Annotated in this window: 51 protein-coding genes and 2 pseudogenes (2 of these 53 cut by a window edge); 37 read left to right on the top strand and 16 right to left on the bottom strand. The window is 68.3% G+C overall.

All coding sequences use genetic code 11. The features are described from left to right. Nucleotides 1–2013, bottom strand: partial view of a cell wall-binding repeat-containing protein gene (locus ACLQ21_RS12395; protein WP_425664098.1) — the 5' portion only. The gene continues 423 nt to the left of window position 1, outside the view; the window shows 2013 of its 2436 coding nt (coding positions 1–2013); its start codon is at nucleotides 2011–2013; the stop codon falls past the left edge of the window. Between the two features lie 399 nt (nucleotides 2014–2412). Here ACLQ21_RS12395 and ACLQ21_RS12390 point away from each other — a divergent pair, with 399 nt between their 5' ends. Both ACLQ21_RS12390 and ACLQ21_RS12385 read left to right on the top strand, forming a co-directional pair. Beyond that, entirely contained in the window at nucleotides 2413–2712 is a 300-nt protein-coding gene (locus tag ACLQ21_RS12390) for a hypothetical protein (RefSeq protein ID WP_425664096.1), read from the top strand. 70 nt (nucleotides 2713–2782) lie between these two features. Beyond that, on the top strand, nucleotides 2783–3502 hold the full coding sequence (locus tag ACLQ21_RS12385; RefSeq protein ID WP_425664094.1) for a hypothetical protein: 720 nt from the start codon (nucleotides 2783–2785) through the stop codon (nucleotides 3500–3502). Nucleotides 3503–3531: 29 nt separating this feature from the next. Here the strand turns inward: ACLQ21_RS12385 and ACLQ21_RS12380 are convergent, their stop codons facing one another. Beyond that, complete coding sequence (locus tag ACLQ21_RS12380) at nucleotides 3532–4254, bottom strand: DUF4386 domain-containing protein (RefSeq protein WP_425664093.1); 723 nt, start codon at nucleotides 4252–4254, stop codon at nucleotides 3532–3534. Between the two features lie 134 nt (nucleotides 4255–4388). On the opposite strand from ACLQ21_RS12380, the gene ACLQ21_RS12375 reads away from it, so the two are divergent. The 16 genes and pseudogenes from ACLQ21_RS12375 to ACLQ21_RS12300 form a co-directional block, all read left to right on the top strand. Further along, complete coding sequence (locus tag ACLQ21_RS12375; RefSeq protein ID WP_425664091.1) at nucleotides 4389–5015, top strand: TetR/AcrR family transcriptional regulator; 627 nt, start codon at nucleotides 4389–4391, stop codon at nucleotides 5013–5015. A gap of 303 nt (nucleotides 5016–5318) precedes the next feature. After that, entirely contained in the window at nucleotides 5319–6593 is a 1275-nt protein-coding gene (locus tag ACLQ21_RS12370) for a glycosyltransferase (RefSeq protein WP_425664089.1), read from the top strand. A 14-nt stretch (nucleotides 6594–6607) separates the two neighbouring features. Beyond that, nucleotides 6608–6754 carry an LPXTG cell wall anchor domain-containing protein gene (locus tag ACLQ21_RS12365; protein WP_425664087.1) on the top strand — a complete coding sequence of 49 codons (147 nt, stop codon included), beginning with the start codon at nucleotides 6608–6610 and terminating at the stop codon, nucleotides 6752–6754. Nucleotides 6755–6820: 66 nt separating this feature from the next. Beyond that, nucleotides 6821–7813 carry a UDP-glucuronic acid decarboxylase family protein gene (locus ACLQ21_RS12360; protein ID WP_425664085.1) on the top strand — a complete coding sequence of 331 codons (993 nt, stop codon included), beginning with the start codon at nucleotides 6821–6823 and terminating at the stop codon, nucleotides 7811–7813. Between the two features lie 29 nt (nucleotides 7814–7842). Further along, on the top strand, nucleotides 7843–9045 hold the full coding sequence (locus ACLQ21_RS12355; protein WP_425664083.1) for an MFS transporter: 1203 nt from the start codon (nucleotides 7843–7845) through the stop codon (nucleotides 9043–9045). Between the two features lie 223 nt (nucleotides 9046–9268). Continuing rightward, on the top strand, nucleotides 9269–10096 hold the full coding sequence (locus ACLQ21_RS12350) for an aldo/keto reductase (protein ID WP_425664081.1): 828 nt from the start codon (nucleotides 9269–9271) through the stop codon (nucleotides 10094–10096). A 14-nt stretch (nucleotides 10097–10110) separates the two neighbouring features. Continuing rightward, complete coding sequence (locus ACLQ21_RS12345; protein WP_425664079.1) at nucleotides 10111–11085, top strand: TetR/AcrR family transcriptional regulator; 975 nt, start codon at nucleotides 10111–10113, stop codon at nucleotides 11083–11085. A 443-nt stretch (nucleotides 11086–11528) separates the two neighbouring features. After that, the gene (locus ACLQ21_RS12340) at nucleotides 11529–12521 is read left to right on the top strand and encodes a DUF4349 domain-containing protein (protein WP_425664077.1); all 993 of its coding nucleotides are present in this window, start codon (nucleotides 11529–11531) and stop codon (nucleotides 12519–12521) included. Nucleotides 12522–12671: 150 nt separating this feature from the next. Further along, on the top strand, nucleotides 12672–13982 hold the full coding sequence (locus tag ACLQ21_RS12335; RefSeq protein WP_425664075.1) for a trypsin-like serine protease: 1311 nt from the start codon (nucleotides 12672–12674) through the stop codon (nucleotides 13980–13982). Nucleotides 13983–14083: 101 nt separating this feature from the next. Beyond that, nucleotides 14084–15460: a maltokinase N-terminal cap-like domain-containing protein gene (locus tag ACLQ21_RS12330; protein ID WP_425664073.1), complete on the top strand. Its 1377-nt coding sequence runs from the start codon at nucleotides 14084–14086 to the stop codon at nucleotides 15458–15460. A gap of 42 nt (nucleotides 15461–15502) precedes the next feature. After that, nucleotides 15503–16225 (top strand): SGNH/GDSL hydrolase family protein, encoded by a 723-nt coding sequence (locus ACLQ21_RS12325; protein ID WP_425664072.1) that lies wholly within the window; start codon nucleotides 15503–15505, stop codon nucleotides 16223–16225. Nucleotides 16226–16480: 255 nt separating this feature from the next. Further along, entirely contained in the window at nucleotides 16481–17824 is a 1344-nt protein-coding gene (locus tag ACLQ21_RS12320) for an O-antigen ligase family protein (protein ID WP_425664070.1), read from the top strand. Further along, nucleotides 17821–19008: a glycosyltransferase family 4 protein gene (locus ACLQ21_RS12315; protein ID WP_425664068.1), complete on the top strand. Its 1188-nt coding sequence runs from the start codon at nucleotides 17821–17823 to the stop codon at nucleotides 19006–19008. Before ACLQ21_RS12320 ends, ACLQ21_RS12315 begins: the two co-directional genes overlap by 4 nt. 111 nt (nucleotides 19009–19119) lie before the next feature. Continuing rightward, a complete protein-coding gene (locus ACLQ21_RS12310; RefSeq protein ID WP_425664066.1) occupies nucleotides 19120–20112 on the top strand; it encodes a GDP-mannose 4,6-dehydratase in 993 nt (330 codons plus the stop codon). Continuing rightward, the gene (locus ACLQ21_RS12305) at nucleotides 20109–21020 is read left to right on the top strand and encodes an NAD-dependent epimerase/dehydratase family protein (protein ID WP_425664064.1); all 912 of its coding nucleotides are present in this window, start codon (nucleotides 20109–20111) and stop codon (nucleotides 21018–21020) included. Before ACLQ21_RS12310 ends, ACLQ21_RS12305 begins: the two co-directional genes overlap by 4 nt. Beyond that, nucleotides 20948–22051: pseudogene (locus tag ACLQ21_RS12300) on the top strand (glycosyltransferase family 4 protein); the annotation flags it as partial. The gene ACLQ21_RS12305 and the pseudogene ACLQ21_RS12300, both read left to right, overlap by 73 nt. 76 nt (nucleotides 22052–22127) lie before the next feature. Here ACLQ21_RS12300 and ACLQ21_RS12295 read toward each other — a convergent pair. Continuing rightward, entirely contained in the window at nucleotides 22128–23189 is a 1062-nt protein-coding gene (locus ACLQ21_RS12295) for a glycosyltransferase family 4 protein (RefSeq protein WP_425664062.1), read from the bottom strand. A 59-nt stretch (nucleotides 23190–23248) separates the two neighbouring features. Between ACLQ21_RS12295 and ACLQ21_RS12290 the strand changes: the two genes are divergently transcribed. Next, nucleotides 23249–24367, top strand: coding sequence for a glycosyltransferase (locus ACLQ21_RS12290; protein ID WP_425664060.1), 1119 nt, complete (start codon nucleotides 23249–23251; stop codon nucleotides 24365–24367). Further along, on the top strand, nucleotides 24364–25659 hold the full coding sequence (locus ACLQ21_RS12285; RefSeq protein ID WP_425664059.1) for a hypothetical protein: 1296 nt from the start codon (nucleotides 24364–24366) through the stop codon (nucleotides 25657–25659). Before ACLQ21_RS12290 ends, ACLQ21_RS12285 begins: the two co-directional genes overlap by 4 nt. Here ACLQ21_RS12285 and ACLQ21_RS12280 read toward each other — a convergent pair. The 4 genes from ACLQ21_RS12280 to galU all read right to left on the bottom strand — a co-directional run bounded on the left by ACLQ21_RS12280 (nucleotide 25572) and on the right by galU (nucleotide 29746). Then, nucleotides 25572–27008 carry a polysaccharide biosynthesis tyrosine autokinase gene (locus ACLQ21_RS12280; protein WP_425664057.1) on the bottom strand — a complete coding sequence of 479 codons (1437 nt, stop codon included), beginning with the start codon at nucleotides 27006–27008 and terminating at the stop codon, nucleotides 25572–25574. The genes ACLQ21_RS12285 and ACLQ21_RS12280 overlap by 88 nt on opposite strands. Before the next feature lie 130 nt (nucleotides 27009–27138). Further along, complete coding sequence (locus tag ACLQ21_RS12275; protein WP_425664055.1) at nucleotides 27139–28305, bottom strand: nucleotide sugar dehydrogenase; 1167 nt, start codon at nucleotides 28303–28305, stop codon at nucleotides 27139–27141. A 120-nt stretch (nucleotides 28306–28425) separates the two neighbouring features. Next, nucleotides 28426–28767: a histone-like nucleoid-structuring protein Lsr2 gene (locus ACLQ21_RS12270; protein WP_425664053.1), complete on the bottom strand. Its 342-nt coding sequence runs from the start codon at nucleotides 28765–28767 to the stop codon at nucleotides 28426–28428. 85 nt (nucleotides 28768–28852) lie between these two features. Beyond that, nucleotides 28853–29746, bottom strand: a complete 894-nt coding sequence (gene galU, locus ACLQ21_RS12265; RefSeq protein WP_425664052.1) for a UTP--glucose-1-phosphate uridylyltransferase GalU — start codon at nucleotides 29744–29746, stop codon at nucleotides 28853–28855. Between the two features lie 245 nt (nucleotides 29747–29991). On the opposite strand from galU, the gene ACLQ21_RS12260 reads away from it, so the two are divergent. The 9 genes and pseudogenes from ACLQ21_RS12260 to ACLQ21_RS12220 form a co-directional block, all read left to right on the top strand. After that, a complete protein-coding gene (locus tag ACLQ21_RS12260; protein WP_425664353.1) occupies nucleotides 29992–31824 on the top strand; it encodes a polysaccharide biosynthesis protein in 1833 nt (610 codons plus the stop codon). Then, nucleotides 31821–32948, top strand: coding sequence for a DegT/DnrJ/EryC1/StrS family aminotransferase (locus tag ACLQ21_RS12255; protein ID WP_425664050.1), 1128 nt, complete (start codon nucleotides 31821–31823; stop codon nucleotides 32946–32948). The genes ACLQ21_RS12260 and ACLQ21_RS12255 overlap by 4 nt, the downstream gene beginning before the upstream one ends. Beyond that, nucleotides 32948–33559, top strand: a complete 612-nt coding sequence (locus tag ACLQ21_RS12250) for a sugar transferase (RefSeq protein ID WP_425664049.1) — start codon at nucleotides 32948–32950, stop codon at nucleotides 33557–33559. The genes ACLQ21_RS12255 and ACLQ21_RS12250 overlap by 1 nt, the downstream gene beginning before the upstream one ends. Then, nucleotides 33556–34194, top strand: coding sequence for an acetyltransferase (locus ACLQ21_RS12245; RefSeq protein WP_425664047.1), 639 nt, complete (start codon nucleotides 33556–33558; stop codon nucleotides 34192–34194). Before ACLQ21_RS12250 ends, ACLQ21_RS12245 begins: the two co-directional genes overlap by 4 nt. Before the next feature lie 43 nt (nucleotides 34195–34237). After that, nucleotides 34238–35428 carry a glycosyltransferase gene (locus tag ACLQ21_RS12240; RefSeq protein ID WP_425664045.1) on the top strand — a complete coding sequence of 397 codons (1191 nt, stop codon included), beginning with the start codon at nucleotides 34238–34240 and terminating at the stop codon, nucleotides 35426–35428. Between the two features lie 7 nt (nucleotides 35429–35435). Next, the gene (locus tag ACLQ21_RS12235; protein ID WP_425664043.1) at nucleotides 35436–36812 is read left to right on the top strand and encodes a glycosyltransferase family 4 protein; all 1377 of its coding nucleotides are present in this window, start codon (nucleotides 35436–35438) and stop codon (nucleotides 36810–36812) included. Nucleotides 36813–37089: 277 nt separating this feature from the next. Next, nucleotides 37090–38316: an O-antigen ligase family protein gene (locus ACLQ21_RS12230; RefSeq protein WP_425664041.1), complete on the top strand. Its 1227-nt coding sequence runs from the start codon at nucleotides 37090–37092 to the stop codon at nucleotides 38314–38316. After that, nucleotides 38313–39767 carry a lipopolysaccharide biosynthesis protein gene (locus ACLQ21_RS12225; RefSeq protein ID WP_425664040.1) on the top strand — a complete coding sequence of 485 codons (1455 nt, stop codon included), beginning with the start codon at nucleotides 38313–38315 and terminating at the stop codon, nucleotides 39765–39767. Before ACLQ21_RS12230 ends, ACLQ21_RS12225 begins: the two co-directional genes overlap by 4 nt. A 219-nt stretch (nucleotides 39768–39986) precedes the next feature. Then, a pseudogene (locus ACLQ21_RS12220) lies at nucleotides 39987–40064 on the top strand (hypothetical protein); the annotation flags it as partial. A gap of 607 nt (nucleotides 40065–40671) precedes the next feature. Here ACLQ21_RS12220 and ACLQ21_RS12215 read toward each other — a convergent pair. From ACLQ21_RS12215 to ACLQ21_RS12200, 4 genes are all read right to left on the bottom strand, one after another. Next, a complete protein-coding gene (locus ACLQ21_RS12215; protein ID WP_425664039.1) occupies nucleotides 40672–41751 on the bottom strand; it encodes a hypothetical protein in 1080 nt (359 codons plus the stop codon). Nucleotides 41752–42192: 441 nt separating this feature from the next. Continuing rightward, nucleotides 42193–42954, bottom strand: a complete 762-nt coding sequence (locus ACLQ21_RS12210) for an AglZ/HisF2 family acetamidino modification protein (RefSeq protein WP_425664037.1) — start codon at nucleotides 42952–42954, stop codon at nucleotides 42193–42195. A 2-nt stretch (nucleotides 42955–42956) separates the two neighbouring features. Further along, nucleotides 42957–43562 carry an imidazole glycerol phosphate synthase subunit HisH gene (gene hisH, locus ACLQ21_RS12205; protein ID WP_425664035.1) on the bottom strand — a complete coding sequence of 202 codons (606 nt, stop codon included), beginning with the start codon at nucleotides 43560–43562 and terminating at the stop codon, nucleotides 42957–42959. Then, complete coding sequence (locus ACLQ21_RS12200) at nucleotides 43559–44743, bottom strand: N-acetyl sugar amidotransferase (RefSeq protein WP_425664033.1); 1185 nt, start codon at nucleotides 44741–44743, stop codon at nucleotides 43559–43561. Before ACLQ21_RS12200 ends, hisH begins: the two co-directional genes overlap by 4 nt. Before the next feature lie 874 nt (nucleotides 44744–45617). Here ACLQ21_RS12200 and ACLQ21_RS12195 point away from each other — a divergent pair. From ACLQ21_RS12195 to ACLQ21_RS12180, 4 genes are read left to right on the top strand one after another with little or no spacing between them, the layout of a single operon-like run. Further along, on the top strand, nucleotides 45618–46190 hold the full coding sequence (locus ACLQ21_RS12195) for an acyltransferase (protein WP_425664352.1): 573 nt from the start codon (nucleotides 45618–45620) through the stop codon (nucleotides 46188–46190). Then, nucleotides 46183–47280, top strand: a complete 1098-nt coding sequence (locus ACLQ21_RS12190) for a DegT/DnrJ/EryC1/StrS family aminotransferase (RefSeq protein ID WP_425664031.1) — start codon at nucleotides 46183–46185, stop codon at nucleotides 47278–47280. Before ACLQ21_RS12195 ends, ACLQ21_RS12190 begins: the two co-directional genes overlap by 8 nt. Next, complete coding sequence (locus tag ACLQ21_RS12185) at nucleotides 47280–48272, top strand: Gfo/Idh/MocA family oxidoreductase (RefSeq protein WP_425664029.1); 993 nt, start codon at nucleotides 47280–47282, stop codon at nucleotides 48270–48272. Before ACLQ21_RS12190 ends, ACLQ21_RS12185 begins: the two co-directional genes overlap by 1 nt. 35 nt (nucleotides 48273–48307) lie before the next feature. Beyond that, the gene (locus ACLQ21_RS12180) at nucleotides 48308–49612 is read left to right on the top strand and encodes a nucleotide sugar dehydrogenase (RefSeq protein WP_425664028.1); all 1305 of its coding nucleotides are present in this window, start codon (nucleotides 48308–48310) and stop codon (nucleotides 49610–49612) included. A gap of 50 nt (nucleotides 49613–49662) precedes the next feature. Here ACLQ21_RS12180 and ACLQ21_RS12175 read toward each other — a convergent pair whose 3' ends face one another. Beyond that, nucleotides 49663–51222: a polysaccharide biosynthesis tyrosine autokinase gene (locus ACLQ21_RS12175; protein WP_425664026.1), complete on the bottom strand. Its 1560-nt coding sequence runs from the start codon at nucleotides 51220–51222 to the stop codon at nucleotides 49663–49665. Continuing rightward, the gene (locus ACLQ21_RS12170; RefSeq protein WP_425664024.1) at nucleotides 51155–51823 is read right to left on the bottom strand and encodes a hypothetical protein; all 669 of its coding nucleotides are present in this window, start codon (nucleotides 51821–51823) and stop codon (nucleotides 51155–51157) included. The genes ACLQ21_RS12175 and ACLQ21_RS12170 overlap by 68 nt, the downstream gene beginning before the upstream one ends. A 91-nt stretch (nucleotides 51824–51914) precedes the next feature. Here ACLQ21_RS12170 and galE point away from each other — a divergent pair, with 91 nt between their 5' ends. From galE to ACLQ21_RS12155, 3 genes are all read left to right on the top strand, one after another. Then, nucleotides 51915–52925, top strand: a complete 1011-nt coding sequence (gene galE, locus ACLQ21_RS12165; RefSeq protein WP_425664023.1) for a UDP-glucose 4-epimerase GalE — start codon at nucleotides 51915–51917, stop codon at nucleotides 52923–52925. Between the two features lie 32 nt (nucleotides 52926–52957). Next, nucleotides 52958–53737: a class I SAM-dependent methyltransferase gene (locus ACLQ21_RS12160; protein ID WP_425664021.1), complete on the top strand. Its 780-nt coding sequence runs from the start codon at nucleotides 52958–52960 to the stop codon at nucleotides 53735–53737. A gap of 124 nt (nucleotides 53738–53861) precedes the next feature. Further along, complete coding sequence (locus tag ACLQ21_RS12155; protein ID WP_425664019.1) at nucleotides 53862–54851, top strand: hypothetical protein; 990 nt, start codon at nucleotides 53862–53864, stop codon at nucleotides 54849–54851. Between the two features lie 9 nt (nucleotides 54852–54860). On the opposite strand, the gene ACLQ21_RS12150 is transcribed toward ACLQ21_RS12155, so the two are convergent. Next, nucleotides 54861–55547, bottom strand: coding sequence for a low molecular weight phosphatase family protein (locus ACLQ21_RS12150; RefSeq protein ID WP_425664018.1), 687 nt, complete (start codon nucleotides 55545–55547; stop codon nucleotides 54861–54863). A gap of 126 nt (nucleotides 55548–55673) precedes the next feature. Here ACLQ21_RS12150 and ACLQ21_RS12145 point away from each other — a divergent pair, with 126 nt between their 5' ends. Next, the gene (locus tag ACLQ21_RS12145; RefSeq protein WP_425664016.1) at nucleotides 55674–56264 is read left to right on the top strand and encodes an NADPH-dependent FMN reductase; all 591 of its coding nucleotides are present in this window, start codon (nucleotides 55674–55676) and stop codon (nucleotides 56262–56264) included. 15 nt (nucleotides 56265–56279) lie between these two features. On the opposite strand, the gene ACLQ21_RS12140 is transcribed toward ACLQ21_RS12145, so the two are convergent. Next, the gene (locus ACLQ21_RS12140) at nucleotides 56280–56936 is read right to left on the bottom strand and encodes a hypothetical protein (RefSeq protein WP_425664014.1); all 657 of its coding nucleotides are present in this window, start codon (nucleotides 56934–56936) and stop codon (nucleotides 56280–56282) included. A 52-nt stretch (nucleotides 56937–56988) separates the two neighbouring features. Next, on the bottom strand, nucleotides 56989–57110 hold the 3' portion of the coding sequence (locus ACLQ21_RS12135) for a glycosyltransferase (RefSeq protein ID WP_425664012.1). Its footprint extends 1342 nt past the window's final position; only the last 122 of its 1464 coding nucleotides appear in the window; its start codon lies beyond the right edge, outside the window; it ends in the stop codon at nucleotides 56989–56991.

The raw sequence follows: 57110 nt of genomic DNA, 5'->3' as shown, positions 1-57110 counted from the left end.
GTTCACGAGCAGCACCGGGCCGCCCAGCATCGCGGCCGCTGGGCCCGCCGTCAGCGCATCCGGGAACTTCATCCCGGTCGCCAGGAAGGCCGATCCGGCGCCCTCGAACGCGTGCTCGGCGAGCAGCCGGCTCGTCTCGAAGCGGTCCGCGCCGCCGATGCGGATGACCTGGCGCTCCGGGTCGAGGTCGCGCACCTGCTGCTCCGCCTGCGCCCACACCGACGGCGTGCCGCCGACGATGACGACCTGCTCGGGCTGCAGTCGCTCGATCTCGTCGAGCACCGACTGCGGCACCGCATCCGGACGCGTGAGCAGCACCGGGCCACCCTGGTGGGCGGCGGCCGGTCCGGCGGCGAGCCCGTCGGGGTAGTTCATGCCGCTGGCGAGGTAGACGACGGATGCCGTGGTCGGGAATGCACGCTTGGAGATGGCGACGGCGGTCGCGAAGCGGTCGCCGCCCGAGATGCGGTCGGGGGTCGGCAGCTCACGCGGGCCGGCGTTCGAGCAGTCACCGGAGGTGGTCTGCAGCTCCGCCGCGATCACCACGGCGTTGCCCTGCGGAGTCACCTCGAAGTACGTCGCATCGTCGAACTCCGTCCTGTCCTGCCAGAACTCGTGGCAGACGTGGTCGCCCCAGAAGCCGAGCCGGTACGTGCCCGGTGCGAGACCGGTGAAGGAGAACCGCTGCTCGACGCCCAGCAGCGCCTCGTCGGCGGCGTACACCATCTCGAGGTACCGCCAACCGTCGCTGCGCAGCTGGTAGAGGTCGACGATCACCATGCCGCACGAGCCGCCGCAGCCGAAGTCAGCCGACTGGTCGGCAGCCTGGACCGACTCCGAGTGGCGCTCGATGCGCTCCAGCTGCTCGGCGGAGGGCTGGGTTGCAGCAATGCCATCGACGGCGCCCCCGACTCCCTCGCGCACACGCAGCGTGCCGGCGATCGTGGCACCCACGTGCGCGTCGAGCTCGAAGTGGCGAGTCTGGTCCTCGGCGACCGTCACGGTCTCGCCGAGCAGCGCCATGCCGGTGGACGTCCACTCCTCGGTGGCGATGAGGCGGTCGTACCTATCACCGGCGGTGTCGAAGCCCTCCAACACCAGCCGGAAGGGGCGACCGGCCTCGAGGTCGAGCGCGAACGGCACCGTCTGGCCGGGGGCACCGCTGACTCGGGTCTGGTGACCGGGCTCCACGCCGTCGGGACCCACGTACGCCGCGCTCACCCAGAGCGTGACCCGCTCCGTCGGGTGCGTGAAGTCGAGGCGCACGTCGCCCGTGATGCGGGTCGCGGCCGGGAGCGCGATGGCCGCCTCGGCGCGCTGACCGCTCTCGATCCGCACCGTCTCGCCGCGTGCCGGCCAGACGTCGGTGACCCACTGCGCGTGGTCCTGCCAGGGCGGCGATGCGAAGGCGCGGTAGTCGCCGGCACGCAGCCGAGAGATCTCGCAACGGCCGGTCGCGTCGGTGGTGCAGTCGCCGCCGGGAAGCTCCGAGCCATCCGCCGCGATGCGGTACATGGTCACCCGCACGCCGGGGACCGGCTGTCCGTCGCCCGAGACGCTGAGCACCGCACTCGCCGGCGCCATCATCTGCATCGCCAGCGCGAGCGTCTGCCCCTGGGTCACCGTCACGCGCTCGGCGTCGGCGTACAGGGCCACTCCCGGGTAGTACGCCGGCACGTACTGGTCGAGGTGGGGATTGGTCGACACCCTGTAGGCGCCGGCCGGCACGTGCAGGGAGACGACGCCGGAGGCATCCGTCTCCCCGGTCACCCACTCCCAGCTCGGGTCGTACTCCACAGGGTCGACGCTCACCGAGACGCCCTCCACCGGGGCGCCGGTCGCACCGTCCGTCAGCGTCAGCTCCACAGTGCCGTGCCCGGCGGGCGGCGCCTCTCCGACCGCTGCGGCGGTCGTCGGCCACGAGAGCAGTCCGGCGGCGACGGCGATCGCAGTCAGCAGTGCACGAGACGCTCGGCGGTGGGGTCTCCGCTTCGCGCCGATGGGGACAGTCATCATCGACTCCTCGAGGGTCGGGGCAGCCATGGAGCGCCCGCTGTGCAGAACATAGCCAAATCCTCAAAATTTCCCAAACGGCACGTTTGACGTGCCGTGCAGCCGAGGGATGCGTGACACCGGCTGCGCGAGCCCGTAGCGTTCGCCGCGAGGCTGCACCATCGAAGACGAGGAGCCGCGATCACTCGAGCACCGCGACTCCGCGCCGCCCTCATCGCGACTGCCATCACCGTCTCGATCGCCGGCTGTTCCCCCGCGAGCACCGCCGAGGGCGTCGGCTCGACCGCGTACGAGCGCTGTCCTGACGAGCTCGTCGACGCGTGGCTCGACCTCGGCAGGGACGACGGATACGGCGCTGCCGGTCTCGACCGCGCACCGAACGGTCCGGGCGACCTGCCCGTGGGCCAGGTGCCGGTGCTCTGCTCGGTCGCGCTCACCGCTCCGGACGGCCGCGCCGCCTTCACGCTCAGCGTCCTGGGGGGACCGGGCACGGTCGCGGAGGTCGTCGGCGCGATCGCCGCCGAGCAGGGCTACGTCGAGGAGCGCTCCACGCCTCCCGGCGTCGCGCTCGCGCTGGTGAGCGCCGACGGCGGCACGCGCTACGAGCTCTCACTCCCGGGCGACGAGGTGCTGTCGGCCGCAGGATTCGAGGGAGCGAGCACGAGCAATCTCCTTGAGGGCACCATCACGCAGCGGTGAGCGACCGAACTGCCCCGTGGAAACTCAAGGATCGCTCGCTTCTGCGCGTGACGAATGGGAGCCTGTGAGCATGCTCGCCCTGAAGCGCACAGCGGCCATCGCCACCGCAGCCCTCGCCGTTGCGGCACTCGGAGCCTGCTCGTCCGCTTCCTCGGTCGCTCCGGCCGCGACCCCGGTCGCGAGCGCCGCTCCAACCGCGCCCGCCGCGCCCACAGCTGCCGCGCCTCCGGGGCTGTCCGCCGAGACCGAGGCGGCCGTGGCCGAGTACGTGGACCGGTTTTCCTCCGAGACCGGGACCGACTCGGTCTGGCTCGACGCCGCCGGTGTCGAGGACGAGTTCCGCGAAGCTGCCGCCGCGTTCCCGCTCGCGCTGCCCGACGGCTACTCCTGGCCGACGAGCACCGGGCAGGAGTACGGCAACGCCGCCCAGTGGGAGCACGGCACGGGCGCCGTGCAGGCGTACTTCTTCTGGGAGGGCGCGACCGCGACCGCCGCCTACGCCGCGCACGAGCGCGGTGACGGAGGGGCCGTCTCCGCGCACCTCGAGTCGCTCGCGGCGGGCTACGCGAGCCCGGTCCGCAGCATGCTCGTCGATCCGGAGCAGCCCGGCACCGACTCCGGCTACTACCGCGCGGTGATCGCGCCTGCGATCGACGGCGACTGGGAGGCGCTCATCCGAGCGCAGGTCGAGCCGTTCATCGAGAACCCCGTCTACGGGGCGATCGCCGCGCAAGCCGGCGACGACGTCGACTTCGGCAGCGAGGGCTTCGCCACGCCCGCCGCGCCGTAGCCGCCCGCGCTGGCCGGAGCACCCGGACCTCATGACTGGGCAGGCTGTGCTGCGGGTAGCCGGCGTCCGCGGATGAGGAGCCAGAAGATGACGACGACCTCGCCGGCGAACAGGAACTGGCCGAAGGTCGCGCTGAAGCCGTCCACGACCCAGATGCCCACGGCGTCCGCGAGGTAGCCAAGCCCGGCGATCGCGAGCAGAACGCCGAAGATGCGCGGCATGAAGCCCGAGCGGAAGGCGAGCACACCGGTCAGCACCAGGTGCAGCCCGAACAGCCCGAGGCTCGTCACCCAGATGGTCGAGAACCGCTCGATCGCCTGCAGCGCCGCCGGCGGGTCGTCGAGCACGGTAAGCGCCGCGACGAGCTGGCTGATGGCGAAGAGGAACGGCAGCGCGTAGATCGCTCGCGCCCATGCCGCGACCGCCGAGAGCAGCGGATGCGTCGGCCGGAAGAGCGTGTACAGCGCGGCGGCCACGACGAAGTCGAGCAGCGCCGCGATGGCGAGGCCGACGATGCCGAGCATGAACTGCGGCTGCGAGGCCGCGATGGCGGTGGCGGTGGCGGCGGCGTCGCCGCGGACGACGAGCGGGACGATGCCGGCGAAGTTGCCGACGCCACTGGTCACGGCCATGACCGCCAGTCCCGTCCCAGCGACGAGGCTCGCAGTGCGCGGCGACCACGAGGTGAACCGGACGAACGACCGGCGCGGCGCCCGCGTCGAGGAGGCGGCGGCTTCGAGTGCGAGAGTCATGATCCATCCTTACGTCGTAAACTTATGATGTAAGGAACGCTACGCTTACGCCGTAAGGGTGTCAAGAGGGAAAGGGATGGGCTGTGGCAGCACGAGCATCGAGGAACCGTCGTGAGCCGCTGAGCCGAGAGCGCGTGCTCCGCACCGCCATCGAGCTGGCCGATCGCGACGGGATCGAGTCGCTCACCATGCGGAGGCTCGGCGAGGCGCTGGGCGTCGAGGCGATGTCGCTGTACAACCACGTGGCCAACAAGCCCGACCTGCTGAACGCGATGGTCGACGCGATCTTCGTCGAGATCGAGTTGCCTTCGCAGGACGAGGACTGGCGGACGGGGCTCCGCAAGCGCTCCATGTCGTTCCGCGACGTGCTGTCACGGCATCCGTGGGCCACCGGGCTCGCCGACTCGGGCACGCAGCCTGGTCCATCGACGCTGCGGCACCACGACCGCGTGCTCGGTGCCCTGCGCTCCGGCGGCTTCACCGTGCCGCTCGCCGCGCATGCGTTCGCGCTCATCGACAGCTACATCTACGGGTTCGTGATGCAGGAGAAGAACCTGCCCTTCGAGACGGAGGAGCAGACGGCGGCGATGGCGCACACGCTGCTCGCCAACATCCCCGCCGATCAATACCCGCACCTCGCCGAACTGGTCGAGCAGCACGTGCTCGTGCCCGGCTACGACTACGCGGCGGAGTTCCCCTTCGGGCTCGACCTTCTGCTGCATGCTCTCGAGGAGGCTCGGGCCGCGGACGCTGGGCGGTAGGGCCTCCGCTCGCGCCGACGGGGATCGTGACCGACCCTCAATCTTGCCCAAGCGGCACGCATTTTTGCCGCATGGAACGTCGGCCTGAGACGCAGCGCGTGCCGCCCTCCGGCGACTCCGCGGTGCTGGCCCACGCTTGCGCTGAAGGCAGCCCAGTCAACCTGCGCTGAATCCGAGGGTTTCTCAAGAGCAACTGTGGGAACGCTGTAATTTTACGTTCCGCGCATACGTTCTCGATCGAACGGTAACGGTGTGACGATTCACCCGGCAGCCGATCAGGCACGGAGGTCACGGTGCGGGCAGGTGCGCAGCGAGAGCTGCACACCTCCCTGGCGCCGGCCTCGAAGCGATCGAGGACGAGAGAACACGATGGAAGCGCTCCTATGGCTGCTGCTGATCACTCCGTTCTGCTTGCTCGCCGTTGCAGCTTCTGGCTGGGTGTACGGCAGGTTCCGTCCGGCGCGGGTTCGGCAGTGGAGCACGAAGCGGGCGAGCCCTGAGTTCCCTCCGATCGACGGGCCGCAGCGGGTCGCTGTGCTCATCGCTTGCTTCCGGGGCGCCGGCACCATCGGTCAGACGGTGGAATCCGCGCTGCTGACGGGATGCGACGTCTACGTCGTGGACGACGGGTCGAAGCAGAAGTCCCCGTCCGACCGGACCGCAGAAGTGGCCCGAGCTGCTGGGGCGACGGTGCTCGAGCTGCCCGTGAACGGCGGGAAGCCCAAGGCGCTGCACAGCGCCTTCCACCAGCTGTGTCTCGGCACGCGGTACGAGGCGGTCGCGATCCTCGACGATGACGTGCTCATCGAGCCGGACTTCATCGAGCGGAGCCTCGAGAAGATGGAGGATCCCTCCGTCGCCATCGCGGTCGGCAAGAACATCACGTGGTGGCCGGCGGAGCATCGCTGGAACATGTGGCTCGCGAAGCGCGCGTTCTCCTACTGGAACTTCCAGCTCACCATCCGTCACGTGCAGAGCCTCTTCGGCGTCATGAACTGCATTTCCGGAAGCAACTCGGTGTACCGCAGCGGTCTGCTCGAACACGTCCTCGTCGAGAAGACGCCGTACATCGTCGACGACACCTATTGGGTGCTGGAAGCTCAGCGGCGCAACCTCGGCGGAGTCGTGTACGCGCCCCGTGCGCGTGCACACCTGCAGGACCCGACCAACTTCAAGGACTGGTACAGCCAGAACCTGCGCTGGTTGTGGGGAACCTTCCAGGGCATCATCGGTCACCGCGTCGCCCGTCAGGCTTCACGATTCGACGCCGCCTACATCCTCCTGATGCTGCATTGGACGATCTACGTCGTCAGCGCGCCCGTCGCGCTCGTCGCCATGGTCGTCGCGGCGCACCAGGCACCGATCTTCCTGCTGCTGTTCTTCGCCGGCTACAGCTTCTGGATCGTCGCCGCGAGCATCGGGCTGCGGCAGCCCCGGCTGCTGGTGTTCACCGTCCCCATCATCATCAGCGACTTCATCTACCGCTGTCTGTTCGTGCATGCGCTCGTCAAGGCAGTGCGCCAACCGACCGTGGAGAACTGCGTGTGGACATCACCTGCACGCATCACGACCGCGTGAAGAGGGGGTGAAACATGTCCGCAGCAGCTGAGCTCCCCGTCACCGGGGCTGCCTCTGCAGTCGGCGTCGGGATCGCCGGCCTTGCGATGGCGATCGCCGGAGCAGTGGTGGCGCTCTGGAAGCGATCCGCCATCGCCGGCGCCGGCGTCAGCACCGAGTAGAGGTCGCCGCGGGGGTGCGCGTCGCGCATCCCCGCAGTGCCCCACATCCGAAAGGTAGGTCCCCAAGTGAGACGAGTCCTCGTGACGGGCGGCGCCGGCTTCATCGGTTCGCACCTCATCCACGATCTCCTGGCAGACGGCGACGCCGTCGTGTGCCTCGACAACCTCTTCAGCGGCCGGCGAGAGAACATCGAGCCGTACCTCAGCCACGAGGCGTTCACCTTCATCGAGCACGACGTGTGCGATCCGATCCCGTCGATGCAGCTCGACCAGATCTATCACCTCGCATGTCCGGCATCCCCGCCGCACTACCAGTTCGATGCGGTCAAGACGCGGAAGACGAACTTCCACGGCACGCTCAACGTGCTGGAGCTCGCCCGCACGACCGGCGCCCGTCTGCTCTTCGCCTCGACGAGCGAGGTGTACGGCGACCCGGAGGTTCACCCCCAGCCCGAGTCGTATCGCGGCAACGTCAACATCACGGGCATCCGGTCCTGCTACGACGTGGGGAAGATGGACGCCGAAGGGCTCTGCTTCGACTTCATGCGGCAGTACGGGGTCGACCATCGCGTCATACGGATCTTCAACACCTACGGCCCGAACATGCGTGTCGACGATGGTCGCGTCGTCTCCAACTTCGTCGCGCAGGCGCTGAAGGGTGAAGACCTCACCATCTACGGCGACGGCTCACAGACCCGCAGCTTCCAGTTCGTCAGCGACCTCGTGCGCGGCATGAAGCTGGCCATGGCGAAGGACGGCCTCACTGGCCCGATCAACATCGGCAATCCGGGCGAGTTCACCATCAGGGAGCTCGCCGAGAAGATCCTCGAGGCCATCCCGTCGAGCACCAGCAGGGTGGTGTTCCTGCCGCTGCCGGCGGACGACCCGACGCAGAGGAAGCCCGACATCAGTCAGGCGATGTCGACGCTCGGGTGGAGACCGACTGTGCAGCTCGACGAGGGGCTGCGCCGCACCATCGCCTACTTCGAAGCGGTGCTCCGCGGGCAGGAGGACGGCAGCCTCGGCAGCGTCTCGAGGATGGACCCCGCCGCGGTATGAAGTGCGGGCGGTCCCCTTAGGCTGACGTGGTGCGTGCGTATGCCGAGGTGCTGAAGGTCCCAGGGCTCGCGCGCATCATCCTGGCGCAGCTCATCGCGCGCTTCCCGGCGGGCATGTACTCGCTCGGCGTGCTCATGCACATGGAGCACGAGCACGGCACGTACACCGCAGCCGGTCTCGTGCTCGCCGCCTTCTCGATCGGCATGGCGATCGCGGGCCCGTTCGTGACCCGGCTCATGTCGCGCTTCGGCACCGTCGCCGTGCTGGTCACCACGACCGCGGTCTCGGTCGCCGCCCTGTTCTCTTTGGCCTCGCTGAGCGTGCCGCTGTGGGTGGATGTCGTGGCCGGCGCGGTCGCGGGCGCCGCGATGCCGCCCGTCACGCCCACCGTCCGCACGCTCTACCCCCGCATGGTGCCGCAGCGGCTGCTCTCGCCGCTGTTCTCGTTCGACGCGGCGCTGCAGGAGATCATCTGGGTCTTCGGGCCCGTGCTGCTGGTGGCGCTCGTCTCGTTCTTCGGCACCGGGCCGACGCTGCTCGTCGTGCTCGTCATCCAGGCGGTCGGCGCGGCGTTCTTCATCGTCTCGCCCGAGGTGCGCCGGCTGCGCATCCCGCCCACCACTCGCAAGCTCGGCCGCGTGCTGCGCAAGCCGCCCGTGCTGCTGTCGGTCATCGTCTCCGCCATGTTCATCGGCGGCTTCTCGGCGGTCGAGGCAGGCGTCGTGGCGACCTTCGGCGAGGGCGCGCTCGAGGCCGGCATCGTGCTCGCCGTCTCGGCGTTCGGATCGCTGCTCGGCGGCTTCGCGGCAGGCAGCCGCGGCATCACACCGTGGTCGGTGGCGATCCGGCTCACGATCGTGCTGATCGGCATGGCGATCGCGCTGCCCATGACGGGCGTCGTCGGCCTCTCGATCGCGCTCTTCATCGCCGGGCTCGGCACCGCGCCGGCGCTCGCCGCCTTCTCGGCGATCATCGCCGGCACCGTGAAGTTCGCCGACACCCCGGAGGCGTACGCGTGGATCGGCACGGGTCAGCTGCTCGGCGCCGCCGTCGGCTCGGCGGTCGCGGGCGTGGCGATCGACGCGATCGGCGGCGTCGGCGGCGTCTGGGTGGCGGTCGTGATGGTCGCCATCGCCGCCGCGATCGCGGCGATCTTCCGCCGCCACCAGCCCGACCTGCGGCACGGCATCGGCGAGCCGCCCGAGACCGCGCCGGTCGAGCTGCCCCGCTGACGCGGTGACACGGCGCGCTCGCCCCGCCGCTCCACAGGCATAGGGCGATCGGTGCTCACCGCGCCCGGTTGACAGCAGATCGCCCTATATCTGCCGCGAGTGTGGGCGCGGTCCGCGGATGAGGCTCGATCCGGATGCGGTCCCCGACGATCCCCGCCACCCCACGACACCGGCGGGCTGAGCCGCCCGAACCCGCCCGCGAGGGCACCTGCGACACTGGAGCGTGCCCTCCACCCTGCCCCTGCTCGACGGACGCACGCTCCCCGCGCTCGGGTTCGGCCTCTACAAGGTGCCCGCCGACGAGACGCAGCGCGTCGTCGCGGCCGCCCTCGACGCGGGCTACCGGCTCGTCGACGGCGCGGAGTTCTACGGCAACGAGCGCGAGGTGGGCGAAGCTCTGCGCCGCGCGGTCGACACCGGGCTCGAGCGCGCCGACCTCACCGTCACGAGCAAGTTCTGGGGCGAGCAGAGCCAGTCGGCGGATGCGGTGCGCACGTCGTTCGTGGCCAGCGAGGCCGCGCTCGGCTCCCCCATCGACGTCTACATGATCCACTGGCCGCGGCCGGCTCGCGGGCAGTACGTCGACGTCTGGCGCGAGCTGGTGGCGCTGCAGGCCGAGGGGCGCATCCGCTCGATCGGCGTCTCGAACTTCACCGAGGAGCACCTCCGCCGCCTGATCGGCGAGACCGGCGTGACGCCGGCCGTCAACCAGGTCGAGTCGCACCCGTGGCTGCCGCAGCACGAGCTACGGGCGTTCCACGCCGAGCACGGGATCGTCACGCAAGCGTGGAGCCCGCTCGGCCGCTCCCGGGTGCTCGAGGAGCCGACCATCCAGCGGATCGCGGCCGCCCACGGCGTGAGCCCCGCGCAGGCGATCATCCGCTGGCACCTGCAGCTCGGGGGCGCGCTCATCCCCAAGTCGACACATCCGCACCGGCTGGCCGAGAACCTCGACGTCGACGGCTTCTCGCTGAGCGACGACGACCTGGCCGCCATCGCCGCGCTCGAGACCGGCGAGCGCACCGGCACCCATCCCGACGACCGCCAGTGAGCGACGAGGCACCCGTGACCGACCCGAACCAGCCGATCGACACCCCCGACCTGCCGCACGCGCACGCCGTCACGTGGGGCGTCGCCGAGCTGCCGCACCGCGGCCCGAAGCGCGAGCTCACGACCGAGCAGATCGTCGAGGCCGCCATCGAGATCGCCGACGCCGAGGGGCTCGACGCCGTCAGCATGGGCAAGGTCGCCGCGGCCGTCGGCGTCGCGCCGATGTCGCTCTACCGCTACGTCACCGGCAAGGACGGCCTGCTGCTGCTGATGTACGACACGGCGAGCGAGGTGGCGGTGCCCGGCGCCGGCACGACGTGGCGCGAGCGGCTGCGCGAGTGGGCCGTGTTCGTGCGGGCGGCGTACGAAGCGCACCCGTGGCTCGCCGACCTGCCGCCGAGCTCGACGCCCACGACCCCGAACCGGCTCGCGATCATCGAGGCCGGCCTCGCGGCGCTCGAGGATGTGCCCGCCCCCGACCGCATGAAGCTGCCGACGCTGCTGCTGCTGCTCGGCTACATCGCCCTCTACTCGAAGGCGTCGAGCGACGCCGCCGTCGACGACGAGGTGCGCCGGGCACTGCCCGAGCTCGTGACCGACGAGCGGTTCCCGCTGCTTGCGCCGGCCGTGCGGGCGGGCGCGTTCGGCACGCGCGACGCCGACGACGACCGCGGCTTCGGCTTCGGCCTCTCGCGGCTGTTCGATGGCATCGAGCGCTGGCTCGAGCGCAACGAGCCCGACGAGGCGTTCGAGCGCATGCCCACGGCGATCCTCGACGACAAGCAAGTGCGCGAGGCGGCGAAGCTCGTCGACGAGGCACGCACCCGCCTGCGGCAGGCGGAGTCGAAGGCGGCGGATGCGGTGGCCAAGGCCGTCGAGCGCCTGCAGGCCATCGAGGCGCGCGACGAGGCCGCCGCGGCGCGGGCCGCCGCGAAGGCCGAGCTCCGCGCGGCGAAGGCGGAGGCGAAGGCGGCGAAGCGAGCTGACTGACCCGCCTCTTCCGCAGGTTGAGCCGCTCGGCGCACGCAGCACTCCCCCTTCCCCGCTGGTTGAGCCGGTCCGGGCGCGCAGCGCCCTGACCGTGTCGAAACTGCCGCAGGTCACGCTGGTTTCGACACGCTCACCCGCCTTCGGCGGCGGAGCGGCTCAACCAACGGAAGGTGCGGCGGCAGCGCGTCCCCCACTTCCGCTGGTTGAGCCGGTCCGGGCGCGCAGCGCCCTGACCGTGTCGAAACCGCCGCAGGTCACGACGGTTTCGACACGCTCAGCCGCCTTCGGCGGCGGCGCGGCTCAACCAACGGAAGAGGCGGCGGAGCGGCTCAACCCAACGGGAGGGGCGGCGGAGCGGCTCAACCAACGGAAGGGGCGGCTGACGCCCAAGTCGCTCGAAAGGTTGGGCTGTGCTTTCCCGGCCGCCCGCCCACCCTGGAAGCATGACCCGCAGACTCCTCTCCACGGCCGGCATCGTCATCGCCGGCGCCGTCCTCCTCACCGGCTGCGGCGCCATGGGCGCATCCCAGTCGCAAGCGCCCGGCATCGGGATGCCCGCGCCCGCCACGGACGGCGGCGGCCTGCCCGAGTGGGCGGGCGAGCCGGAGTCCGCGCCGTTCCCCGGCGAGCAGGAGTCGAGCGGCGGTGCGAGCGGCGGCGACACCGGCGCCAGCGACACCGTGCCCGCCGAGGCGGCCGACGAGGACCGCGCCGTCATCATCTCGGGCAGCCTCGCCATGCGCGTCGGCGATCCGATCGAGATGGCGGATGCGGTGAGCGACGCCGCGCAGTCCCGCGGCGGTTCGATCGACCGCCGGGCCGAGGGCGCATCGACCGACTTCCAGCCCGCGTGGGCGATGCTCACCGTGCGCGTGCCGGCCCAGCAGGTGCAAGACCTGCTCAGCGCGCTCCGCGCCCTCGGCGATGTCACCAACGTCGACCTCGGCGAGGAGGTCGTCACGAACCAGGTGCGCGACCTCGAGGTGCGCGTGAACGCGAGCCGAGCATCCGTCGAGCGACTCACCACGCTGCTGACGACGGCGGCCGACACCGAGACGCTGCTCGAGGTCGAGGCGCAGCTGACGCAGCGCACCTCCGAGCTCGAGCAGCTGCTCTCCCAGCAGCGCACGCTCACCGACCAGGTCGCGATGTCGACGATCGAGGTGCGCATCAGCTCGACGAGCGTCGAGGGCCCGACCGGCACGCCGAGCTTCTGGGACGGCCTCGTCGCGGGCTGGAGCGCGTTCCTCGCCTGGGGCGCCGTCGCCCTCTTCGGGCTCGGGCAGGCGCTGCCGACGCTCGTGATCCTCGCGCTGCTGGCCCTCGTCGCCTGGCTCGTCGGGCGCCGCGTCATCAAGCGGCTGCCGGGTCGCACCCGCGGCTCCACGAGCGGCGCAGCGGTAACCAATCCGGCGACGACCGCGCCCGTCGAGTAACGGAGCAGACCGCCCCGGGCACAGCGCTCCGAGGGCGGTAGCAGAGGCGCGAGCGGCCTCTTGCCCGGCGCGCAGATTTACCCTCCACTAAAGGTTGCACCTCCGGTACGATCAGCGTGGTCCTGCTCCCCGCCTGTCACGAGGTCCCTCTTGCGCCGCCCGCTCATCCTTGCCGCCATCACGCTCGGTGTCGGCGCTGCCGTCATCGCGATCCCCACCGCGGCCCCGGCCGTCTCCGCCGACGACATCCCGGCCGTGCAGGAGGCGCACTTCGACGTCATCGACCGGATCGGCAACTGGGATGCGCTCGCCCCGGTCTCGCGCCTCGGCTCGATCGTGGGCGACCCGGTCGCCGGCACGATCGAGATCGGTTGGGCCGGCCACGTGCCGAGCGAGATCCGCGCTATCGCGGACGACGCGGCCGCCGAGGGCATCGCGATCACGTTCGTCGAGCAGGAGTCGAGCGAGGCCGAGCTGCTCTCGGTCGCCTACGACATGGCCGCCGCCATGCCCGACGAGGGCGCCTTCGCGATCGGCATCGGCCGCGACGCGCTCTCGGTCGAGGTTCCGACCGAGGCGGCCGCCGAGGCCGCCGACGTGACACCGATCCCCCTCGAGGGCGAGGTGCTGACCGTCATCGACGAGGCGGAGGCCGCCGCCGCCGACGTCGGCGCGACCGTCACGGTCGAGCAGACCGACACCGTGCCCGCCAACGCCGCCGCCGTGCCGCTCGAGCTCGGCGCCCCGATCGACCCGGCCGCCGTCGTCGTCCCGAAGGGCACCGCGCGCACCAACGACGTGAGCGTGCTCTCCGGCGGCATGCGCGTGCAGACGCAGTTCCTGAGCGGCGCGTTCGTCTCCTGCACCTCCGGCTTCACGGGGTTCTACGCCCACCGCCCCGTCATCATCACCGCAGCCCACTGCAGCGACTACGCCGACAACCGCCTCGTGCGCAACGCGGCCGGCACGACCATCGGCCGCAGCGATCTGGTCGCCGAGCTCAACGACGGCACGCTGCCCTTCGACCTCGGCATCATCGCCGCGTCGTACGAGGCCCGCACGCTCCCCCGCATCTACACCGGCGACACGTCGACCGTGAACATCACCGGCGCGCAGACCACCTGGCCGCCCGAGGGCTACCAGCTGTGCTCCTCGGGCCAGGTGACGGGCTGGAAGTGCGACCTCACCGCCGGCAAGGCCTACGTCACCTGCTACGGCACGCCCCGCGGCCAGGAGTGCATGCACGTGCAGCTCGTGCGCTCGAGCGGCGCCAACGCGTTCTGCCTCGGCGACTCGGGCGGCCCGGTCGTCAGCCGTCCCACGGCAGTCGGTGCGCGCGCGGTCGGCGTCGTCTCCGGCATCCGCGGCACCGGCGGCACGTGCGCGGTCGAGGGCATGATGGCCCCCATCTCGCAGCTCGGCACGGTCGTCACCGGCCTGCAGGTGCACAGCCTGCCCTGACCCTCCCCGCCGGTCGAGAAGGTCCGCGCACCCGCTGCGCCGACCGAGCCGAGACCACCGCTCGTAGCCAGCGCCCAGAGGCACCGGGCATGATGGCCCCCATGAGCGACCCCACCGCGACCGACGCTCCCGACCTCGCCGACGCATCCGTCATCGACGCCATCGCGGCCTGGATGCCCACCACCCGTTGGTATCCGCTGAAGGGCCAGCAGGTCGACATCGCCCTCGAGACGAGCTACGACCTGGGCGACGGCGCGGCCATCCTGCTGCTGCGCGCCGGCGACACCCTGCTGCAGGTGCCCGTCGCGTGGCGCGACGAGCCGGGCGGCTCGCCCATCGCGCAGCTCGGCGGCCGCTGGCTCGTCGACGCGTGCGGTGATGCGGATGCGGTGCGGGCGCTCATCGATGTCGCCACCGGCAGGCGGGCGGTGAACGGGCTCGACGGCGATGCCACCGCCGAGCCGACGCCCGCGGGCGACATCCGCGTCGTCACCGGCGAGCAGTCGAACACCTCGATCATCGGCGGCGACGGCAGCTGGATCGCGAAGGTCTTCCGCGTGGTCGCACCGGGCGACAATCCCGACGTCGTCGTCACCGGCGCCCTCACGCGCGCCGGCTGCGACCGCATCCCCCACCTGCTCGCCTCGGTGCGAGCAGGCTGGCCCGCGGGCGACGCCTTCGTCACCGGGCACCTGCTCGCCGTCTCGGAGTTCGTCGCCGGCGGCGAGGACGCGTGGGAGCTCTACCGCCAGCACGCGCTCGCCACCCTGCGGGGCGAGGATGCCGGCGAGGCGCCCGATGCGCGCGCGCTCGGCGAGGCGGTCGCGATCGTGCACCGCGACCTCGCGTCGGCCATGGGCACGACCCAGGCGACCGAGGCCGACACGCTCCGCTTCATCACCGGCCTCGAGCAGCGCATGGCGTGGGCGCGGCAGGAAGCGGCGGGCGTGCTCGACGACCTGCAGGACGAGCTGCAGGCAGCCGCCGACCGGCTGCGCGAGGTGCGCGAGCTGGGCGAGCTGCAGCAGATCCACGGCGACCTGCACCTCGGCCAGGTGCTGCGCGGCGCCGACGGCCGCTGGATGCTGCTCGACTTCGAGGGCGAGCCGCTGCGACCCATGCACGAGCGGATGGTACGCGAGCCGCGACTGCGCGACGTCGTCGGCATGCTGCGCTCGTTCGACTACGCGGCCGGCTCCGCCCTGCAGGAGCTGCCCGACGCCGACGGCGCCGCGGCGGGCGACTGGGTCTTCCAGCGCCGCACCGAGTTCCTCTCCGGGTACGCGGATGCGGCGGGTCCCGTCGACGAGACCGACCCGGTCTTCGTCGCGCTGCTGCTCGACAAGGCCCTCTACGAGGTCGTCTACGAGCTGCGCAACCGCCCCACGTGGGTCTCCGTGCCGCTGGAGGCGGTCCGCGCCCTGCTGACCCCGCTCCCCCAGCCCCCGGCGGCGCCCCCGACCCCGTTGGTCGAGTAGCAGGCGGCGAAGCCGCCCGCGTATCGAGACCAGCTGCCACCCATGACCCGCCGCGCAGCCCTCATCGCGACCGCGGTCGCGGCGGTCGTCATCGCCGCGATCGCGGCGTTCCTGCTGTGGCCCCGCCCCTCCGGCCAGGCGCCGACCGCGAGCGCCACGCCTGCCTCCACCCCGACCGACGACGCAGATACGTCGGGCCGCCCCGTCGCCGTCTTCATCGGCGACTCCTACACGGTGGGCACGGGCACCTCACTCGACGGCACGGGCTTCCCCGGTACCCTCGGCGAGCTGCGCGGCTGGAACGCCGTGAACCTCGCCATCCCCGGCACCGGATACTCGACCGGCCGGGAGGACGGCCGGTGCCCGGAAGCGGGCTGCACCTCCTACATCGGCGTGCTGCCCGACGCGGTCGCGTTCGACCCCGACATCGTCGTCGTCTCGGGCGGCCGCAATGATCTGGGCCGACGACACCTCGAGCCGGCGGTCACCGCCTTCTACACCGAGCTGCGCAGCCAGCTCCCCGATGCGCAGCTCGTCGTCACGTCGCCGCTCTGGGACGACTCGGCCGCGCCCGAAGCGCTCGTGACGCTGCGCGAGCAGGTCGAGCGCGAGGCGACGCGAGTGGGCGCGGAGTATCTGGACCTCGGCGACTTGTTCCTCGACCGTCCCGACCTCATCGCCCCGGACGACCTCCACCCGAACGAGGAGGGCTTGGCGCTCATCGCGCAGCTCATCGACGAGCTCCTGCCCCCTCCCGCGGGTTGAGCCGGTCCGGGCGCGCAGCGCCCTGACCGTGTCGAAACCACCGCCCGGCTCGGACTGGTTTCGACACGCTCAGCGCCTGCGGCGCGGAGCGGCTCAACCCGCGGGTAGGCGGGCTGAGCCGCTCCGCCCCTTTCCGCTGGTTGAGCCGCTCCGCGCGCGAAGCGCGCTGAGCGTGTCGAAACCGAACCCGCCCCAACCTTGCTCACCCCGACCCGTCCGCTACGGTGCACCTAGCATCCTCGCGGAGGGACCCCGATGCACGTCACGCGCTCCTCAGTCGCGGGAACGCGCTCCGCCGTGGGCAAGTGGGCGCCCGAGCCGCGGCCCGGGCGCGAAGCCGCGCGGCGGCCACGCCACCTGCTGCTGACCGCGACCGTGATCGCCCTGCCCTTCTCGTACGTCCCGCTCGAACTCATACCCACCCGCACGAGCGTCACGATCCTCGTCTTCGCGCTCGTCGTGCTTACGGGCATCCGCTACGGCGTCCTGCGCCAGCGACCGGGCGCGCTCGACGCCGTGACGCTCGCCCTCTCGGCCTACATCTTCGTCAGGCTGACGGCGCTCACCGCGCTGCAGGCCGACGTCATCGACTGGCCGGAGGCCCTGAGCGCCACGCTCGCCCCGATCGGCGGCGTCATCCTCTACCGGGTCGCACGTCGCGATGACACGAAGGATGCGGTGCTGCGAGCACTGCGATGGATGTTCGTGATGCTCACCGTGATCGCCCTCTACCAGGCGGTCGCCGGGTTGTCGTGGCTGAAGAGCCGCGGCTACACCGAGGGCTTCTACTACTACACGTTCGAGGGCACATTCCGGCCGTTCGGCACGTTCCTCTCCCCCACGGTCTTCGGGGCGTTCCTCGCGATCACCGGAGCGGCGCTCGTGTGCATGTCGCCGACGATCCGCGGCGCGCTGCTCTGGCTGCTCATCGCGGCCGTGCCGATCGCGATCACCGAGACCCGCGCGGCCTGGATCGCGTTCGCCGTCGCGCTCGTCGCCGGTTGGCTGCTCCGCACCCGCGCCCGCCCCGTGCACCTGACGCTCGGGGTCGCCGCCGCCAGCTGGGGCATCGCCTTCGTCGTCTGGCTCGTCCCCGGGGCGGTCGACTTCCTGGTGTCGCGGCTCGCGACACTCTCGGATGCCGGCTTCTCGTCGAACGTCGCCCGCGCCAGCCTGTGGCAGGGCACGGTCGAGGTGACGCTCCGCGACTCTCCCATCGTCGGATTCCCCGCGGCCGACTTCACGAGCGAGGTGGGCGCGGTCGTCGCGCAGTACGCCGACTTCGGACACGCCCACAGCAACTACCTGCAGATCCTCTTCCTCTACGGCCTCATCGGGCTCGTCTTCTTCGCGGTCATCCTCGTGCTCGCGACGATCGGAGCGTTCCGCTCGGTGGCCGCCTCGGCGCGCCTGCCGTGGGCGTACGGCGGCGTCGCGGCGATCGTCGCGTTCATCGTCGACTCGGCGTTCGAGACGAGCTGGACGAGCTTCTCCGTCGTCGCCGTGCTCTACCTGCTGATGGGCCTCGGCCGTGTCGGTCCTGTCGACTCCGAGACGACGTCGACGAGCGCCGCCGCGCCCCAGGAGGCGACGGCATGAGCCGTCCCGACGCCACCGTCGACTCCTCGACGGCAGCGCTCCCGGCGCGCGAGATCCGAGTGCTGCTCGTCACCCCCGAGTACCCGCCCACGCTCGGCGGCATCCAGAGCCTGCTGCACGAGATCACCTCCGCCATGCCTCGAGCCAGCGTCATGGTGCTGACCCCCGACGCACCGGGAGGCGCGGCGTTCGACGCGGACGCCGGCGTGCGCACCGAGCGCGTGCCCGTCCGCGGCTCCACACCGCTCGTGCGCAACCTGGTCTTCAACCTCCGCGGCCTCCTGCGCCTCTCTGGCTGGCGACCCGATGTCGTCCTGACAGGGCATGTCGTCTCGGCTCCGCTGGCGTACGCGGCGTCGCGCCGGTTCGGAGTGCCGCTCGTCGTCTACGCGCACGGCAAGGAGATCCAGGGCCGCCCCCGACTGGCCGGCTGGGCGCTTCGCCACTGCGCGGCGGCGGTGGCCGTCAGCCAGTACACCCGGGGGCTGCTGCTCGACACCGTCCGCGGGCGTCAGCACGCGCCGGTGCACGTCGTCCACCCGGGCGTCCACATCCCAGCGGGTCGCACTGCTGTTGCGAAGCACGACACGGGCGGAGGCCCGTTCACGCTGGTCACGGTCGGTCGCCTGCGCGATTGGTACAAGGGACACGACGTCATCCTGGAGGCGCTGCCGCGGGTGCTCGCCCGGCTGCCCGAGACCCGGTGGGTCGTGGTGGGCGACGGCCGCCGCCGCGCCGCCCTCGAGGAGCGCGCCGTCGAGCTGGGCGTCGACCACGCCGTGACCTTCGTCGGTGCGGTCTCGGATGCGGAGAAGAACGCCTGGCTGCAGCGCGCGGACGTCTTCGTGATGCCCGCGCGCTACCCGAAGGGTGAAGTGGCCGGCGAGGGGTTCGCGATCGTCTACCTCGAGGCCGCGGCGTGGGGCGTGCCGTCGATCGCGGGCAATGTCGGAGGTCCGCGTGAAGCGGTCGTCGACGGCGTCACGGGACTGCTCGTCGATCCCGAGTCGGCAGAGCAGGTCGCCGACGCCATCATCCAGCTCGGCGAGACGCCGGAGCGCACTCGCGAGCTCGGCGCCCGGGCTCGCCATCGCGCCGAGGCCGAGTTCACCTGGGATGCGGTCGCGGCGAATCTCGAGACGATCCTGCGCGATGTCTGCGGGAAGCACAGCAGACGCGCATGACCGTGCGTCCGCTCACGGTCTGCTGAAGACGCTGATTGCAGTGAACGGCCGGGTTACGCTCCCCAAAACGCGTTGAAGAATGCTCGCGGTTCCGGCTCGATTGGTAGGCGAATGCGCGCTCTCATCACAGGCATCACCGGTCAGGATGGCGGCCATCTTGCCGAACTGCTGCACGCCAAGGGCTACCAGGTCTTCGGACTCATCCGCGGCCAGAACAACGCCCGCAGGCATCTGGTGGAGGCGGAGTTCCCCTACGTGACGCTGCTCGAGGGCGACGTCACCGACCCGACCTCGCTCGTGCAGGCGGTCGAGGCCTCCCAGCCCGACGAGCTGTACAACCTGGCGGCGATCAGCCACGTCGGCTACTCCTTCCGCAACCCCTCGCTCACCGCCGAGGTCACCGGCAAGGGCGTGCTCAACGTGCTTGAGGCCGTGCGGGTCGCCCACCTCGGCAACACGACGAAGGTCTACCAGGCGTCGACCTCCGAGATGTTCGGCGGCCTCGACTACAACCGGCCGGGCCGCGGCTACAACGAGAGCTCGCTCTTCCACCCGCGCAGCCCCTACGGCGTCGCGAAGCTCTACGGCCACTGGATCGCGAAGAACTACCGCGAGAGCTACGACATGTTCGTCACCTGCGGCATCCTCTTCAACCACGAGGGCGAGCGTCGCGGCGCCGAGTTCGTCACGAGGAAGATCACTCGCGCCGTCGCCAGGATCAAGAACGGGCTGCAGGACCACGTCGAGCTCGGCGATCTCTGGCCGAAGCGCGACTGGGGCTACGCCGGCGACTACGTGCACGGCATGTGGCAGATGATGCAGCACGGTGAGCCCGATGACTTCGTGCTCGCCTCCGGCGAGACCCGCTCGGTCGAGCAGTTCCTCGCGAGCGCGTTCGAGCAGGTCGGCATCGACGACTGGACGCCGTTCGTGCGACAGAATCCCGCGCTGCTGCGGCCGGCGCAGGTCGACATCCTGCTCGGCGACCCGGCGAAGGCCGAGGAGGTGCTGGGCTGGCGTCGAGAGGTCGACTTCACCGGACTCGTCAAGCGGATGGTCAACCACGACCTGGCGCTGACGCAGGTTCCGGTGGCCGTGGCATGACGATGCGCCTGGCCGTCACCGGGGTCGACGGCTTCGTCGGGCGGCAGGTCGCCCGGATCGCGGCTGACCGCGGCCACCACGTGGTCGGGCTGACCCGCTCCGACGACGTGGAGGTGCCGGGCGTCGCCGATGTGGTCACCGTGGATCTCACGTGCGAGTGGCCTCGGATGCCGCCGGTCGACGCCATCGTGCACCTCGCGGGCCTCGCCGCGGTGGGACCGTCCTTCGACGACCCGCTGCGCTACATCACCGACAACACCGCCATGGCGGTGCACCTGTGCGAAGCGCTGCTGCGCACGCCAAGCCCAGCTCCCCGCGTGGTGGCGGCGAGCAGCGGCGCCGTCTACGCGCCCTCCGACCGCCCGATCGACGAGTCGGCGCCGCTCGCCTTCGACTCCCCCTACGCGGTGAGCAAGGGCACCGTCGACAACCTGCTCTCGTACTACCAGGGGCGCGGACTCGACACCGTCGTCGTCCGCCCGTTCAACCACATCGGGCCGGGGCAGGCACCGGGATTCCTCGTGCCCGACCTCCTCGAGCAGCTCGACGCGCTCGCCCCCGACGAGCCGCTCAGCGTGGGCAACCTCGAAGCCGAGCGCGACTACACCGACGTGCGCGACGTCGCGACCGCGTACGTGCTGCTGGCCGAAGCCCCGACGCTCGCCCACAGCGCATACAACGTCGCCGCAGGGCGAGCGCGCAGCGGCCACGAGGTGCTCGCGGCGATCTGCGCTGCGATGGGTCGCGCGGTGCCTTCCCTGCGACCCGGCAAGCGCCGTCCGCTCGACGTTCCAAGCGTGGTCGGTGACGCCACTCGGCTGCGTCGCGAGCTGGCATGGACTCCTCGCTTCGACTTCGAAGCCTCGATCGAGGCCGCCGTGGCGGCGCGCGTGAGGGCCGCCGCATGATCCGCGTCGCGCACATCGACCACACCGTCGAGCCGGGAGGTGCCGAGCTCGCGCTCCGACGCCTGCTCGACCGCGATCCCGCGTGGCACGCGCGAGTGTTCGTGCCACCGTCGGCGCGCGGCCTCGGCGAGTACGCGGCGCTCGGAGCCGGTACGGTTCGCGTCGTCGGCGTCCCGCAGCAAGCAGGAGCCGCCGCCGCGACGCCTCGCGCGATGGTCGGCATGCTGGTCGGCGTGTTGGCGCAGTCCGTCGCGCTGCGCCTGTCGCGGGACTTCCGCCGCAGCGACGTCGTGCACGCGAACACGAGCCGGGCCGCGCTCATCGGCGCGCTCGCGGCGGCGGGCACGCGTCAGCGGCTCGTCGTGCACCTCCGGGATGCGGTCGACCCGAACGCGATCGGGCGGCAGGGGGCGAGCGCCATGCGGATCGCCCTGCGGCGAGCCAACGGGGTCATCGCCAACTCGCGCTACACGCTCGACTCCGCTGCGCCATGGATCCGCGACGGCACGCCCGTGACGGTCATCCCGTCGACGACGGGGCACGACGGCAGGCGAGCTCCCGCGGCGCTCCGCCACGATGTGCGGACGGTGGGGATCCTCGCTCGGCTGGCGCCCTGGAAGGGCCAGGCGGAGGTCATCCGGGCGTTCGCGCAGGCGTTCCCGCAGTCGGATGTGCGGCTGCAGATCGCCGGATCCGCCGCGTTCGGAGAGGTCGCGTACGAGCGCGACCTGCAGCGGCTCGTCGAGGCGCTCGGGCTCGCCCACCGCGCCGACTTCCTGGGACACGTCAACGACATCTGGCCGCTTGTCGAGGGCTGGGACGTGTGCGTCCACGCATCCACTCGTCCCGAGCCGCTCGGGCAGAACGTGCTGCAGTACCTCGCGGCGGCGCGGCCGACGATCGTCGCGGCCGCGGGCGGACCGCTCGAGTGGGTGGAAGACGGCGAAACCGGACTGGTCGTCGAGATGGGCGACGTGCATGCCCTGACTCACGCGATGCGCCGTCTTGCGGATGAGCCGGGGCTGCGTCGGCGTTTGCACCGCGCGCTCGTCGAGCGGCGCCCGGTGCGGCCCGACGCCGAGATCGTCCGCGCGCACGCCGAGTTCTTCAGCCGAGTCGCCGAGTCGCGGGTGCTGCCCGCGCTCTCGCATCGTCGTACATCGCTACCAGCCGAGCCGGCGACCCCGCCTCGACGATCTCGTCGATCAGCTGCCGAGCCGCCTGCTGCTCGGCAGCATCCAGCACCGGCCCTGTCTCGATCCGCTGGCGGAGGGCCGTCGTGAACACCTCGCCGGTCGCGAGGTCGAGCGGCACGGGGCCCGACGCCAACGACTTCAGGTACTCCGATCCCGGGTTCGGGTGCGCGACGACCGACAGCCCGTGGTCGAGGCCCTCGAGCACGGGGATGCCGAACCCCTCGTACGCCGACGGCGACACCAGCACCCACGCGCTTCGCACGAGCGTCGCGACCTCGTCGTCCGAGAGGCCCGAGCGATGATCCACCCACGGCTCCCACGACGAAGCGTCACTCTGCGGCCCGATCACGATGAGGTCGACATCGCCCTGCTCCTCGCGGATCGCGGCGACGGCCGACTGAGCGATGTGGCCTTGCTTGCGTCCCTCGAAGCTGCCGATGAAGACGACGGTCGGCGTCGCGCTGATGTCGCGCGGCGCCGGCTCGACCCCGAAGTACGGGGGGAAGATCGCGTCGCACGCCATCATCTCGAGCGATTCCGGCGCGATGCCGAGCTTCAGCGTCGCTCGCGACGCCGACCTCTGCTCGAGCAGCGCGAGCACGTAGTGGTTGAGCTTCCGCAGCCCGCGCGACGATCGTGCCTCGTTGAGCGACGACCCGTAGAAGGTGCGCACCAACGGTACCCCGGAGGGAAGGAGGATGTCATCGCCGTGCGAGTGCACCACGTCGGGCGCGAGCCGTCGCACCGCGCGGGATGCTCGAAAGGCCGACGCGTAGTACCGGTCCAGGCGCCCCCGCGGGGCCGGCAGCGTCTCGAACGCAACACCATCCATGGGCACCGCGCCCTCGAAGCAGATCACCGTGAGCTCGACGAGATCCTTCGTCCGCTCGGCGAGGCGCTGCACGTAGCGGCCCACGCCGCCCGAGTGGTGCCCCGCGCGCGGCCACTCCAGGGCGATCCAGGTGACTCGCATCCGCACTCCTCCCGGCCGCAGCGATCCCGTCGCGCAACCCTCGACCTACGATCTCGAAGATGTCTCGATCTCTGGTGATCGCGCATGACTATCTCACGCAGCGCGGGGGTGCGGAGAAGGTCGTGCTCGCGATCGCGCGCGGCTTCGCCGGAGCGCCGATCCAGACCACGCTGTACGAGCCGGCCGACACCTATCCCGAGTTCGAGCAGGTCGAGATCCGCACCACCGGTCTGAACAGGTTCGGCTGGCTCCGCCGCCACCATCGATACGCGCTGCCATTCCTCGCGCGCTCTGTGTCCGCCACCACGATCGACGCCGATGTGACGCTCGTCAGCTCGAGCGGATGGGCGCACGGATTCCGCACCACGGGGCGCAAGATCGTCTACTGCTACTCCCCCGCCCGCTGGCTCTACCAGCAGGACGTCTACCTCGGCGAGCATGCCTCATGGACGACGCGAGCGATGCTCGCGCTGCTCGCCCCATGGCTGCGCCACTGGGACCGGCGGCAGGCGAAGACCGCCGACGCCTACATCGCGGTCTCCCGAGTCGTGCAGCAGCGCATCCGCGACATCTACGGCATCGAGGCCGAGATCGTGCACCCGCCGCACTCCTACAGCGTGACCGGTGAGCGGCACATGCCTCGCGGCGCCTCCGACGAGCTCGCCGCGAGCGGATTCGTGCTCTGCGTCTCACGACTGCTGCCCTACAAGAACGTCGGCGCGATCGTCGACGCCTTCAGCGACCTCCCTCACCAGCTCGTCGTGGTCGGCGCCGGCCCTGAAGAGGCCCGACTGCGAGGCCGCGCATTCAAGAACGTCACGTTCTTGAAGGAGCTGTCCGACGCCGAGATGCGATGGCTCTACGCGCACTGCGACTCGGTCATCGCGGCGAGCTATGAGGACTTCGGGCTCTCCCCCATCGAGGCGGCGGCGTTCGGCAAGCCGACCGTGGCGCTCCGGTGGGGCGGCTTCCTCGACAGCATCGTCGAAGACGTGACCGGCGTCTACTTCGACCGACCCGCTCCCGACGCGATCGCCGAAGCAGTGCTGCGCTGCCGCGGCCGCTCGTGGAGCAGCGACGCGATCCGCGCGCACGCGCAGACCTTCTCGGAGGAAGCCTTCATCGCCAAGCTCTCGAGCATCCTGGCGGGGGTGACCATGCCCGGTGGTCGCGGATGAGCTGGCTCACGACGGTCCCGACCCACACCCGCCGCTTGTGGGGGCGGGGCCGACCCGTGCTCGCGCTCGCCGGCGTCACCTACGCGGGGCTCGCCCTCAGCGTGATCTCGGCTCCGATGCTCGCGACCGCGCTGGGCGCGAGCGGACGCGGCCAGCTGGCGGCCGCCTTCGCGGTGATCCAGGTGCTGGGCTTCGTGGCCTTCGTCGGGCTCCCGCGCGGCGTCGCCGTGCAGGACCACCGAGAAGCGTCCGCCTCCCGCGCGGCGGTCGTACTGGTCGGCGCGATCGGGCTCCTCTCCGCCTCCGCCTGCTTCCTGGCAGCCGAGCAGCTCGCGGGAGGGGTGCCGTGGGTCGCCGACGCCATCCGCATCTCCACCGCCGTGCTGGCGCTCGCCGGCGTCTACCAGATCGGCGTCGAGCGGCTGCTGCTCACCTCGCGGCTGTCGATCTACAACCTCAGCCGCATCTGCAACGTCGTGCTGCCCTCCGTCGGGTACATCGTCGCGTTCCTGGCGGGCGCCCTCACCCTCGAGCTCGCGTTCGTCATCTCGCTGAGCGGACAGCTGCTCGCCTCGATCGTCGGCGTCGTCAGCTCATTCGGCGTCGTCGCGAGGAGCAGCAGGAAGCGTGCCCCGTGGCGATTCAGCCTCTCGATGTGGTCGTCGACCGTGGTCGACGGTGTCGCCTGGCGGATGGATCAGGTCGTCCTGGCCATGTTCGCGAGCTCGGCGACGCTCGGCGTCTACGCCGTCGCCTCGACGATCGCGAGCGCCTCCGGCGGGCTCACGCAGGCCATCAACACGGTGCTGTACGGACGGTTCGCCGCGACCGCCCACGACGGCGCCGGGCTCACCCGTCGCAGCCGAGCCATCGCGCTCGCGTCATCGCTGATCGCCTCGACGGCCATGATCGTCGCGATGGGCCTGTGGCATGAAGCGCTGCTCGGTCCGACGTTCGACGGCGTGATGGCACCGCTGGTGCTGCTCTGCATCGCGCAGTCGCTCAACGATCAGTGGCAGCTGCAGGTCTACCGCCAAGCGGCCGCGCAGACGTCCGCGGGGCTGACCGCGCCCTCCTGGATCGGGCTGGCGGCGTTCGGTGTCGTGGCGATCGGATTCACCGCCGCGGGCCAGTTGGATGCGACGACGATGGCGCTCGCGGTGCTCTCGGGCGCGGTCGTGCGGATCGCCCTGCGGCTCGCGCTTCAGCGATCCGCTGCGCCGCGCCTCGCGGAAGCACGTGTGGGTGCGGGCGGCGCAACGGCATCCTCTCCAGGCTCGCCGGAGGACTGAGCGCGGTCGCCGTAGCCGTACGCGGCGTAGCGGTAGGCCTCTGATTGGTCGGGCCGGGCCATCGTCATGATGAGCCCGCCGAGCGATGCGTCGGCCGTCTCGAGCATCTCGAGCGACCGCTTGAGCTGCGAAGCGTTGACGCGGTTCGCGGCGGCCACGAGCAGCATCTCCGCGCCGTGCTGCGCGAGCACCACCGCATCCGTCACGGGCAGCAGCGGGGGCGCGTCGAGCACCACCCAGTCGAACTCGCTTCGCAGCTCCGCGAGCAGCGAGTGCATAGCCTGCGAGCCGAGCAGCTCGCTCGGGTTCGGCGGCACGTGGCCCGCCGGCAGCACGTACAGCCCGGTCGACCCCCAGCGCTGCACGGCGTCGTCGAGCACCGACGGGTCGATGAGCACGTCGGTCAGGCCGACCGCCCCGTTGAGGTTCATGTAGTCGGCGAGCTTCGGCTTACGCAGGTCGGCGTCGATCAGCAGCACCGACTGCCCCGAGCCGGCGATCGCGAGCGCCAGATTGGCCACCGTCGTGGTCTTGCCCTCGCCCGGAATCGACGACGTGATGGCGAAGAGCCGCCGGTTGCCATCGACCTTGAGGAAATTCAGGTTGGTGCGCAGGGTCCTGAACACCTCGGATTGCGGGCTCAAGGGATCGTCGTGCACCACGAGCGGCCGCTTGGTCGACTTGGCGTCGAAGTGCACAGACGCGAGCAGCGGTGTAGACGTGACGGCCTTGATGTCTCGCTCCGTGCGGATGCGGGTGTCGAGCAGATCTCGCGCGACCACGAAGGCGAGCGCCGCGACCGCCATCAGCAGCCCGCCCAGCACTGCCTGCAGCAACGGGCGCGGGCTCTCGGGCACGGGAGGGACCGAGGCGCTGACGATCGTGGCGAGGCGGATGGGGCTCGACGTGCCGTCGGACTCGAGCTCCGCGACGGAATCGGCCAGGTTCGCCGCAGTGGCGTTCGCGAGCGCGGCGGCGAACTCCGCATCCGAGCTCGTCGCCGAGATCTCCAGGATCGCCGTGCCCGGTACGGGCACTGCGCGGATCTGCTCGATGAGCTCGCGCGCCGGCACTCCGAGGTCGAGCTGCTCCACGACGCGATCCAGCACCTCCTCGCTGCTGGCGAGCCGCGCGTAGGTGTTGACCCTCGAGAGCGTGAAGGCGTTGCCCTGGACGAGATCCGAGCTGGTGTCGGATGCCTGCGTTGAGATGAAGACCTCGGTGGAAGCGCGATATGAGGGGGTCTGGACCATTGCGAGCAGCAGGCCAGCACCGACCCCGAGGATCGTCGCCGCGATGACGACGAGCCAGTGCTTCCGCAGCAGGCGGGCGTACTCAAGGAGGTCCAAGGGCAATTCCTCTCAAGTGCGCCGAAGGATCCGACTGCAGGTCACCTGCGACCGGTTCTCCACATCGTAGGGGTCGAGTTCCGGAAGTTGACCCGCCAGTGCATCGTCGCGCTCAATGAACCGCTGGGCCTCAATCCCGCCCGAAGATATCCCGCGTGTACACCTTGTGCTCGACGTCTTCCAGCTCGTCTGAACGTCGGTTCGCGACGATGACGTCGGCGCGTCGTTTGAACTCCTCGAGATCGCGAATCACCTCGGACCCGAAGAACTCGTCTTGCTCGAGCGCCGGCTCGTACAGCACGATCTCGACGCCCTTCGCGCGGACGCGTTTCATGACGCCCTGGATCGACGAGGCACGGAAGTTGTCCGACCCCGACTTCATGATCAGGCGATGCACGCCGACGACGTCGGGCTCGCGCCGGAGGATGTCGGCCGCAACGAAGTCCTTGCGCGTCGTGTTCGAGGTGACGACCGCCGCGATCAGGTTCTGCGGCACGTCCTGATAGTTGGCCAGCAACTGCTTGGTGTCCTTCGGGAGGCAGTAACCGCCGTAGCCGAAGGACGGATTGTTGTAGTGGTCACCGATGCGTGGGTCGAGCCCCACACCTCCGATGATCTCCGCTGCCTTCAAACCGTGCGTGGCCGCGTACGTGTCGAGCTCATTGAAGTACGCGACTCGCAACGCGAGGTACGTGTTGGCGAACAACTTGATCGCCTCTGCCTCGGTCGAGCCAGTGAGCAGCACGGGGACGTCCGTCGCCACTGCGCCCTCAAGCATGAGATCGGCGAAGAGCCGACCTCGCTCGCCCGTGTCGCCGACCACGATGCGGGAGGGATGAAGGTTGTCGTGCAGCGCCCGTCCCTCACGCAGAAACTCCGGTGAGAAGATGATGGCGGCGTCGGGGTGCGCTGCCTGCATGCGCCCGGTGAAGCCGACTGGCACCGTCGACTTGATGACGATCGTCGGACGCGAGGTCGCTGCGCCTATCTCCGCGATGACCGATTCGACCGACGAGGTGTCGAAGAAGTTCTCGACCGCGTCGTAATCGGTGGGTGTCGCAATCACGACGAGCTCCGCGCCTTCGAATGCGCCGGGCGCATCCGTCGTCGCGGTCAGCGACAACGGCTTCTCGCGAAGGTACTCCTCGAGATCGACGTCGACGATCGGTGAAGTGCGGTCGTTCACCATCTCGACCTTGCGTGGGTCGATGTCCACCGCGACCACCTCGTGGTGTTGTGCCAGCACCACTGCATTCGAGAGCCCGACATACCCGGCTCCCACAACGACGATCTTCACTGCTGCCCGCACTCTCTGCTGGTTCGGCGTCAGCGTCGGGACTGACGCCCGAACCACCCTACGGCCAGGGCGCAACCGAGAAGGGCACAGCAGCGACGCTGCGCCCTTCACATCCGAGTGTCAGCGGTTCTTGTAGCGCTCGACGATGTCCGCGGAGATACGGCCGCGCGACGCGACCTTCAGCCCCTGGGACTCCGCCCACTCGCGGATCGCCGCGGTCTCGTTATCGCCGGCGGTGCTGCCCCGGCCCTGCGAGCCCCCTGCCTTGCGACGACCCGAGACCCGGCGTGATGCGCGCACGTAGTTCTCGAGCGCGTTGGAGAGCTCCTCGATGTTGGAGTTGCTGAGGTCGATCTCGTATTCCGCGCCATCGAAGGCGAACCGAATCGTGCGACCGTCACCTTCACCGATCGGATCACCTGAAATATCGTCAACCAGTTGGACGAGCGTCTTCTTAGCCATGGCGAGAAAGGTATCGCAGTAATGCCCGCGCACATACTCAGCATCGCCTGTTGCAATGCCCCGCTATCTCGCAACCGGTGGCGGTTCAGTCCTCGAAGGTCTGGACGAACTCCCGCAACCAAGCTCGAAGCCCGGGACCGAGATCGTCTCTCTCCGCTGCCAACTGCACATTTGCCTTGATGTAATCAAGGCGGTCACCAGTGTCGTAGCGCCGACCGCGGAAGATCACGCCGTGGACGCGGCCGTCACTATGGTCCTCCGCCAGCGTGAGCAGCGCATCCGTCAGCTGGATCTCGCCGCCACGACCCGGCTTCGTGCGCTCGAGCACCGGGAAGATCTCGGGCTTCAGCACGTATCGACCGACAACCGCGAGGTTCGACGGGGCCGTACCGCGTTCGGGCTTCTCGACGAGGCCCCGCACGCGCACGACGTCGTCCTCCTCGGTAGCCTCGACCGTCGCGACGCCGTAGAGGTGCGCCTGGGATGGGTCGACCTCCATGAGCGCGACGACATTCGTGTCGCGCTGATCGTGCACTTGCAGCATCCGCTCGAGTAGGTGATCCCGCTCGTCGATGATGTCGTCACCCAGCAGCACCGCGAACGAATTGCCCGCGACGTGCGCCTGTGATCTCAGCACCGCATGCCCCAGGCCTAATGGGTCGCCCTGCCGCACGTAGTGCACGTTCGCCAACCCCGTAGACTCCGCGACCTTCGAGAGCCGCTCCTCGTCGCCCTTGCGCATGAGGATGGACTCGAGCTCTGTCGCGCGATCGAAGTGATTCTCGAGCGCATTCTTGTTGCGCCCCGTCACGAACAGCACGTCAGGAAGGCCTGCACGCACTGCCTCCTCGACCACGTACTGAATGGCCGGCTTGTCGACGACCGGCAGCATCTCCTTCGGGAGGGCCTTGGTCGCCGGAAGGAATCGCGTGCCGAGCCCCGCCGCCGGGATCACGACCTTGGTGACGGTGTGCCGCATGGTGACACGGTAGCGGGGGAACGCTTCGCGCGTGCATCGCTTCGTGCAACTTTACTCGCCGTGCAATTCTCCGAGACGGTCCTGGTGGCCCACGCAATTTTGCACCGGTAGCATAGGTCTTTGGAGAGTTGATGCAGCTGCACGTGTGGATCCCGACGGGTCCGTGAGCTGCGAAAGCACTACGGAGGCAACGGGTGGCGTCGAGCGCACGCAGCGGCACGACATTCCGGTCGATCCGCGCCAACATGCGCGTCTTCCAGTACATCTTCGACGTCGGCGCCTGGACCGTTGCCATTGTGGTCGCAGTGTGGCTGCGATACGAATTCGCCTTCAGCGACACGAACTGGATCGCGATGCTGCTGATCTGCGTCGTCGCTGCGGCCGCTCAGCTGATCGCGGGACTGATGCTCTCGCTCTACCGGCGTCGCTACCAGGTCGGCAGCTTCGATGAGGTGCTCAGCCTGACGGGCTCCGTACTCCTGACCGCCGCAGTCATCGGCATCCCCATCCTCGTCTTCGGAGCGCAGATCGGCGTTCCGCGCAGCACGCCCGTCATCGCGGCTCCGCTCGCGTTCCTCGCCATGGCGCTCACTCGCTACTTCCGCCGCGTCGTGCAGGAGCGCCAGAGCAGACCGACTGACCAGGCTGCGCCAGTGCTCGTGTACGGTGCGGGCTTCGTCGGCTCCAGCCTCGTCAAGCGCATGCGGACTGACCCGCAGTCGCGCTTCAACCCGGTGGGCATCGTCGACGACGCCCCCCAGCTCGCAAACGCCGTGCGGTCGGGCCTGCGCGTACTGGGCACGGGGGCCGACCTGCCTCGAATCGCGCGAGACACAGGAGCGACGTCGCTCGTGGTGGCCATCGCGCGGGCCGACGCCTCGATGCTGCAGCGTATCTCCGATTACGCCGCCGAGGCCGACCTGCGGGTGTTGGTGATGCCCCCGCTCGACGACATCCTCGAGGGGCGCCGCGGAATGGGTGACCTCCGCGAGATCTCGATCGAAGACATCATCGGCCGCCACCCGGTCGACACCGACGTCGCCACGGTTGCCGGCTACCTGACCGACAAGCGCGTGCTCGTCACGGGCGCCGGTGGCTCGATCGGCGCAGAACTCTGCCGGCAGATCGCCAAGTTCGGTCCCGCTGAACTCATGATGCTCGACCGCGACGAGTCGTCTCTGCAGGCCGTGCAGATTTCGATCTCCGGTCACGGTCTGCTGCACACCAGGGACGTCGTGCTGGCCGACATCCGCGATCGCGACGCCATGCTCGCGCTCATGGACGAGCGTCGCCCGCACGTGGTCTTCCACGCTGCGGCGCTCAAGCACTTACCGATGCTGGAGCAGTACCCCGACGAGGCTTGGAAGACCAACGTCTTGGGCTCGCGCAATGTGCTCGAGGCGGCCTTCGCGGCCGGCGTCGAGACGTTCGTCAACATCTCCACCGACAAGGCGGCGAACCCGACGAGCGTGCTCGGGCACTCGAAGCGCCTCGCCGAGCGACTCACCGCATCCTTCGCGGAGCGGGGGCAAGGCCGCTACCTCTCCGTCCGGTTCGGCAACGTGCTCGGCAGCCGCGGCTCGATGCTGCCCACGTTCACGGCCCTGATCGAGGCTGGCGGCCCCCTGACGGTCACCCACCCCGACATCACGCGCTACTTCATGACCATCCCCGAGGCGTGCCAGCTCGTCGTGCAGGCTGGCGGCATCGGTCGTCCCGGCGAAGTGCTCATCCTCGACATGGGCGAGCCGGTCAAGATCCTCGACGTCGCGAAGCGCATGATCCGCATGTCCGGTAAGCCGATCGAGATTGTCTATACGGGGCTCCGCCCCCACGAGAAGCTGCACGAAGAGCTGATCGGCGCCGGCGAGCACGACGACCGGCCTTTTCACCAGAAGATCACACACGCGCAGGGCGAGCCGCTCAATGTCGACGAGCTCGACAAGAATCGCTGGGACGACCATTGGACGCGCGAGAGCCAGTCGGCGAAGGCACGCAACGACGCCGAACAGGCGCACGTCGGTGGCGCCACGGCACCGATCATCCCTGGCGCGTTCGGCATCGGAGGAACACGGTGAACGACCGCATCTATATGTCCTCCCCCGACATCGGAGAGCCCGAGAAGCTGGCCGTCCGAGCGGCGATGGACTCGGGGTGGATCGCGCCGCTCGGCCCTGAGGTGGACGGATTCGAGCAGGACCTCGCCGCCCGCGTCGGCGTCGAGCACGGCGTAGCGCTCGCCAGCGGCACCGCCGCCCTGCATCTTGGACTCCTCGGTTTGGGAATCGGCCCAGGCGACATCGTCGTCACCTCATCGATGACGTTCGCCGCTACGACGAACGCGATCGTCTACACGGGCGCGACGCCCGTCTTCGTCGACTCGGACTTCGACACCGGCAACATTGATGTCGCGCTACTCGCTGAGGCGCTTGCGACCCTGGCATCGGAGGGCACGCCCGCCAAGGCGATCGTGCCGGTCGACCTGCTGGGCAAGGCAGTCGACTACACAGCCATCGAAGCGCTCGCCCGGCAGTACAGCATCCCGGTGCTTGCGGATGCGGCGGAGTCGTTGGGAGCCACGCACGCGGGCCGCGCGGCTGGATCCTTCGGCGCCGCGTCGATCGTCTCGTTCAACGGGAACAAGATCATGACGACGTCCGGCGGCGGCATGCTGCTCACTGATGATGAAGCGCTGGCGCAACGCACCCGCTACCTCGCAACCCAGGCACGGCAGCCCGTCGCGCACTACGAGCACACCGACATCGGGTACAACTACCGGCTGTCGAATCTGCTCGCGGCCCTCGGACGTGCGCAGCTCGTGCGCCTGGACGAGATGATCGGCAGGCGCCGAGCGCGACGCGCGCAGTATTCCGAACTGTTCTCCCGCATCGACGGCGTCGACATTTTCGGTGGCGACGGCGCCGACGACAACTGCTGGCTGACGTCCATCGTCGTCGACCCATCGGCAACGTTCGCCCCAGCGGCGCTGCAGGCATTCCTCGCCGAGCGCAGCATCGAGAGCCGACCGCTATGGAAGCCGATGCACTTGCAGCCGGTGTTCGCATCAAACCGGGCCTTCACGAATGGCAATGCGCAGCGCCTGTTCGAGACCGGTTTGACGCTCCCCTCCGGCTCGGCATTGAGCGACGACCAGTTCGCTCGCGTGACGGACGGTGTCGACGACTTCCTACGGAGCCTGTGATGATCCGGGTGCCGTACGACGCCGTCAAGCGAGGACTCGACTTGGTCGCGGCCGGATCCGCTCTCGTCCTCCTCTCCCCCGTGCTCGCCGGTGTAGGAATCGCGGTCGCTGTCAATCTCGGACGGCCGGTGCTGTTCCGCCAGTTGCGACCGGGGCGCGACGGCGTCACATTCGAGCTTGTCAAGTTCCGATCCATGCGAAGCCCCGACCCAGCTCAGGGCCTCTTGTCCGACGAGCAGCGCCTGACGCCTTTCGGCAGGGCGCTCCGCGCGACAAGTCTCGACGAGTTGCCCAGCCTCTGGAACGTGGTTAAGGGCGATATGAGCATCGTGGGCCCTCGGCCCCTGCTTGTCGAGTACTTGGACTATTACACACACGAGCAGGCTCACCGCCACGACGTGCGTCCCGGCATCACAGGACTCGCCCAAGCAAGCGGCAGGAATGCGCTTTCGTGGAAGGACCGGCTTGAACTCGACATCGAGTACGTCGATAAACGATCGATCAGGCTCGACATGGCTATTCTCAGAAGGACGATAATCGGGGTGCTCCGTCGTCACGGCGTAACCGCCGAGGGCCACGCCACGATGCCGAAGTTCTCTGGAGAGCGATGAAGACGCTAGTCGTGATCGGCGCAGGCGGATTCGGGCGAGAGACGCTCGACGTGGCCGCTGCTTGCAACGACCAAGCACCACAATGGAACATCCTCGGCGTCGTCGACGACGCTCCTTCCGATACCCAGCTCCAGCGGCTCGCGAAGAGAGATGTCAGGTGGCTTGGGACGCTCGCGGATTTCCTTGCGAGTGCCAGTCCCAGCACGAGTTTCGTTGTCGCGATCGGTGACCCGTCCGACCGAGCGCGCCTGTGCGTTGACTTGGCGGCGAGTGGCCGCAGCGGCGCGACGCTCATTCACCCGAAGGCGACTATCGGGTCGGGGGTGTCGATTGGTGAGGGGACCGTCATCTGCGCCGGCGCCCAAATTTCAACCAACGTCCAAATCGGCGAGCACGTCCACATTAACCCGAACGCAGTGATCGGACATGACTCGGAGATATCGAGCTTCGTATCGATCAATCCTGGTGCAATCATTTCCGGCGAGGTGCGGGTCTCGACCGGAGCTCTCGTGGGAGCGGGTGCCGTCGTCCTACAGGGCCTCACCCTCGGTGCCGCGACCACCGTGGGTGCGGCCGCCTGCGTGACTCGCGACGTCGGGGCGGAGAGAGTCGTGAAGGGCGTGCCCGCTCGATGAGTGACCAATGGCTGCAAAATTGAAGAACAATGAGGAGCGGAACATGACTGACAATGGACGCTCGACAAACACAGGCCTCCAGGGCCTGCGTGTGGCGCATCTCTCGAGCGTGCACTCGTGGAGCGACAATCGCATCCACTTTCGTGAAGCCGCGTCCCTCCAAGCCGCCGGCGCCGACGTGGTGGTTGTCGCGAACGCCCCGCAATTCCCTGCGAAGGCAATAGCCGCCGTGCACGCACTCAGGCTTCGACGCCGGGCGCTTCGCATGCTCATATCGAGCGCGGAAGCTGTCGCATATGCGATTCGTCGCCGCGTAGACGTGGCGCACCTGCACGACCCCGAACTCGTGCCCTTCATCCCAGTGTTGAAGGCATTTGGGATCAAAGTTGTCTACGACGCGCACGAGGATCTCCTTGAGCAGATCGGGAACAAGCCGTACCTACCCCGCCGCACGAAGCATCTCGCGCAAACCTTGGCGCGGCCGTTGATACGGCTCGCCGGAACGGCGGACCTAATCGTCACTGCCACGAAGAAGGTCGCCGAGAGATTCCCCCCAGCGAAGACGGTCGTCGTTCATAACTATCCGCTTCTCTCGCCGAGCGCGCCGGTGATCCCAGACATCGATGAGCGCGAGTTCGCCGTCGTCTACGTGGGAGCGCTTAGCGAAGCTCGCGGCGCGATTACTATGCTGGACGCACTAGAGCATCGAGCATTTCCGCAGGGTTGGCGCCTGCTGCTAGCGGGGGGCGGTCATCCAGAGTTGCTTGCAAGGATGAAGTCGCACCCCGGCTGGGGCGCCGTCGACTTCCTCGGTGAGGTTGCGCCCACTGAAGCGAGAACTTTGATGGAGCGAGCGCGCATAGGCCTGGCTGTCCTCCACGACAATCCCGCCTACCGCGAAGCGCTACCCACAAAGATGTTCGAGTACTTCGCGTCTGGTATGCCTGCGATCGTCTCGGATTTCAGCCTTTGGCGCGATATCGTAGAACGGTGGGACTGTGGCGTCGTGGTGGCGCCCGACTCGCCAGAGGCGCTCGCGGACGCGATCGCCCGATACGTCAGCGAGCCGGATCTGCTGAAGAGGCACGCAGAGAACGCCGCGCGCGCGGCGAAATCCGAGTTCAACTGGGCGCCTGAAGCCGCGCACCTCGTGACCGCCTACCGCGCGCTGCGGACGCCGTCAGCGCGACTCGTCGTCGAACCAAGCTTTGTATCCGAGACTCCGACATCGTGACAGGTTCATGCATGTTCGAAGTTCGACCCGGACCGTTTCATGTACGAGGCGATCGCTGGTGGCCGCCATACGTCCCCGGAAGCCGGACGGTATCGGCTCTCCGGTCATCTTGGCGCGCCGACGGCATCGATTACACCGGGGGCCCCAGATGAAGTTGGTCTACATCCATCAATACTTCAGCGCTGGGGATGCCCCAACGGGAATCCGGTCTCTCAAACTAGCCGGCGTGATGGCTGAGCGAGGGCACGACGTCCATATTGTGACTTCCACGGCGGCGCGCCCCGGGCCACCGCCTTCCTCGCCGGAACGACTTCAAGACATAACCGTCCATTGGGTGCCGCTCGAGTACAGCAATTCCATGGCTTACTCTCGCCGAATCCTAGCCTTCGTCAACTTCGCGGTGCGCGCTACTGGCGTGGCCCGCCGTCTCAAGGGAGACCTCGTGTTTGCCACGAGCACACCCCTTACGGTGATCATCCCCGCTTGGATCGCCACCCTCGGTCGCGGAACGCCAATAGTTTTCGAAGTCCGCGACTTGTGGCCCGAGCTCCCGATCGCCATGGGAGCTCTACGCTCGCGCGCGCTGCGCGCAGCGGCTCGATGGCTCGAACGATTCGCTTATCGCAAGGCGACGCGCATCGTCGCCCTCTCCCCCGGCATGCGGGAAGGAGTGTTGAAGGTAGAGACCCGACGCCCGGTGGAACTCATCCCCAACATGTCCTACCTTGATCTGTTCAACACCGATTCGGCGAGCATCGCTGACTGGCTAGCAGCGAATGAGTGGCTGGGGAATCGCAAGATGATTCTCTATTGCGGCACTCTAGGCCGCATTAACCGAGTCAGCTACCTCGTTGACGTCGCCGACGCAATGCGAGAGATTGACCCATCAATATGCTTCGTCGTCGTTGGCGGCGGCGCCGAGGAAGCCCTCATTCGCGAGCGCGCCGCCAACTCTGGGGTCCTCGGATTCAACTTCTACATGCTCGGACCAATTGCAAAGAGAGACGTCCCGCCCATCTACGGCGCAGCCTCACTATGCACTTCCCTATTCATGCCCCTACCTGAAATGGAGGCCAATAGCGCTAACAAGTTCTTCGACGCGCTGGCGGCCGGCAGACCCGTTGCTGTCAATTACGGCGGTTGGCAAGCCGAACTGATCAAGCAGGAGAACGCAGGAATCGCCCTCGACCCTTCAAACCCCCGTCTCGCGGCCGAGGCGCTGCACACATTGGTTTCCGACGGCCCGGAGCTCCAGCGCATGGGCCAGAACGCCCACGCCCTCGCCCGAAGCAACTTTTCGCTAGATGTCCTAGGCCCACGATTCGCTGAGGTGCTCGAGGGGGCACTCGAAGAGGGCGTGCCCCGAGGCCATGGAGGCAAGTAACGTGCCAGGAGGGGCGACGCCCCAAGAAGAGGCTGTCGCGAGACGCCTGAGCCCAGCTCTCAAAGCCATGTCGCGTCACTCCGGCATCACAGCGAGCGGGCTCGCGCGTCCCCGTGGACCCGGTCGTGCGCACGGCGACCCGTTGAGACCATCACCCAGCATCAGTTGGGCCGAGAAAGCCTTGATCTTCGCGCTTCCTTCGCTCGCTGCGCTGGGCGGGACGCTGACTGTGGCGGGGCCACTTTTCGGATTTCGAGTCGCAGTCGCACTTCTGTTCGTGATCGTCTTCGTCACCCCACGAAGGAGCTTCACAACCCCGCGCATTACCCTAGTCGTCAACACTGCGGCGTTCCTATTCCTCCTGTACGCACTCGTGCACCTCGCTCTGAACAGCGAACGCGAGCGGGCGTGGGAGGAGATGGCCTCGATCAGTTTCGGGACCCTCGTAGTCGTGGCGCTCCTAAGGAGGGCAAGCGAGTCATACCTAGAGTGGCTCTCACATGGGTGGCTTCTTTGTTACGTCGTGACTGCAGCGGTAGCAGTTCGAGAGGTCGCTCTCGGTGACCGTTTCCACAACTATTTCGTCGATGATTCATCGTACCTTTTCACCTCCGCGGGCGCCGCGAGTACTCTCGGTAATCCTAACAACTACGCTTTCATGTTGCTTGCCGCGTTGCCATTCCTCATTTGGGGTTTCACCGCAACCCGATCGACCGTCAAGGTCCTGTATCTCGTGTCCGTTGTTACGCTGCCATATTTCGTTGCGGCCACGCAGAGCCGGACCGCGGTCGCGCTGCTCGTTTGCATCGCGTTCGTGTTCGCTCTCCTGAAGTTACGTGCGCTCCTCGTGCTACTCGTCGGCGCGGCTACTGCCACCGCAATCGCCCTTTTCCCCGCTACTCTGGACGCCGCAGTCACGTCCACACTCGGTGCTCTAGGCGGCGGCAGTGCAGGCGGCGGCGCGATCTCGAACTTCATTGCTGCCAACGATTCGTTGCAAGCCCGGTTCAACCTCGCGCACTGCGGCGTCGACATCGCCTCGCAGACATTGCTTCTCGGAACCGGGCCCGGTGGTTTCTCCGCCGCTATAGCGGAGGGCGCCTGCGCAATCGATACCTTCGGGCTTACTGATCCTCACAATGGATTGATTGAAGTGTTTTCTCAGTACGGCGGGATCGCACTCCTTGTGGCGGTCGTTGCTCTCGTATGGCTAGCTAGGCTCGGGATCTCTGGGGTTCTTCGGACCCGCGAGGGCGCGCACCGCGTGCAAAGCATGTCGATTGCCGTGACTGCAGTCGCTCTCCCCTTCATGGCGACGATGCACAGCACCTACACCTACCAGTCGATCGCGTGGATGCACATAGCAACAGTGTTTGTCGCGGCCTCAGTCCTGTCGAGCCGGCGCGCTGAGCTGGATCTCGCCAACCGAGACAGCGCTCCCGCTAAGGGCGAGCGCCCGCGACCGTCGAGATCGAGACCGAGACCCAGGAGCGAGGTTTCGTGAAGGTCATCGATTATGGACGTCCGGTCGACGGCGGCATCAGCGGGCGCAGCGTTCTCACGCTGGCGGCGACCGCGTTCCAGGGCGTCGCACGGCTCGTGGCCAACGTCGCTATCGGGCGACTCGGGGACCCCGCGCTCCTTGGTATGACGCAAAGCGCTATTGCCTCAGGCAATATCGGTAGTCTTCTATTCGCGAGTTCCGCCAGCGCGGCTGCGAGCCGAAACATCGCTTTCGAGAGAGCTAAGCAAGAGCGAGAACGGGCACACGCGGTGGCGGTGCACCTTTCGCGGCGGTCGGTGGCGGCGTCTGTCGTGATCGGCCTCCTGGCCGCGTCAGTTCAGTACTTCGTAACCGGTGATCTGGTCTTCGCGATCGCTGTCCTCGTGCTCTGCGTGACTTCGAGTGCGTATGCGCTGTCTCGGGGTCTCCACCTGGGCGCTGGCGAGATCGGCCGGCTCGCAACCTGGGAGATCGGGATTGCGACCGCCGCGCTCATCGGCACGGCTGCGCTACTGCTTGGCGGTGTGCGTAGCATCTGGGTCGTTGCCCCGATCGCGGTTGGTCACGTTGCCATGGCAGCTTTCGCATGGCCACGTCGCTCACCGAAGCAACTATCGCGTGTGGATAAACGTTCTATCCGAACGTTTGTGTTACTGGGCACGATCGGCACCCTGTCGAGCGCTGGCTTCATCCAGCTCGCGATTATTTGGTCGAACGGCTTGAACGGTCCGGCTTACGCCGGACAAATGACTGCCGCCTTGTCAATGGTTGGGCCTGCCACGATGGTTGCTGGGGCCATTAGCCAAGTACTGTTTCCCACCTTGGCGGCCCACCACGGGTCCCAAGACACCTCGGGCCTCGCGGGTCGCGTCGACCGATCGACCGCGTATGTATCCGTGGTGATGGTGGCGATGCTCTGCGCGATTATGCCCCTCGCGCAACCATTGTTCGATGTGATCTGGGGCGCCGAGTTCGGCGCTGCTGTGGTGATCTTCTACGCCCTCGCCGCGGGCATGGTCTTGAACGCCGCCGCGGGGCCAGCGGTGTCGAGCATCACTAGCCGGTCGAACAGCGGCATGGCTTTCTCCGCTATCTCAAGTGCGCTTGGTTTCGCCGTCGGCGTCTCTAGCTGGATTGTTATCGGGGCGTTCGATCCGGAATTGGCGGTTCCGATCGGCTACCTGATCGGCGTAAGCGTCATAGCGGCCGTGCCGTATGTGCGGGCGTGGCGTGAACTGAAGATGCGCTGGTGGTCGCGGACAGCGCGCACCATGCTCGGCATCCTGGCGGCGACTGGCACGTCCATAGCGCTCGACGCAGCTGGCGCCCCGCTATACCTCAGGATTGCGACTGCTGTGGTCTTGACCGCGGCTTGGGTCTTCGGTAACCCTGCTCAAGTGCGGCAGATTATTGCCAGGCTTCGCCCGCGCACGGGACGTAGGCCTCGCTGACCGTCGATGTGGCACTGAACTTATGTTTCCTTATCGCGCTGCCATCGGCCAGCTAAACAGCGCCAGCCAAGCGATTGCCTTCGGGGCCCCAGTGGGTGCCGCATAGTGGAGTGATGCCTCGTGACACCGTCGCTTCCCACGTGAGCAGGGTCACCCCGAGTGATCCAGGCATACAAGACGCTCGGCACCCGCTCGTTGTCGAAGCCGCAGGTCTCCCGCATGGCGGCGAGTACGGCGAGCACGTCGGGCAGTTTCTGGCACGGGTCGCTCGATGACGCCTGTCCGTTCACGTTCGTCGCAGCCGACGCCCTCACGAAGGTCCGCGAAGGTCGCCGTGTCCTCAGCTCGGTCGTCATGTCGCGACAGGCGTCAACGGCGATGGCCGGCGCGACAGCCTCGCCTTCGTCACGCCGGAGTTCGCCGCGGCAGCCATGGATGTCCCCTGGCGGCTCCGCAGTCGCGCTGTCATCGTCCGACACCGCCCCGCCGGACCCTGCCGGGGCATCACCATCCGCGACACGAGTCACCGCTCTAGACCTTCGCGCTTCGGTGACGATGGCCTGCCAGCGCGCTCTGCTGAGAGGTCGTAGAGACAGCCATTGCGGGCTACGTTCCCGTAGTCTCGTAGGTCGCGCAGCTTGGCGGCGTACAACCGGTCGTAAGCGCCGCCCGCACCCGCAAGATCGTCGCGACGAGAACGTGCCGGCGCGTTGCGGCAGCGCTACAGGATGCCCAGCGCTCCCCTCACTAAGTCCGCAACAGCAAGGGAGACGGTCACTTCCCTCATCCGGGCCATCTCGTCCAATATCAGGCGGAGCGGGTACTGCGTCTGGTTCATGGCGTCATCATCGCGACCACCGGGTCGCACTTGGGATCGCCGTCGCAGCCCGAGGGGACGGCTCCTCTAACTGAAAAGGAAGGGATCAAGTGCTTTCGCGGCCCGAGCTCCGTCGTGCATCTCGCGCGCGTATGCACGTCCGTCTCTCGCCATCCGCTGCGCGGCGGACAGGTCCCCAAGAAGTTCCGACAACGCATCGTGGAAAGTATCCGGCGTTGCGTGAACGAGGACGGGGGGATTCCGGTCTCGCGCCTCTTTGTCGTGGGACACGTTTGCAATTACGACGCGTCCGGACGCCATCGCCTCGACAGCGGTCACGCCGTACGCCCCAATGCGAATCTGATCGACAACGATATCTGCACGCTCATAGAGGTTACGCATCTGAGAGTGCGCTACCACGGGCGACGATACGATTTCGATCATGCGGCGCCGCTCGAACTCTTCCAGAATCGGCCGAATGATGTCGGTCCCTTTCACGTACGGGTTGGTCCCGCTCGGGCGGTGCAGCACACGCGGGATCGGACCCGAGAATGCTTGAGGCATACCGGCCCACGCTTCGACATCAACCGTGAGCGGGAGCAGCCTCGAGTGCGGAATGTGCGCCAATAAATCTGGCGTGCTGACGTAGAGCGGCATGCCCTGATGCATGACCGCCTCACGATTTTTATGCGAACGACGACGGAGCCGCTCGACAAGCTCAGGGGAAACGTGCCGAAAATACGAGTGCTCGTCATTTTCTAGGCTGATATCGGGATCTCGAATGTCACTACCATGAAAGACAATCGCGGGCGCTAATCCGCGCTCGCGATACCATTCGACCTCATCAGTGAAACGTCGGGCTCTAGGATCGCCGATCGTCGGCGTGTTTCCCTCGTTCAGGACATGCGTACAGCCCCGAAGGGCGTACGCCAACGCCGATGCCCTCACCCACTGGGGCGAGAGGCGGTAGTGCGGTATCGAATAGTCGACGCGATCGTCAACTCGCTTACCGCTCCTCTTCACGAGGCGGGCGATACCACCGTCGAAGCCGTACGCCGCGGCCTCGGCGCGCAAGTTGTGCCGTACCGCCTTGGCCCAGGCGGTTCCCTGGCTCGCCACGTTCAAGGGGCCGATGGCTAGACGTGGCTCGAGGGTTGCCTCAATCATGTGCGATCCTGTTCGGCATAGTTATTGGAAGCGGGGGCGCTCCCGCAGCAATGCTAGGCGAACCCACCGCTAGCCCCGTGCCGCCCCATCGCGGTGAAAGCGCAGGATGGAACGTCCGATGGGAGGGAAGTCGGCGGCTCCGCACTCCTCAGTATGTCTTCCAGTCTCGAGCGGCGAGGGCGACGATCGTTGAGGTCCGCTTCGCGGTTGCGGGGGCAGGAGCGGGAGCCGGATCCCATTTCGCGGTTCCAGCTTCCTTGGGATGACTAGTGGTCGGGGCTCCAGCACGCGTGGCTAGAAACCGTTCACAGCGGGCCATCGAGTGGCGGCTCCGGTGCGGCGTCGCGGGCGAGATGGCTCGCGACGTTCGGGATTTGAGCGCGCGTCGTCGATGGGCGCGTATGTGAGCACGCTCGCTAGACCGCGTGACGCGCGCCTTCGTCATTGGATGGCAGCCAAGGATCGGATGTCGACTGGTGAGGGGTAATTGATGAGGACTGCCCTGTGCTTGCCAGTCATCACGAACGCACTTCCCGCGGCGACCGCGGATGCACCGGCCTCGAGCGCGGCGGCGAAGTCACTCAGCGACTGCGCGCCCCCTAGAGCTAGCACCGGGACGGAAACCGACTCAGCGACGGAGCGAATGAGCTTGAGGTCGTATCCGCTGAAGGTGCCTTCGCGATCGATGGATGACACCAGAATCTCGCCGGCACCCTGAGCTTGCGCCTGCGCGGCGGCCGCCGACGGCGTCAGCCCGAGCTTGATTCGGGCACGCGAGGCGTATGTCTCCCATCCGCCCGCGAGCTTTCGCTTGGCGTCGACACTGACAACGGTGCTCGAGGAGCCGAGAGCCTCAGACACCTCGGAGACGACATGTGGGCTTCGGAATGCGGCGGTGTTCAGAATGACTTTCTCCACTCCGATTCCGGTGATGCGTTGTGCGTCCGCCGCGGACGCGACTCCTCCGCCATATCCCACGGGCATGAACGCCTCGCTCGCGATCTCCTCGATAAGCGTGTAATTGACGCCGGAGCCGCGCACAGTAGCATCGATGTCGCAGATCATGAGCTCGTCGACCTGCTTCTCGTTGAAGATGCGCACGGCGTTGATCGGGTCTCCTATGTAACGGTCGCCTGAGAATCGCACGGGCTTGACGAGATATCCGTCGCTGACCAGCAGTACGGGAATGACCCGGGGAACCATCTTCATAAGCTACAGAAGTTCCTAAGAACCGTCATTCCGAACAGGTGGCTTTTCTCGGGATGGAACTGGGCGCCCATCGTGCCCTGCTCGCGAATCATCGACACGAACGGCTCACCATACGTCGTCGTGGTAAGCACCGCCGAATCGTTCGCGGGGATAGCGTGATAGGAGTGCACGAAGTAGAAGCGATTGTCTTCAGGCAAGTCGGCTAGCAGCGGGTCTTCGCGCAGTGGAGTCGTGCGGTTCCAGCCCATGTGGGGCACACGGACCCCGGGCCTGTCGCGGAAGCGAATGCTGCGGCCGGGGATCAGCCCCAGCCCGGGCCGAGCGCCCTCATCGCTGGCATCGAGCAACAACTGCATCCCGAGGCAGATTCCTAGCAGCGGGCGACCTTGAGCCGCGAACTTCCTGATTGGAGCGATCAGCCCTTGCGACTCCAATAGCGCCATGCCGCGATCGAATGCGCCGACTCCGGGGAGCAGCAGCCGCTCAGCGACGCTGACCTCGTCGGCTGTGGTCACGACTTGCGGTGAGGCACCCAGCCGCTTCAACATGTTCACTACGGACCCTAGGTTTCCGAGCCCGTAGTCGAGAACCGCGACCGTCACCGACGCGCGTCCCGCGTCGGCAGCACCTTCGACGGCAGCCGCGAGAGGGTAGCCGCCGCGTCCCAAATGCGCTTCGAATTCGGGTACTCCGAATACTCCTTCGGCGGGAGAGCGTAGATCGCCTCCAGACCATCAACGGAGAGCCCGAGCTTTTTGGCTATGAATTCATGATCCTGCACGCGCAGCGATTCAGGATAGTTCTCCGACTCCATAAGACGCAGCGCCTCATCGCGCGTCATCTGATCGGACAGAATCAGCGATGAGTAGTGCGCAAGCCGCTTGTCGAATCCAAACTTTCGCGGCAGGTAGTAGCCCTGGAAGTAGCGGGTGAATACGGACTCGTAGTGCTTGCCGCCGTAGTCGCGCCAGTCGACTTCTTCTGTGATCTGCTTCTTCGCCTCGGCGTATCTGTAGGGCATCAGGTTGAGAGGCTTCACAGTCTTCACATTGCGAACGTGCGGATACCACAGGTGGCGCTTAAAGAGCCCCATCAGCGGATAGGTCTTCAAGTCGACCTTACCGAACCGCTTGTGGATGGCTTTGACGTGCTTGGCATCCGATGCGTTGTACCCCCAAGACTTCGGCAAGATAGATTCGCTCGCAAGATTCGAGCCCGAAAGAATGTACTTGACCCCGTACTTAACGGCCTGCTGGTAAGCCACCCACGCGAAGGCATGGTCCGTGGGGGTGTCGCAGTTCGCCACGGATGCCTTCAGGAAAGACAGCTGCAGGTCCCGCATCTCGCGCCAATCGACGACGTGGGTGTACAGATCCACGTCGAGTCTCTTGACGATGTTGTGGATGTTGTCGACTGCCAGTTCGGAATTCCACCCGCTGTCGAAATGGACGGCTAGCGGGCGAAGCCCGAGCCTGATCGCCTGGAGGATCAAGTAGGTGCTGTCGACACCACCGGAGACTCCCACGATGCAGTCGTACTGCTTGCCCTTGCCTGATGCTTTGATCTTCGCAACCAGCGCGTCCAGCTCCCCGGCGAGCCGACCAGACTGGGCCGCTTGGACCATCTCCTTGTTGGTCGCGTCGAAGTTGAGCGCATGAGAGGACACCCCGTCCCGGTCGAACCAGATGTCGGGGTCAGTCGTATCCATAATCGTGCGCACGCAGCGCTGATACGGTCGGCCGCTCTCGGCAAGCGGAACTGGGCTTCGATCGGGGTTTGCCACGTACTTGCTCCTCGTGCTGCGCGGCGGGCGCAGAAGACAGATGCTGATCTCGTGCGTGCCTGGTGGCCGACGACCAGTGAAGTTTACATTTCGCTGCGCGTTCGGCCTGCAGCCACCATGCGACAGGAGAGCCGCACCGGAGCGGCGGCCGCAAGCGCCCCTCCAGCAGTGCCGCCCACTGCACTCCGCCGTAGACGTCCACTCGCGGCCCCGCTACTCAGAGCGCCTCAACGATAAGCGGGAGGGGAGGCGTGACGACCACAGACCAATGGCAGTACTGAGGGCTGCTGCTCGCCGAACGAAGGTCTGCTTCGCGCCGAACTCTCGACGAGAGCGTGACAGGGAAGGCGACGCAGGTCCTGAGCCTCTCGACGCGCTCGAGTCGAGCGCGAGCCAGTAGGGTCACCGCGCGGTGGAAGGGGACGCCTGTCGCGCGCGCTCGTCCCCGAGGATCTCCGTGACCCGGTCGCCGTCCGGTTGCAGCCGAGCGGCTCCTCGTGCGCGCGGGTCAGATCTCTCCGTCGATTTTTCCGGTGTGCCAACGCGGTACGAGCGCGCCGAAGGAGCAACTATGCGTGCGCCCCCGAGGCGTACTCGTCGAACACCTCGATCGAGCGCGCGACGCCTCGGGAGCGGATCATCGTCCCAACGATGATGCTTCCGGAGAGCCGCCGAGTGGCGGCCGTGGACGAGGCTTATCAGATTCTGCGTCACTCGGACATTCGCGTGGGACAGGAGCACGTCCGTCGGTCAGCGAAATGTGAACAACTGCGCTCAACCCGCCGACCCCGCCTCACCTCGCCCCCGTGCCACTGAGGTCGCGGCCGGGTACACCTAGACTCGATGCGTGGCTAAGCACACCCCCCCTAACATCATGCACAGCGCTGACGTCGATGCGCGCGCGCGACTCGGCGACCGCACAGTTGTGTGGCATCTCGCGCAAGTCCGCGAGCATGCGGTGATTGGCAACGAGTGCACTGTCGGGCGCGGTGCATACATCGGCGCCGGGGTCCAAATCGGCGATCGCTGCAAAGTGCAGAACATGGCACTTATCTACGAGCCCGCAACGCTGGGCGATGGCGTGTTCATCGGGCCCGGCGTGGTCCTGACAAATGACCTCCACCCGCGCGCCATCACCGAAGACGGCGTTCTAAAGTCCGCCGAGGACTGGGAGCCGAAGGGCGTGACAATCGAATATGGCGCGGCAGTCGGCGCGCGCGCCGTGTGCGTGGCACCCGTGACGATCGGCGCGTGGGCGACCGTGGCGGCTGGCGCCGTGGTCACGCGAGACGTCCCGGCGTACGCGCTGGTCGCGGGCGTACCTGCCCGGCGTTTGGGCTGGGTAGGGCCTGCTGGGCGGAAGCTTGAACAGCGCGACGACCGATTCGTTTGCCCCGTCACCGGCGACGAGTTCATCGAATACGAAGGAGCACTATCCCGTGCCTGAGTTGATCCCATCGGCCAAGCCCATCGTTGGCGACGAGGAGCGGGAAGCGGTCGATCGAGTCATGCGCTCCGGCATGATCGCGCAGGGCCCGGAGGTGGCCGCGTTCGAGACAGAGTTCGGCGCGCAGCTCGCCGGCGGGCGCGTTGCGGTTGCCGTCAACTCCGGCACGGCTGGCTTGCACCTAGGTCTGCTCGCAGCGGGCGTCGGCGTTGGGGACGAAGTGATCGTGCCGTCCTTCACCTTCGCCGCCACCGGCAACTCAGTTGCGCTGACCGGGGCCTCGCCGGTGTTCGCGGATATCGAGCTCGACACGTACACGCTCGACCCCGCCGCTGTCGAAGCCGCCATCACGCCGCACACCAAGGCCATCATGCCGGTGCATCTCTACGGCCACCCCGCCCGGATGCGGGAATTGCGCGCCATCGCCGATCGCTACGGCCTAATGGTGTTCGAAGACGCCGCCCAGGCACACGCCGCGAGTCTCGACGGCGCCTCCGTCGGCACATTCGGTACATTCGCCATGTTCAGCCTCTACCCCACCAAGAACATGACGAGCGGCGAAGGCGGCATGGTCGTCGTTGAGGATGACGACCTCGCGCGTGCGGTCAGACTGCTCCGCAACCAGGGCATGGAGCGGCAGTACGCCAACGAGGTCATCGGGTTCAACGCCCGGATGACCGACATCCACGCCGCGATCGGCCGGGTGCAGCTGACGAAGCTGGGCGCGTGGACCACGCAGCGTCAGTCGAACGCCGCTCGCCTCGACCGCGACCTCGAAGGTGTCCGCACCCCAGTTGTCGCCGAGGGCGCTGTCCACGTCTACCACCAGTACACGATCAGGGTCGAGGAGGATCGCGACGGCTTCTCCAAGGCACTGAGGGATGAGCATGGGATTGGAAACGGCGTGTATTACCCGATCCCAAACCATCGGCTCTCTTCGTTGGAGGCCTTCGCGCCCGGGCTCGACCTCCCCAACACCGAGATCGCCGCGTCGACCGTGCTCTCCTTGCCTGTGCATCCGTCGCTGACCGATGCGGACCTCGACCGCATTGTCGAGGCCGTGAACGCGCTGGCCCGGGCCGGCGCCTGATGGTGCTGCGGGCGGGCCTGATCGGCCTGGGCATGATGGGACGTCACCATGCACGCGTCATGCGCGAGATGGATGGCATCGAGCTCGTCGGGGTCGCAGATGCGATGGGCGACCCTCACGGAGCCGCCGGAAAGCTTCCTGTCCTATCGAGCGTCGACGAGTTGATCGACACCGGAATACACGTCGCCGTGGTCGCCGTGCCGACGCAGTACCACGAGGGTGTCGCGCTGCAGCTCGCCGGAGCCGGCGTGCACACGCTCGTCGAGAAGCCCATCGCGCATTCGGTCGAGGCCGGCCGGCGCATGTGCCACGCCTTCGCCGAGCGCAACCTCGTCGGGGCCGTCGGTCACATCGAGCGCTTTAACCCCGCGCTCCAACAATTGCGGAAGCGCATCCAAGATGGAGAGCTCGGAGCTGTCTACCAGATCGCGACCCGGCGCCAGGGCCCCTTCCCCGCGCGCATCGCTGATGTGGGAGTCGGCAAGGACCTGGCGTCGCACGACATCGACCTCACAGCGTGGATCGCCGGCAGCCCGTATGCCAGTGTGTCCGGCCAAGTTGCGATGAAGTCCGGTCGACCGCACGAGGACATGGTGCTGGTCACCGGCAAGCTCGAGAACGGCGTGAACGTCAACCACGTCGTCAACTGGCTCTCCCCCATGAAGGAGCGGCTGACGACTGTGACGGGCGAGAAGGGCACGTTCATCGCCGACACAATGACCGGCGATCTCACCTTTTACGCGAACGGCACCGTGGATGTCGAATGGGAGTCCATCTCGTCGTTCCGTGGCGTCGCCGAGGGCGACGTCACCCGCTTCGCCTTCGCGAAGCGCGAGCCGCTACGCGTGGAGCACGAGGCCTTTCGAGACGCGGTGCTCGGTTTGGAGAGCGACGTCGTCACGATGGAGCAGGGCCTGCACACGCTCGAGATCGTCGAAGCGGCGCTGGAATCCGCCCATTCGGGGATGACCGTGCGCATCGCGCAGCACTGACACCGATTCCGACACCCCCACATCGAAGGACAGGCATGCGCATCGCAGTCATCGCTCTCGGCAAGATCGGCCTCCCTCTAGCGGTGCAGTTCGCCGACGCCGGCCACGAGGTCGTCGGCATCGACGTGAACGCGCGGACGGTGCAGTCGATCAACGACGGGATCGAGCCGTTCCCCGGTGAGGCACGCCTGCAGGAAAAGCTCGCGACCGCAGTTGCGGACGGCCGCCTGCGCGCGACCACCGACTACGCGGACGGCATTCCCGGTGCCGACGCGGTCGTGCTCGTCGTGCCGCTCTTCGTCGACGATGCGTCGTGGGCTCCGGACTTCGGCTGGATGGACGCGGCAACCCGCTCATTGGCGGAGCACCTGACGCCCGGCACGCTCGTCTCCTACGAGACGACGCTTCCGGTCGGCACGACGCGCACGCGGTGGAAGCCGATGCTCGAGGAGATCTCTGGCCTTACCGAGGGCGAGGACTTCCACCTCGTCTTCTCGCCCGAGCGTGTGCTCACCGGCCGCGTCTTCCAGGACCTGCGGCGCTACCCGAAGCTCATCGGCGGGCTCTCGCCGACCGGCGCCGAGCGGGCACGAGAGTTCTACGAGGCGGTGCTGACCTTCGACGAGCGCCCGGACCTTAAGCGGGCTAACGGGGTGTGGGACCTCGGCAGCGCCGAGGCGGCCGAGATGGCCAAGCTCGCCGAGACGACCTACCGCGACGTCAACATCGGCCTCGCAAACCAGTTCGCGGTGTACGCCGACTCGGTGGGCGTCGACGTGTACCAGGTGATCGAGGCGTGCAATTCGCAGCCCTACAGCCACATCCACCGCCCCGGCATCGCGGTCGGCGGCCATTGCATCCCGGTCTACCCGCGGCTGTACCTGTCGACCGACGGCGACGCCGAGATCGTCCGAACGGCCCGGAAGTTCAACGCTTCCATGCCTGAGCGTCTCGTGGCACGTGCTGCATCGACGCTCGGCGGCCTGCGCGGCATGAGCGCCGTCGTCCTCGGCGCCGCGTACCGGGGCGGAGTGAAGGAGACCGCCTTCTCAGGCGTCTTCGCCACTGCGGATGCGCTGAAAGAGGCGGGTGCGACCGTTCGAGTGCACGACCCGCTGTACAGCGACGAGGAGCTCTCGTCCCTGGGCTTCGAGGCGTTCCACATCGGTGACGCGGCCGATCTCGCGATCATTCAGACCGACCACGCTGAGTACGCGACCCTCGCAGCCGCCGACGTCGCCGGCGTCAAACTGCTCGTCGACGGCAGGAACATCTCCGATGCGGCCAGTTGGCGCGGAACGCCGAGGATAGTTCTGGGCAAGGGGCAGGCGACCGACTGAGGCAGCGGCGACCATGGGCGGCTCGACGACAGTCGAGTCGCCCTTTCGCGTCACCTCTGCCGAGAGAGCGCCAGACGCGGCTTGCTCTTCGCCTTCTTCTGCTGGGTGTAGCCGTAGTGCCCGTAGCCGTAGTGTCCATAGCCGTAGGCATCAGCGCCCCGCGTCGGGACCATGGTGAGCACGATGCCGCCGACCTGCGTGTCGACCGCGTCGAGCAGCTGCACCGCGCTCTCGAGCTGCGTGCGCGTCGCCTTACCAACCGAAGCGACCATGATGACGGCCTCGACCTGCTTCGACAGCACCGCGGCATCGGTGACGGGGAGCAGGGGCGGGGCATCGAACAGGATCCAGTCGAACTCGCCTTGGAGATCATCAATGAGCGATGCCATCGCCTTGGAGCCGAGCAGCTCGGAAGGGTTGGGCGGGATCTGGCCCGCAGGCAGGACGTACAGCGATTTGTTGCCCCACTGCTGCACAGCGTCGACAAGCTGAGCCCGACCGATCAGCACGTCGGTCATGCCCACGCCGCCGTCGAGGTTCATGTAGTCCGCGATCTTGGGCTTGCGCAGATCGGCGTCGACGAGGATCACTGTTTGGCCAGCGTCAGCGAGCGCGACAGCGAGGTTGGCGGTCGTGGTGCTCTTGCCCTCGCCCGGCATCGCGGAGGTGACGACGAATGTGCGCGAGCCGTCGTCGACCTCGATGAACTGCAGGTTCGTTCGAAGCGTACGGAAGGACTCGGACCGTGGGCTCTGCGGATCGGCGTGGACGATCAGCGGGCGCTCCTTGGCCTTCGGGTCAAACGCGATAGCACCGATCATCGGCGCATCCGTCACCGCACGGACGTCACGCTCGTTGCGAATGCGCGTGTCGAGGACCTCCCGAAGCAGCGCGAAGCCTGCAGCGAGCGCGAGTCCGATGAGGCCGCCCAGTGCCACGTTGACCATGGTGCGCGGACTGATGGGCGACGACGGGACCGTCGCTTCCTCGACGACGGCGAGCTGCACGGGGCTCACGAGGTCGGGACGGGACTCGATCTCGTTCACGGTTGTCGAGAGCGACGCGGCGGTCGCGTCGGCGAGAGCGGCCGCCTCGGCGGGGTCATCGCTCGTGGCCGAGATCTCGATGATCGTGGTTTCGGGCACCGTCGTCGCGCTGATGCGCGAATCGAGCGCTCCTCTCTCGACATCGAGCTGGAGCGACGAGATCACGCCGTCGAGCACCCGCTGCGAATCGACCAGGTTCGCGTAGGTCTGCACGCGCGACAGCGTGTACGTGTTGCCCTGCTGCAGCTCCGCCGTCGTGTCCCCGGCCTGCAGCGAGACGAAGACCTGCGTCGACGACGAGTAGATCGGCTTCTGCGCCAGCGAAGCGATCGCTCCAGCGCCGACTCCGACGAGCGTTGCGGCCACCAGCAGCACCCAATACTTCCTGATGATGCGGATGTAATCCGAAAGCTCCAACGTGACTCCCTCTGCGTGACTGGGCGCGACAAGAGAGAGCGCACGCCCGGACAATCCTCTCACACGGAAGAATTCCGGCTCAGCGTCGCCCGTCCGCGAGCGCGCGCAGACCAGCCGCGATTCGGGCGATCTCCGCCTCCACCGCATCCGCGGATCTGGTGTACACCTCGGGCTCACGGCGGTACGGATCCTCGACGTCAAGCTCGAGCGGATCCTCCGGCACCGGCATCAGGCCGCGCTCCGTCACCGCGATCTCGACGACTCGGCGCATGAACGCAGCGAACCCATCCTGGCCGAGCGGTGGCACCTCGACGTCGAACTCTCCCCTGGCAAGCGCGTCGACGATGCGCGCGAACTCCACCAAGGTGAACGAGCGGCGGTTCGCGCTCGGCACGAGGTGCGATGCGGCCGCGCGGTGCTCGCGCGCCATGCCGAGGATGAGGTCGGCGTCGGCGACGTGCTGCTCTGCAATGCGGCGGGCTCGATGATCGAGCGTGTCCTCGATGCCGAGCCGCACCGCCTCGACGGCGGCGAGCTTGTCCATCGGGTCTCCGTCGAACGCCTTCGTGCCGGCGCTGGTCACTTCCAGCGCTGGAATCACAGTGCGGTCGAACGCCGCGGCGATGCGCGTCCTCAGCAGCTGCTCGGCCTGCGGCGAGCGGCACAGGTTGCCCGAGCACACCGTCAGAATGCGGAAGACGGGGTCAGTGCGCGGCGGCTCTGAGGACTTCCGGCTGGGCAAGGGCATGCCCTCACACTATCCAGCACTCCCCTTTTGGCGACTCGCTGCGCACTAGCCTGAAAGCCGATTCCCGACCAACTCTCCTGAAGGAGACACCATGCGCGTCCTGCTCACCGGCGGCGCCGGCTTCATCGGCTCGCACACCGCGATCGCGCTCGTCGCGCACGGGCACGAGGTCGCCATCCTCGACGACCTCTCGAACGCGAGCGACGAGGCCGTCACGCGAGCCGCGCGCATCGCGGGTGCCGAGATGCCGCTCATCCTCGGCGACGCGAGCGACGCCGAGCTCGTCGGCCGCGTGCTCGACGAGCACCGCATCGACGCCGTCATCCACTTCGCCGGCCTGAAGGCGGTCGGCGAGTCGGTCGCGAATCCGCTCGCCTACTACCGCGTCAACCTGGGGTCCGCGATCGCGACGCTCGAGGCGATGGCCGCGCACGGCGTCGAGCGCTTCGTCTTCTCCTCCTCCGCAACCGTCTACGAGCAGCCGGGTGAGCTGCTGCGGGAGGACGCCCCGGTCGGCATCGACCTGCCGAACCCCTACGGGCGCACGAAGGCGATGATCGAGGCCATCGTGGCCGACGCATCCGCCGCCGACCCCCGCCTGCAGGCCGCCGTCCTGCGCTACTTCAACCCGGTCGGCGCGCACGAGTCGGGCGACATCGGTGAGGACCCGAAGGGCATCCCCAACAACCTCATGCCGTTCATCGCGCAGGTCGCGGCCGGCGAGCGCGAGCGGCTGCGCATCTTCGGCGACGACTACGACACCGCCGACGGCACGGGCGTGCGCGACTACATCCACGTGATGGATCTCGCCGAGGGCCACGTCGCCGCCCTTGAGGCGCTCGAGCCGGGCGTGCTCACCGTCAACCTCGGCACCGGCGTGGGCGGCTCGGTGCTCGACGTGCTGCGCGCGTTCGAGCGGGTCGTCGGCCGCGAGCTGCCCGTCGAGGTGGTCGAGCGGCGGCAGGGCGACGCGCCCGTCTCGACGGCCGACCCGACCCTGGCGCGCGAGCGGCTCGGCTGGCAGGCCACGCGCACGCTCGACGACGCGGTGACAGATGCGTGGCGCTGGCAGCAGCGCAACCCCCGCGGGTACCGGGGCTGACGACCGCGCCGCCACCGGGGCTAGCCTGAGGCATGAGCGTGCGCCAGCTGGCGTGGCGGGCCCTGTACGAGGTGCTCGCCGTGAAGGTCCGGAAGCCCGAGTGGGCCTTCATGAACTACGGCTACGCCACGACGCCAGAGACTGACGGCCCGGTGCTCGCTCCCGCCGACGAACCCGACCGGCTCTGCATCCAGCTCTACGACCACGTCATCGGCGACATGGAGCTGCGCGGAGCCGACGTGCTGGAGGTCGGGTGCGGCCGCGGCGGCGGCACCTCGTTCATCGCCCGCTACCGCGAACCGCGCGCGACGACCGGACTCGACCTGTCCCGCAGCTCCATCGCCCTGTGCCGTCGGCACCGGCGCGCTCCCGGCCTCGGCTTCGTGCAGGGCGACGCGCTGGCCATGCCGTTCGCCGACCGCTCGTTCGATGTCGTCGTCAATGTGGAGTCCTCCCACTGCTACGGCTCGATGGACGACTTCCTGGCCGAGGTGCACCGCGTGCTGCGCCCGGGCGGCAGCTTCCTCTTCGCCGACTTTCGTCCAGCGACGGGGATGGCGGCGCTGCGGCGACGGCTCGGCGAAGGGCCCCTCGAGCTGCTCGAGAGCCGCGACATCACCGCGAACGTCCGGGCAGCGCTCGAACTCGACGATGACCGTCGGCGGGCGCTGATGGAGGCGTGGATCCCGCGGATGTTCCACCGGTTGTTCGAGCCGTTCGCCGCCTTCCGAGGGACCACCAGCTTCGAGCGGTTCGAGACCGGAACGACGCAGTACGTCAGTGCTCGCCTCGTCAAGGCGGCATCCGCGTGACCGCTCTCCCCCGCCCGCGGGCGGGCGGTCGGTCGGGGCGGCCCGTGCCTGCGCGTGCTCGCGGGCGGCGCCGGGTAGCCTGGCTGGCGACCATGCTCTGAAACGCGGAAGGATGCGCCCGGCGATGCCGTCTGAAGCCAGTCGACCCTGGGCATACCTCGGCCTCGGCGCCGCCGCACTCTTCGCGACCGGCTCGGTGAGCGCGGTGATGATCGCGACCGACCAGCGCCAGGCCGCGGCGGAGGCTGCCAGCTCGTCGACGGCCGGGCTCCAGCTGCGGTACGCGAGCGCCGCCCGCGAGATCGACGCGTGGGAGGCCGAGCGGCTGCAGGCCGAGTGCGAGGTCGACGCGCTCGCCGCCGCTGGGGTGCGGCTCGAGCAGCGGATGGTCGCGTCGCTCGACGCTGCAGCCGTCGTCGACGACGCGTACCTCATCATCGAACGCGTCGACCGCTCCGCCTTCGAGGAGAGCCGCATCGCCACCGTCGAGGCCTTCGCCGCGGGCTTCACGACCGACGAGGATGCCGCGGCCGCTGCCGCGTACGAGGGCGTCGACGACGTGCAGGCCGCGTGCTTGGCGCAGCCCGCTCCCACGACTCCGCCGTTCTCCGACGAGGTGACGCCCGCGGCCGTCGAGGAGCTCGAGGCGCGCGTCGCTGCCCTCGACGACCCCGCGGCGGATACCGCTCGCTTCGAGGAGCTCGACCGGGCCGTCACCGACTTCGGCGCGGTCGTGCTGCGCGCGGCCGATGCGGTGGTGAACGTCAACAGGCTCGCGGCGACCCAGCAGGCGCTCGCCACGGCCGCCGAGCCGCTGCGCGCGCAGACCGCGCCGGCGCAGACGATCGACGCGCTCGACGCGCTCACGGCGCACGCGCAAGCATCGCTCGGCCGCCAGGCGGCGATCGCCGCGCAGCCGACGCAGCAGCCGACGCAGCAGCCGGCTCCTGCGGCGCCGCAGCAGCAGGCACCCGCGCCGGTCCGGCCGCAGCGGCCCGCCCCGGCGCCCCCGGCCACGCCCGCTCCCCCGGTCACCGGCGAACCCGCGCCGTCGGATCCGGGCGGCGGCGGCGACGGCACGGACGAGTCGCTGCTCGACCGCTTCCTCCCCTAGGTCGTCGAGCTAGGCAGGCGTGCCGCTGACATCCGCCGGCTCGCTGTCGGCGAGCGACTGCATGGCGGCCAGCAGGCGATCGACGTGCTGGGCGACCGCATCCGCCGACCGTCGGTACACGGCCGCCTTCCGTCGGTACGGATCCTCGATGTCGAGCTCGCGACCCTTGCGCGGTGGCCTGATGCGGCACGCCTCCGCCGCGTCGATGGCGCTGCGGAAGAACTCCGTCAGCGACCCGTCGCCGATCGCGTCGGGCCGCACCGGTGCACCGCCGCCCGCTACCGCTTCGAGAGTGCGGGTCAGCTCGATGAGCGTGAACGCGCGGCGGCGAGCGCGGGGAACGGCCTTGACGACCGCGGCGCGGTGCTCTCGCGTCATCGCGATCACGAGGTCGGCGCTCTCGATGTGCTCGGACTGCAGTCGGCGTGCCCGGTGCTCAGGCGCATCCACGACGCCGAGCCGGGTGGCCTCGCTGGCCGCGGCCGGCTCCATCGTGTGGCCGTCGATCGCGACCGTGCCCGCGCTCGACACCTCGATCGCCGTCGTGTCGTGGTGCGCGAACGCGGCCGGCAGCCGGGCGAGGAACAGCTGCACGGCGAGCGGCGACCGGCAGATGTCGCCCGTGCTCACGATCAGGATGCGGAAGGCGTCATCGCGCTCACGCGCGTGGCGAGGGCGTTGCGGGTTCGCCGTCATGGCTCGAACCTAGGGTCGCGAACCACGCCCCCGCAGGTTCCACGGCCAGACTTAAGGCATGGCTGAGCCTCGGCGGCTCGCCATCACTCCCTCGACGGCCCGCATCCGCTGGTGCATGCTGGGGCCATGGCTGAGACGTACCACCACGAACCCCCGTACTCGATCGGCGTGATCTGCGGCAGCATCGCGGCCTCGTCGATCAACCGGCACCTCGCCCGGGCGCTCATCAAGCTCGCGCCCGACGACCTGCAGTGCTCCTTCATCGAGATCGACACGCTCGACCTCTACGACCGTGACCGCGACGACGACTACCCGCCGGAGGCGGTCGAGCTCAAGCGGGCGATCACCGAGGCCGACGGCATCCTCTTCGTCACGCCCGAGTACAACCGCTCGATTCCCGGGGCGCTCAAGAACGCGATCGACTGGGCGTCGCGCCCGTACGGCACGAACGCGCTCTCGCGGAAGCCAGTCGGCATCATCGGCACCTCCCCCGGCGGCATCGGCACCGCGGTCGGGCAGCAGCACCTCAAGGCGATCATGTCGTTCTGCAACGCCCCGCTGATGAACGACGTCGAGGCGTACGTGCAATGGAAGGACGGGCTCGTCGACGACAACGACGACGTCACCGTCGAGTCGACGAAGGAGTTCCTCACCACCTACATGCAGGCGTACGACGACTTCGTGCGCCGGGTGCTGACGGTGGTGCCGCAGGCCTGAGCGGGCCCGGCCGGGTCAGCCGTTCGCGAGCGACCGGAGGCCGGCCGCCAGTCGCGTGACGTAGTCGTCGATGGTGTCAGCGGAGCGCCGGTAGACCTCCGGCCCGTACCGGTGGGGGTCGGAGAGGTCGAGCGTGATCGCGGCGCGGGGCGCCGCATCCGCGCGGGCGTCGTTCGCCGCACGGACGACCCGCCGCATGAACGCGGCGAAGCCGTCGTCAGCGAGCGGTGCGACTTGGCGGTCATCCTTCGCCGCAAGGTGCTCGACGATCAGCGTGAACTCCACGACCGTGAACGCGATGGTGCCGCGTCGCTTCAGCAGCTTCGCCGCCTCGTCGCGGTGGCGCCGCTCGGCGCCGAGCACGAGGTCGGCCTGCTCGAGCTGCCGCTTGTGCAGTCGACGGGCGCGGTGCATGCCGGAGATGTGGATGCCCAGCCGCGCGGCCTCGTCGGCGGCGTACGGGTCCATCGCGTCGCCCTCGAGGGCGTGGGTTCCCGCGCTGGTGATGCCCAGCGCGTCGATCGTCTCGCGGGCGAACGCCGCCGGCACCCGCGCGCGCAGCAGCTTCTCGACCTGCGGCGAGCGGCAGATGTTGCCGGTGCACACCGCGAGGATCCGGAAGGTCGGGTCGGCGTACCGTTCGTCGGCCGCTGACCGCCAGAGGAGCGACATATTCGGAGGCTATGCGTGGCGGCGCGCTTCCGGCGCCAAAATAGGCAGCGCTTCAGGCGATCTTGAGAATGCCTCGCTGAATGTCCCCCGCGGTAGCAACTCGGAGGCGCGCCATGACCGCATCCGCGCCGTCGCGGCCGCGCGCGACGATCACGTCCTGCTCCTCGGGCGGCA

The organism is Agrococcus sp. DT81.2, assembly GCF_049844935.1.
Classification (GTDB): domain Bacteria; phylum Actinomycetota; class Actinomycetes; order Actinomycetales; family Microbacteriaceae; genus Agrococcus.
Note: the sequence above shows the minus strand (reverse complement) of the source record. Positions and strands in the feature narration are given on the sequence as shown.

Bases quoted from the DNA above. Each gene is read 5' to 3' on its own strand.
- ACLQ21_RS12245 (WP_425664047.1), top strand. From the start codon at position 33,556: ATGAAGACGCTAGTCGTGATCGGCGCAGGCGGATTCGGGCGAGAGACG.
- ACLQ21_RS12260 (WP_425664353.1), top strand. From the start codon at position 29,992: ATGCGCGTCTTCCAGTACATCTTCGACGTCGGCGCCTGGACCGTTGCC.
- ACLQ21_RS12295 (WP_425664062.1), bottom strand. From the start codon at position 23,189: ATGCGAGTCACCTGGATCGCCCTGGAGTGGCCGCGCGCGGGGCACCAC.
- ACLQ21_RS12380 (WP_425664093.1), bottom strand. From the start codon at position 4,254: ATGACTCTCGCACTCGAAGCCGCCGCCTCCTCGACGCGGGCGCCGCGC.
- ACLQ21_RS12240 (WP_425664045.1), top strand. From the start codon at position 34,238: ATGACTGACAATGGACGCTCGACAAACACAGGCCTCCAGGGCCTGCGT.
- ACLQ21_RS12210 (WP_425664037.1), bottom strand. From the start codon at position 42,954: ATGGTTCCCCGGGTCATTCCCGTACTGCTGGTCAGCGACGGATATCTC.
- ACLQ21_RS12170 (WP_425664024.1), bottom strand. From the start codon at position 51,823: ATGCCCTTGCCCAGCCGGAAGTCCTCAGAGCCGCCGCGCACTGACCCC.
- ACLQ21_RS12155 (WP_425664019.1), top strand. From the start codon at position 53,862: ATGCCGTCTGAAGCCAGTCGACCCTGGGCATACCTCGGCCTCGGCGCC.
- ACLQ21_RS12150 (WP_425664018.1), bottom strand. From the start codon at position 55,547: ATGACGGCGAACCCGCAACGCCCTCGCCACGCGCGTGAGCGCGATGAC.
- ACLQ21_RS12325 (WP_425664072.1), top strand. From the start codon at position 15,503: ATGACCCGCCGCGCAGCCCTCATCGCGACCGCGGTCGCGGCGGTCGTC.
- ACLQ21_RS12305 (WP_425664064.1), top strand. From the start codon at position 20,109: ATGACGATGCGCCTGGCCGTCACCGGGGTCGACGGCTTCGTCGGGCGG.
- galE (WP_425664023.1), top strand. From the start codon at position 51,915: ATGCGCGTCCTGCTCACCGGCGGCGCCGGCTTCATCGGCTCGCACACC.
- ACLQ21_RS12270 (WP_425664053.1), bottom strand. From the start codon at position 28,767: ATGGCTAAGAAGACGCTCGTCCAACTGGTTGACGATATTTCAGGTGAT.
- ACLQ21_RS12290 (WP_425664060.1), top strand. From the start codon at position 23,249: ATGTCTCGATCTCTGGTGATCGCGCATGACTATCTCACGCAGCGCGGG.
- ACLQ21_RS12180 (WP_425664028.1), top strand. From the start codon at position 48,308: ATGCGCATCGCAGTCATCGCTCTCGGCAAGATCGGCCTCCCTCTAGCG.
- ACLQ21_RS12310 (WP_425664066.1), top strand. From the start codon at position 19,120: ATGCGCGCTCTCATCACAGGCATCACCGGTCAGGATGGCGGCCATCTT.
- ACLQ21_RS12330 (WP_425664073.1), top strand. From the start codon at position 14,084: ATGAGCGACCCCACCGCGACCGACGCTCCCGACCTCGCCGACGCATCC.
- ACLQ21_RS12285 (WP_425664059.1), top strand. From the start codon at position 24,364: ATGAGCTGGCTCACGACGGTCCCGACCCACACCCGCCGCTTGTGGGGG.
- ACLQ21_RS12320 (WP_425664070.1), top strand. From the start codon at position 16,481: ATGCACGTCACGCGCTCCTCAGTCGCGGGAACGCGCTCCGCCGTGGGC.
- ACLQ21_RS12235 (WP_425664043.1), top strand. From the start codon at position 35,436: ATGCATGTTCGAAGTTCGACCCGGACCGTTTCATGTACGAGGCGATCG.
- ACLQ21_RS12185 (WP_425664029.1), top strand. From the start codon at position 47,280: ATGGTGCTGCGGGCGGGCCTGATCGGCCTGGGCATGATGGGACGTCAC.
- ACLQ21_RS12340 (WP_425664077.1), top strand. From the start codon at position 11,529: ATGACCCGCAGACTCCTCTCCACGGCCGGCATCGTCATCGCCGGCGCC.
- ACLQ21_RS12365 (WP_425664087.1), top strand. From the start codon at position 6,608: ATGTCCGCAGCAGCTGAGCTCCCCGTCACCGGGGCTGCCTCTGCAGTC.
- ACLQ21_RS12160 (WP_425664021.1), top strand. From the start codon at position 52,958: ATGAGCGTGCGCCAGCTGGCGTGGCGGGCCCTGTACGAGGTGCTCGCC.
- ACLQ21_RS12145 (WP_425664016.1), top strand. From the start codon at position 55,674: ATGGCTGAGACGTACCACCACGAACCCCCGTACTCGATCGGCGTGATC.
- ACLQ21_RS12195 (WP_425664352.1), top strand. From the start codon at position 45,618: ATGCACAGCGCTGACGTCGATGCGCGCGCGCGACTCGGCGACCGCACA.
- ACLQ21_RS12250 (WP_425664049.1), top strand. From the start codon at position 32,948: ATGATCCGGGTGCCGTACGACGCCGTCAAGCGAGGACTCGACTTGGTC.
- ACLQ21_RS12175 (WP_425664026.1), bottom strand. From the start codon at position 51,222: ATGCGGTGGAGGCGGAGATCGCCCGAATCGCGGCTGGTCTGCGCGCGC.
- ACLQ21_RS12140 (WP_425664014.1), bottom strand. From the start codon at position 56,936: ATGTCGCTCCTCTGGCGGTCAGCGGCCGACGAACGGTACGCCGACCCG.
- ACLQ21_RS12385 (WP_425664094.1), top strand. From the start codon at position 2,783: ATGCTCGCCCTGAAGCGCACAGCGGCCATCGCCACCGCAGCCCTCGCC.
- ACLQ21_RS12215 (WP_425664039.1), bottom strand. From the start codon at position 41,751: ATGATTGAGGCAACCCTCGAGCCACGTCTAGCCATCGGCCCCTTGAAC.
- ACLQ21_RS12315 (WP_425664068.1), top strand. From the start codon at position 17,821: ATGAGCCGTCCCGACGCCACCGTCGACTCCTCGACGGCAGCGCTCCCG.
- galU (WP_425664052.1), bottom strand. From the start codon at position 29,746: ATGCGGCACACCGTCACCAAGGTCGTGATCCCGGCGGCGGGGCTCGGC.